This is a genomic window from Ruegeria sp. AB10 (assembly GCF_056542745.1).
Genome location: NZ_JBQGAI010000001.1, coordinates 898,476 through 951,534, shown reverse-complemented (window position 1 = coordinate 951,534; position 53,059 = coordinate 898,476). Strand labels below are relative to the sequence as shown.

The following is a 53,059-nucleotide window of genomic DNA, read 5'->3' as shown; positions in this document are numbered from 1 at the left end:
GAAACGTGCTGCCGCTGCGTGGGTTTGCACAGATGACGTGCGCGCCGAGACGGCTCACGGCCCGGATGTAAACCGGGCCGATGATCGAAACATGACAGGTAAAGCCTGGATTCGGTTCAGTCGAACTTGCGCGACGGGGCCAGCACCATGGCCTCACCGATCAGCACTTTCTTACCGTCGACCGAGCAGTGGCAGTCCAACTTGACCCGGCGCTTTGAAAAGTCGATGTCGATCACCTTGACCTCGGCATAGACCATGTCGCCGGGGCGGACCGGGGCCAGAAATTTCAGCGACTGACCCATGTATACGGTGCCGTGGCCGGGCAGTTGTTCCCCGATCACGGCCGAGATCAGGCCGGCGGTCAGCATCCCGTGCGCGATGCGGCCCTCAAAGATCGTGTCGCGGGCGTAATCGTCATCCAGATGCACCGGATTCCGGTCAGTCGAAACCTGCGCGAACATCTCGATATCTTCGTCCGTTACCACTTTGCGCAGGTAACGGGTCATGCCCATTTCGATGTCTTCGATACAGATCGTGCCGCGCGGAAGATTGTCCAACATGTCGCCCTCACTTGAATCCGCAGGGCAACAAAACAACCAAAGTCGCCCTAGTTCGGCAACTTTATTACTTCGCAGTCGCAGAAAATCAAGTCTTTTCTGATTATCTCAGACGGCCGATTGTATAGGTGGGGTTGATGTTTTCCCTTGCGATATAGCCGGTTAGGGATTCGTGGTGCGGATGGTGCGACGTTTTTGTTTCGGCCGCAGCCAATCCGCCGGAAATAAACAGAGAATCAATCCCCTCTCCCATGCCGCCCAGAATGTCCGTATGCGGGCCGTCGCCGATCACCAGAATATCGCCATCAGGGATGTCATGACCCAATTCCTGCAGCCGACGACGGGCCAGATCGTAGATCGGCGGATGCGGCTTGCCGAAATAGAGGCTCTCGCCGCCCATCTCGGTATAAAGTTTGGCCAGCGCACCCGCGCACCATTCCCGAACCTCGCCCCGGTCGACCACGATATCGGGGTTGGCGCAGAGCAGCTTCATGCCCTTTTGCTTGGCATAGAGGAAATCGGGGCGGTTCATCGACGGGTCCGCCATCGGGTCGAACGGGCCGCAGCAGACGATGCCTTCGGCCTCGTCCAGAGGGACACGTTCGATGTGGATGGGGTGGTGCAGCAGTTTCAGCGGTTCAAAGAACCCGGCATCGCGCTGCCATTCCCCCATGAAATAAACCTTTTCGCCCACCGCACCCCGAAACATCGCCGAGCGCGCCGAGTCGCCGCTGGTGGCGATGGTGTCATAGGCATCGGCGGGCACGTTGAATTGTGCCAGCTGCTCGGCCACGCCCGCGCGGGGTTTCGGAGAGTTCGTGACCAGCACCACAATCCCGCCATTTGCCCGATAGGCCTGAAGGGCGGCAACGGCCTCGGGGAAGGCGGTGATGCCATTGTGAACGCAGCCCCAAAGGTCAACAAACAGCGCCTTATAGCGGTCGGATACGTCGGACAGGGCGTGGATGATCTGGGTCATAATGGCCTCGGGCAAGAAAACAGGTTTATGCCAGCTATGCCAAAGCGCGGGCGGAATGACCATCCCGCACGGAGTCAGCGGGCAGGGCGCCATTCGGCTCAGAGCCGGATTTGTGTTATGATACGTGCCGATTTGTTACGTTTATTGCGATTGCAGGATGCAGAAAGAGGGCGGCTCTCAGGGTAGGACCGAAGCGGTTTTCCGATGGTTTCAGATCATCGCAATATCGCTCGCCGGTTTGTGGGCAGTGTTTCAGTTCGGCTTGCTTGAATTTGGCAAGAGCTATGTGCTGGAGGTGAATGTTTCGGCCTCGGTCGGAGAGCCGGTAATCGAGACTGGGATGGTGCCGATTAAGATTTCTTCGACCGTGCGAAACACGGGCCATAAGGAACTTACCCTGATTTTTGCCACGGCGCTGTTCGGCGAAGAACATTTCCTGCCGGTGGAAGAAGGCGAGGAACCGGTCATAAACTACTGGAGTTCGGCCTCGCACAAACCCTATCGCTTTGATGGAAAGTGGGGCGAGCGAGAATTCATATACGCAACGGCGTTCGAGTTCTTCTCACCCGACTATTGGCTGGATCGGAATGAAATGCAGACAAATGAGGTGCTTTTCTTTGGCGACCTCTTTAACGTCAATCTCTTTGCCTACCGCATCGAGTTTTATGCGGTTGAGCGATGTCGGGGGATTGCCCCGTTCCGAACGTGCTATGAATTCAAGGTGGAAACGTTTGTCCCGTCTGGGGATACCCAGTGCCTGGGGGATATTCTTGAAGTCGAGTTGGCAGACCTGTGTGTTCAGTATTGGCGTCTGGACAAATCTGCAGATCAGGGAAAGTGGGAGCGGGTTTTCCAACGTGATCTGTATACGGATCACGGCTTGATTTTGTATCGCCGCGAGGGGCTTTTGTTTCACCAGCACGCGAATGCGGGTGCCCCAAACGAAACAGGGGCACCGGAATAGGCGCCCCTGCAACTGGTGTTCAGATTAGATCAGACCTTGAGGTTCGGAATGATCTGCTTTTTTCGGCTCATGATGCCGGGCAGAACAACGGCGTCGCCATCGACCGATGCGCCAAAGCTCTTTTCGGCCACGCCTTTGACCAGATCGTTCGGCACCAGCAGGGTGGCTTCTTCGTTCAGGATGTCGACGACGAACAGCAAAACCTGATCAACACCATCTTCCTTGGCGACGTCTACCATCGAGTCCGCCAGGCTGGTCTTGCGGTCCAGCACGACGCCGGGCGCGGTGGTTTCCAGAACCGAGACGCGGAACTTGGTACCGTCGACTTCGTATTCCTTGCTGTCCATGCGGATCAGTTCAGCGTCTGAAAAGGACGACACATCCGATTTCGCGGCGAACATGTCGGCAGCATAGGCCGAGACGTCCAGACCCAGATCGGCGGCCAGTTTCTCGGCCACTTCGCGGTCATGCGCGGTTGTGGTGGGCGACCGGAATTCCAGCGTGTCCGACAGGATGCAGGTCAGTGCCGCGCCTTTGATGGCTTCGGGCATCTTGGCGGCGTCGTCGCCCATCAGGTCGACCATGATGGTCGCGGTGCAGGCCAGCGGGCGCACGGTGATGTCGATCGGGCCTTTGGTTTCCAGGCCGCCAACCAGCTTGTGGTGGTCGATGATGGCACGGATGTCGGCGCTGTTGACGCTGGCGGGCAGCTCGGCCGGGTTGTTGGTGTCGACGATGACAACCGGAGCATCCGCGTCCACATCTTCGATGATGCGCGGCTTGGGCAGGTCCCAGCGTTGCAGCATGAAGGCCGCTTCGGTGTTGGGCTCGCCCAGCAGAACGGGCTCGGCCTGCTCACCTTTGACTTCGTTCAGGTACCACGACCACAGGATCGGCGAGCCTGTGGAGTCCGTGTCGGGGGATTTGTGGCCAAATACAAGGGTTGTCATGTCAGCGTCCTGAGGATGATAAATTTGCGCGCCTTATAGGTCGGACCGCCGGGCTTGTCACCCGGCAGTGTTTACGCTGCGACGGTTGGTCTGAAATTCGCCCGTATACCCTCAGAACTGGGCGCGGGTCAGGGTGTATCCGGCCTGTTGCAACTGGTACAAAAGGCCGTGCGTGCCGCCTAGATGCCCGGCGCCCACGGCAATCACGGCGGTCTGATCCTGAATGTTCAAAATATGCGGCATCCAGTTGTTGTTCCGCTCGATCAACAGGTGCTGTTCGAACGCGTCCCATTCCTCGTCAAAGATTTCGGGTGACATGCCGGAATACTTGCGCGCCATGATGCGGCCCAGTTCGATGGAATGCGCGTGATTTTCGTCGAAATAGGCATTTGCCATAGTGACCATCTGGTCGTCGCTGTTGCCATAGGCATTGGACATCCGCGCCAGCGATTCCGCCTGTTCTTCGATGGTGTGGATTTCGAACATCGCCATCAGTTCCTCGATGCTCTCCAACGAGAATTGCGGGATGCCGCGTTCTTCGGCCAATTCATTCAGGCGTGCATCCAGCCCGCGACTGGCCTCGGGGTCTGCAATTAAACACGCAGGCATGGCCAGCGTCATGCCCAGAAACCAGGGGCGCATTTTTGCCCCCATCCAACTGGGTATGCCGCGCTCGGCCATTGCAGATGATAGGGCCGCCCATGCCTCTTCGGGCAGCAGGTCAATCAGGGTGGGGCCGGAGGTGATCAGGATCGGGCTTGGGTCACGGGCCAGTTCCTGTTCCCAAGCGTCCATCTCGTCCTGAGTCACCTCGAAATAGAAGGCATCAGCCTGGCTGAGTGTTGGTGTCAGGCGTCCGACAATCGTATCCATGCGCGGATCGCTCAGGTGGAGCGTGCCGATCAGATGCAGAACTGTGCCGCCCTTCGTTGCGATCCAGTGGTTGCCCTCGGGATAGGGTACGCCTTCAAGGGCCTGTTCCAGTTCCGCCCAGGCCGAAGGTGTCAGATCGGCCTTCAGATCACGCCCTTCGCAGGCAGCTTGCACTGTGGCGGGCAGCAGCAGGCAGATCAGAAACAGGAACAGGCGCATTTGTATCATCCCGGTTGTGTCAGTTCGGCGCCGAGCTTGCCCCGGTGCCGGGCGGTGTGCAAGGCGGATCAAGGGTTTGCACACGACCTCTGGCAATCTGTGGCATTTCGCCTAGCATGTAGCTATGGACCGCGAGCAGGATCTCTATCCCCCTATCAAGGCGCTGCTGGAGCGTCAGGGTTATACCGTCAAAGGCGAGGTTGGCGCGGCCGATATCGTTGCTGTTCGGGATGGGGATGAGCCTGTGATCGTGGAACTGAAGCTGCGGTTTTCACTGGCGCTGTTCCATCAGGCGATCACGCGGCTGAAGGTGACTGATCAGGTCTATATCGGGGTGTGCAAACCCAAGGGGCGCACGGCCCGGCGGGCGTTAAAGGACAATCTTGCGCTGTGTCGTCGTTTGGGCCTGGGGCTGATCACCGTGCGGGCCGATGGTACGGTCGAGGTACAGTGCGACCCCGGCCCCTATGCGCCGCGCAAGAACAAGGCCAAGGTCACGCGGCTGCTGCGTGAATTCGACCGGCTGAAAGGTGATCCCAATGCCGGAGGCGCCACCCGGCATGGGATCGTCACGGCCTATCGGCAGGACGCGTTGAAATGCGCGGCTCATCTGGCCGAATGCGGCGCGACCAAGGGGGCCGAGGTGGCAAAAGCGACCGGAGTACCCACGGCCACCCGTCTGATGCGGGAAAACCACTATGGCTGGTTCGACAAGATCGACAAGGGCGTCTATGCGCTATCAGACGCAGGCAGCGACGGCCTGAAACACTGGGCCTATAGCTGGGAAAGCGCCGACTGAGGTCATTTGCCAAAAAATCCATCACAGCTTGTTGACTCGGGGATTTGGACTCCCTAGCTATGCGTCGCTGGCACTCATACACCCCGAGTGCTAACGCCTCGCCATCCGGTGAGGGGAGGATAAACAAACTTTGAGCCCAAGGAGCTGCAAAGATGGCATTGAAACCGCTTCATGACCGTGTGCTGGTTCGCCGTACCGAAAGCGAAGAAAAAACCGCAGGCGGCCTGATCATTCCTGACAGCGCAAAAGAAAAGCCCAGCGAAGGCGAAGTCGTTGCAACCGGCGAAGGCGCACGCAAGGACAGCGGCGAACTGATCGCAATGGCTGTAAAAGCTGGCGACAAGATCCTGTTCGGCAAGTGGTCGGGCACCGAGGTTCAGGTCAACGGCGAAGAGCTGCTGATGATGAAAGAAAGCGACATCATGGGGATCATCGAGTAAGCCCGCGCGCTTCTCTGATCTTCATCTCATTACATTTTCTCAAGGAGAAACGACATGGCTGCAAAGGACGTCAAGTTCGACACCGATGCCCGTAACCGTATGCTGGCAGGTGTGAACATCCTGGCCGATGCTGTTAAAGTGACCCTGGGCCCCAAAGGCCGCAACGTGGTTCTGGACAAATCCTTCGGCGCACCGCGCATCACCAAAGACGGTGTTTCGGTTGCCAAGGAAATCGAACTGGAAGACAAGTTCGAAAACATGGGCGCGCAGATGGTGAAAGAAGTCGCCAGCCGCACCAATGACGAAGCCGGCGACGGCACCACCACCGCAACCGTTCTGGCCCAAGCCATCGTTCGCGAAGGTCTGAAGCAGGTTGCAGCTGGCCTGAACCCAATGGACCTGAAGCGCGGCATCGACCTGGCAACTGCCAAGGTTGTTGAAGGCATCAAGTCGGCTTCGCGCGAAGTCAAGGACTCGGCCGAAGTTGCGCAGGTTGGCACCATCTCGGCCAACGGCGAAGCCGAAATCGGCCAGCAGATCGCAGACGCGATGCAGAAGGTTGGCAACGAAGGCGTTATCACCGTCGAAGAAAACAAAGGTCTGGAAACCGAGACCGATGTTGTCGAAGGTATGCAGTTCGACCGTGGCTACCTGTCGCCTTACTTCGTCACCAACGCAGACAAGATGATTGCAGAGCTCGACGACTGCATGATCCTGCTGCACGAAAAGAAACTGTCCTCGCTGCAGCCGATGGTTCCGCTGCTCGAGCAGGTGATCCAGTCGCAGAAGCCGCTGCTGATCATCGCGGAAGACGTTGAAGGCGAAGCGCTGGCAACTCTGGTTGTCAACAAACTGCGCGGCGGCCTGAAAATTGCTGCTGTCAAAGCTCCGGGCTTCGGCGATCGCCGCAAGGCCATGCTGCAGGACATCGCAATCCTGACCGGCGGTCAGGTCATCAGCGAAGATCTGGGCATGAAGCTCGAGTCCGTCACCATGGACATGCTGGGCACCGCCAAGAAGATCGAAATCACCAAAGACGAAACAACCATCGTCGACGGTGCTGGCGAGAAAGCCGAGATCGAAGCACGTGTTGCTCAGATCCGCACCCAGATCGAAGAAACCTCGTCGGACTACGACCGTGAGAAGCTGCAAGAGCGCGTTGCCAAACTGGCAGGCGGTGTTGCTGTTATCCGCGTCGGCGGCATGACCGAAGTTGAAGTGAAAGAGCGTAAGGACCGTGTGGACGATGCTCTGAACGCGACCCGCGCTGCTGTGCAGGAAGGCGTTGTTGTGGGCGGCGGTGTTGCTCTGGTTCAGGCCGGTAAAGCACTGGAAGCACTGGAAGGCGCAAACGCTGACCAGAACGCTGGCATCAACATCGTTCGCAAGGCAATCGAAGCGCCGCTGCGCCAGATCGCTGAGAACGCAGGTGTTGACGGCGCGGTTGTTGCTGGCAAGGTCCGCGAAAGCGGCGACGCAGCATTTGGCTTCAACGCACAGACCGAAGAATATGGCGACATGTTCTCGTTCGGCGTGATCGACCCGGCCAAAGTTGTCCGTACCGCTCTGGAAGACGCGGCATCGGTTGCCGGTCTGCTGGTCACCACCGAAGCGATGGTTGCAGACAAGCCGCAGAAAGACGCACCTGCCGCAGGCGGTATGCCCGACATGGGCGGCATGGGCGGCATGATGTAAGCACGTCGAATTCGCCTCGGCGAGTTCTGACGGTCCCGACAGGTGCTTGGCTGCAAGGCCAAGCTGCCGAGAGGGAAAAGTCGCTTGACTATGGACGGGGTCGCCTTTGGGTGGCCCCGTTTTTTATTCAGGATGCCCGCTGCGCGTGCATGCCTCCGGCGGGAGTATTTTTGAAAAGATGAAGCGGGGGCGTTCCTCTGCGGGAAAGTGAGTGTGCAAATCCCTGCGGAACCGCTATGCGGTTGATATGCGACTGTTCCTCCTCACCGCGCTGACCATGTGCGCTTTTGCGGCGAACTCGATCCTGAACCGTTTGGCCATCGACAGCGGGGCCAGCGACCCCGCCGGGTTCGCGGTTGTTCGGGTTCTGGCCGGGGCTGTGGTGCTGGCTGTTCTGGTCTGGGTAAGAGCCGGGCACCTGCCGCTGCGCAATCGCCGCAGGATCGCGGGGGCGGGGTCGTTGTCCCTCTATATGATCGGGTTTTCCGTGGCGTATCTGACCCTGGATGCCGGGTTGGGGGCTTTGATCCTGTTCGGGGTCGTGCAGATTACCATGTTCGCGGTTACGTCGATGTCGGGTAACACTCCGCAAATGCGGCAGGTTGCCGGTGCCGCGATTGCGCTTGCGGGATTGGCCTATGTGCTTTGGCCTTCAGGCGCAGTTCCGGTCAATCCGGTCGGTGCCGCTTTGATGGCGGCGGCGGGGATCGGCTGGGCAGTCTATTCGCTGGTTGGACGGTCAGAACCGGACGCGCTGGCGGGGACGGCTGCAAATTTCGTGGTCGCGTTGCCGCTCACTGCGCTGGCCTTGCTGACCGCTGGAATGGAATGGCGAATGTCCGCAACGGGCTACATGCTGGCGGCATTGTCCGGAGGCGTCACCTCGGGTCTGGGGTATGCGCTTTGGTACCGCGTTCTGCCTCAGCTGCCCCCCACCACTGCAGCGGTCGTGCAACTGAGCGTCCCGATTATTGCGATTATCGGAGGCGTCGTCCTTTTGGGCGAAACGGCCAGCCTGCGTCTGGTCCTTGGCGCAGGGCTGGTACTGGGCGGAATCGCGCTGGCCGTTCTGAGGCTGAAACCCCGTCAGGGGGTTTAATCAACTCGGGTTAAGCTCTATCTGGCGGCTATGAGATACCTGCTTGCCATCTTTCTGTTGCTCGCCCCAATGGCGGCTCATGCGAAATGCGTGGTGCTGTTGCATGGGCTTGCGCGGACCGAGGCCTCGTTCACCGTGATGGAACAGTTGTTCAAGGCGCATGACTATAACGTTGTGCGTCCGGGATATCCGTCAACGGACCTGCCGATATCCGAGCTGGCCGAACAGACCCTGCCGGATGCTTTTGCGGCCTGTGGCAACGACAGGGTAAACGTGGTGGCGCATTCGATGGGCGGCATTCTGTTGCGCTATTGGCTGCAGGATCATCAGCCCGAGAATTTGGGACGCGTGGTCATGCTCGGCCCGCCCAATCAGGGCAGTCAATTGGTGGATGAACTGGGCGCGTATGAAGTATTCGGCATGTTGCACGGACCCGCCGGACTGGCGCTGGGTACCGGCCCCGAGGGCATCCCAAGCCAACTGCCTCCGGTGGATTTCGAACTGGGCGTGATTGCCGGTGAGAACTCGTTGAACCCGGTGTTTTCGTCCATGATCGACGGCCGGGATGACGGCAAAGTGTCGATCGAGACGACGAAAGTTGAAGGGATGAAGGATCACATCGTCCTGCCGGTGACCCACACCTTCATGATGAACAACCCGCGCGTCATGGCACAGGCGCTGCACTTCATCGAGTACGGGCAGTTTGATCCTCAAATCACCTGGCTGGACGGCGTGATGGATATCATCGACGAAATCTGCATCGGGCAGGATTGCTCGGAACCTGCCTCGGAGCCATCGCAATGACCGCATTGAACCTGACCCTGACCGGCGCAGAGGTGCTGCTGCCGGAGCAAGGCCTTGTGCATTCTGACTTGGCCATGGCAGACGGTGTCATTCAGCCGGACCGCACCGGGCGTGAAATCGACCTGTCAGGATATCTCGTGCTGCCCGGTATCATTGATCTGCACGGGGACGGGTTCGAGCGCCATATCGCGCCGCGTCGCGGGGCGATGAAGCAGATGGACGAGGGCATCCTCTCGGTCGAGGCCGAACTGGCGGCTAACGGTATCACCACCGCTGTTCTGGCCCAGTTCCACAGTTGGGAGGGCGGTGTTCGCGGCCCCGAATTCGCGGGGCAGGTATTTGACGCCATTGCTGCGGTCAAGGATCGTGTCGTGACCGATCTGATGCCTCAGCTTCGGTTCGAGACGCATATGCTGGAAGACTATGCGGGATTGCCCAAACGCATTGCCGAATGGCAGGTGCCCTATGTGGTATTCAACGATCACCTTCCACATGACCGTCTGGCCGAGCGGCGCAAACCACCGCGCCTGACCGGACAGGCGCTCAAGGCCGGGCGTAACCCAGAGAAACACTTCGAACTGTTGCTGTCCATGCACGACCGCCGGACCGAGGTGCCTGCGGCGCTGGACGCTCTGTGTGCAGCCCTCACCAAGCAGGGCGTGCGCATGGGCAGCCATGACGATGCCACCGCGCAAACCCGGGCCGACTGGCGCGCGCGCGGGGCGCAGATTGCCGAATTCCCTGAAACGCTTGAGGCCGCCGAGGCCGCCCGTGCCCACGGCGACTATATCATTCTGGGTTCGCCCAATGTTGTGCGCGGGGGCTCGCACAAGGGCAATGTCAGCGCGCTGGACCTGATCACGATGGGATATTGCGACGCGCTGGCCTCAGATTACCACTACCCCAGCCCCAGACGGGCCGCGCTGATGCTGGCCAAATCCGGGCTGGTGGATATGGCAGGCGCATGGGCGCTGGTGTCCTCGGGGCCTGCGCGTGTATTGGGACTGCATGACCGGGGCACGCTGGCTTCGGGGCAGCGTGCCGATCTGGTCATTCTGGATGCCGAAACCCACCGCGTTGCCGCCACTCTGGCAGCTGGTCGGGTCAGCTACATGGCCGGAGATATCGCGGCCCGGTTCGTCCGCTAACCCGCTTCATCTTTTTCCAAATACTCCCGCCGGAGGCATCGCGCGGTAGCGCGATCCCCTAGCGCGAGATGCGGTTGAAATGACCCATCTTGCGACCGGCCTTTACCTCGGCCTTGCCATAAAGATGCAGGGCCACGTCGCGTTCCTGCGCCAGCTCTGGCACGCGATCCATGTCGGCACCGATCAGGTTCTCCATGACCACATCCGAATGCCGTTGCCCGTCCCCCAACGGCCACCCGGCCACCGCGCGGATATGCTGCTCGAATTGGTCCACCGCACAGCCGTTCTGGGTCCAATGCCCCGAGTTATGCACCCGCGGCGCAATCTCGTTCACGATCAGACCGGTGGGGGTGACAAACAGCTCAACACCCATGACGCCGACATAGTCCAACGCGTTGAGGATGTTGGCTGCCAAAAGCACGGTATCCGTACGCTGCGCCGGGCGCAGGCGGGCAGGGACCGTCGTGGTGTGCAGGATGCCGTCGCGATGCACGTTCTCGCCCGGATCGAAACAGGCGACCTGACCGTCCAACCCGCGCGCGGCGATGATCGAAACCTCGTGGCTGAACTCCACGAACCCCTCAAGGATCGCCGGAGCGCCCGCCATATCGGCCAGCGCAGCCTCGGCATCCTCGGGACCACGCAACCGCGCCTGGCCCTTGCCGTCATAGCCAAAGCGGCGGGTCTTCAGAATGGCAGGCGTGCCGATCTGGTTGATCGCCGCGTTCAGGCTGTCCAGGTCGGTGATGTCGGCAAAGGGTGCGGTTTGCAGGCCAAGACCTTGCAGAAAATTCTTCTCGGTCAGCCGGTCCTGGCTGACGCGCAGCGCCTCGCGTCCCGGGTGGATAGGGCGGTGGGATTCCAGCAGGTCCAGCGCCTCGGTCGGGATGTTCTCGAATTCATAGGTGATGACGTCGACCGACTCGGCAAAGGTGCGCAGGGCGTCCGCATCGTCATAGGCCGCGGTGGTCACCCGATCGGCTACCTGCCCGGCGGGCGGGTTGGCGCCGGGTTCGAAGATGTGGGTCACAAATCCCAAACGCGCCGCCGCCACGGACAACATCCGGCCCAGCTGACCACCGCCCAGGATGCCGATCTTCGCGCCGGGTTTAAGTGTGTCGGTCATTCTTTCGTCTCCAACCGTGATCCAATCGCCGCCAGGGTCGCGCGCAACACATCATGGGCGCGACCGGACTGCAATCCATCCGTCATCTGCAGGCTCAGCGTTCCTTCGGTCGCCAGAGCGTCGCGCTCAGTGGCCAACCGCCCCGACGTACCCGTTTCCATCGTGGACAGGAACCCTGACAATAGTTGAGTTGTATAGAATTCAGCGGCATCCGCGTCGCCGGTTTGTTCGGTCAGCCACGCCGCACCGGTCGCCATCAGATCAAGCATACCGGGGACCATTGCGCAAATCGCGAAATGCGCATTCAGCGCCGCCTCGTCCGAGACGCTGACGACCGGGTTCTCCGGTTGGAACAAATCGGCAAGCAGAGCGTCATTTCCAAAGGCTGCCAGGGGGCATCCGCCCTGTTGCAGAAAGCCCAGAGGGATCGTCTGAACGAAATCCGAGGCCGGGGCGCAAAGCTGCGCCAGTTGCTGCGCCGATACTGCAGCCATGACCGAAACGATTTTCTGATCGGCGCGAAACGTCAGCGCTTCAAGGACGTCCGGTGCAATCTGCGGGCGCAGACACAGAAACACGATGTCCGAGGTGTCGATAACAGACTGCGCATCTGCAACCGTCACCCCCAGTTCGGCCTGAAGGGCCGCTGAAACGTCGGTGTTACGTTCGGTAACGGATATGGAATGCCCTTTCGAGGCCAAAAACCGAACCATCGGAGCCGCAATATGCCCGGTTCCGATGAATCCGATCCGGCTCATCCCTGTGGCTCCTCGGGGATCGAGGCCGACAGCGCCTCGCGCCAGGCATCCAGCCGCTGGGCCAGCGCGTCGTCCTGCAGGGCCAGAATACCAGCTGCCATCAGGCCCGCATTGGCACCACCGGCCGAGCCAATCGCCATGGTCGCCACCGGAAACCCTTTGGGCATTTGCACGATGGAATACAGCGAATCGACACCCGACAACGCCCGGGTCTGCACCGGAACGCCAATCACCGGCACTCGGGTTTTCGAGGCCATCATGCCTGGCAGATGCGCGGCCCCTCCGGCCCCGGCAATGATCACATGCAGCCCTCGCGAAACGGCGGTCTTGCCGTAATCCCACAACCGGTCGGGGGTCCGGTGCGCCGAAACGATGCGTTTCTCATACGCGATGCCCAGCTCATCCAGAATGTCTGCGGCTTCTTTCATCGTGGGCCAGTCCGACTGGCTGCCCATGATGATCCCCACTTTCACGTCGCTCATCCGCTTGCGTCCCTGCCTTTCGAAAGAGCGCGCACTATAGCCAAATCCCACTTCGTGGCAATGCGTCAGGCGATGATGTCAGGGGTCAAACGGTCTTCGATCAGACGAATGATGTCCTTCAGCCGCAGTTTCTGCTTTTTCAGCCGCTTGAGCGTCAGCTGATCGGCCGTGCCGGTGGACTGCAGCGCCTCAATCGCTTGGTCCAGATCACGGTGCTGGCGGCGGAAAACCTCCAGTTCAACCCGCAAAACCTCGTCTGTTTTCATCGAAAGATCGGTGGGCGCGTTCATGTGCGACTCAGTGCCTTTTGTGGTGCTTAACACACAAGATAGTGTGTCAGGGTTTATCCGGCCAGACCTTGTGGACATCCCCGCATATTCCCATATTCTATTCTACGCGGTTGCCAGAACGGGGCCGCACCACACGTCGCTTTGGCAATAAAGGACGAAAATACGTGTCGAAACTTACTCTTGGCTCATACCCGCATCTTTTGGGGTTCGAGCAGTTGGAACGCCTTCTGGAACGGTCTGCAAAGGCCGGCAACGAAGGGTACCCACCCTATAACATCGAACAGACCTCGGACTTTTCGTACCGCATCACTCTGGCCGTGGCCGGGTTCGCAGAAGAGGATCTGTCGATCACCATCGAGGATCGCCAGCTGGTGATCCGGGGCCGTCAACGTGACGACAGCGAGGGGCGAGTTTTCCTGCACCGTGGCATCGCGGCGCGTCAGTTCCAGCGCATGTTCGTGCTGGCCGACGGTGTCGAGGTGGGCGAGGCGATCATGGAAAACGGTCTGCTGCATGTGGATTTGACCCGCGCCGCACCTGAAACCGTGGTGCAAACGATCAACATAAGAAAGGGGTAAGAGCAATGAATACACCGATTGAGCTGAATACCGAAGGCGACCGGATCGTCTATGTGAAAGCTGTCGACGTCGCTGATCTGCCTCGGGAAGTGCGCGAGCAGGCGGGCGATCTGGATCAGCTTTACGCCGTCCACGATTCCGACGGTCAGCAACTGGCGCTGGTCGCCGACCGCAAGCTGGCTTTTGTTCTGGCGCGCGAACATGATTTTTCACCGGTGGCCGTCCACTGAGCCAGTCGATTTCCCCGTGACATCTGCCGCCCCGCGGGCGAGATATGCGGACCTGTAGCGGTTCGCATATCGAAAGGGCGCAATACATGAGCTGGTTTGACTTTGACTGGGTAGACGCCTTCAGCGACCGTGCGTTTGGCGGCAATGGTTGTGCTGTGGTTCATGGTGGCGCTGTTCTGTCGCAAGAGGTCTGCATGGCCTATGTGCGCGAAACCTCTCTGGTCGAATGCACGTTTACCGGCCCATCCGATGTGGCCGATATCCGGGTGCGGTATTTTCTGGCCAGCCGCGAGATTCCCTTTGCCGGGCATCCCACCATCGCCACCGTTGCCGCCATGCGGTCACGCGACCTGTTTCAGGGCGATACGCTGACGTTGGAGACCGGGGCCGGGATCGTCTCGATCCGCCTGAACGGCGATGAAATCGAAATGACACAGGTCGCGCCGCAATTTGGCAGTGCCGTACCGGTCGATCTGGTCGCCGCCGCCATCGGCCTTTCCGAAGACGCTATCATTTCCCCGCCGCAGTTTGTCTCCACCGGGCTGCCCTTCTGCGTCACCGTTCTGCGCGATCATGAGGCCTTGCGCGCCGCAAAGCTGGACGTCGGCGTGCTGCCACAAATATCTGAGAAGGCCGGGTTTTCGGGGTCGGATATGGCCGAGCCTTTCCTTGTCACACTCAAAGGTGCGACCGAAGCGGGCGACACGTTTTCACGCCTGTTGATGGCACCGCCCAGCCCGCCCGAAGATCCGTTCACCGGATCGGCCACCGGTGCAATGGCAGCCTATCTGTGGAAGCACGGGTTGATGTCCAAAGATACATTCATCGCCGAGCAGGGGCACGACATGGGGCGCCCGGGTCAGGCGACGGTCACCCGCGCCGGCCCGGTGGATGCGATGACCGGCATCAAGGTTGCGGGACGCGGCCACGTTCTGATGCGCGGTCAGGTCGATCTGCCTGAGGCTGTGCAATGACCCAACCCGCAATTGCGATCCTGCCCTATGGGCACCGGTTGGGGCCAAAGCTGGCCTCGGTCCCGTTGTCCGAACTGATCTGGCCTGAGGGCTGCCCGGACCGACTGTCCGGCAAGACTGTGGGTGATCTTGAGCCCACCGATCACCTGATCATGTATCCGAATTCAACCGTCCATCTGCGCCTGCGCCGGGGCACCCGAGCGCGGATCTCATTGATGATGGGCGAACCCTCGGCCATTCACGGCAAACACGACCGGATGCTGCGCTATACGTGGCGCCGGTTCTTCCGGGTGCTGACCTTCCATGACGTGCTGCTGCAGAACATTCCGAACGCGGTGTTCCTGCCCTATGGCGTTACCATGGTGGCCAACTGGCAGGATCTTGATGTCACGAAGACCAAATCCTGCTCACTGATCGCCTCGGCCAAGCGTGACTTTGAAGGGCACCAGTTGCGTCATTCGGTGATCGACTGGGTGCGGGAAACCGGCGCGGATGTGGATATCATGGGGCGCGGCTATACGCCCTTTGACCGCAAATCCGACGGGTTGGCCCCATACCGCTTTTCCGTGGTGATCGAGAATGTGCGGGAACGGAATTATTTCTCGGAAAAGCTGACAGATGCGATTTTGTGTTCGACGGTGCCGATCTATTGGGGTTGTCCGAATATCGGGGATTTCTTCGATACGTCCGGCATGATCCTGTGCGACTCCGAGGCTGATATTCAGTGCGCAATTCAGGCGGCCTCAGCCGAGGATTATGCCGCCCGCCTGCCGCACCTGCAGGCGATCCAGCCCAAGGCGGCCGAGTTCGGTGATTTCGAAGCCCGCGCCGTCGCGGCCATCCGCGCCGAGCTCTGACCACAAAAAAGGCCCCCGCGATGCGAGGGCCTTTGAATGTTTCTGGTACCGGTTTACGACGCGGCGATCAGACCCATGCTTTCCAGCTTCAGCAGAACCTGATGGGCGCAGTTGTCGACGTCCACATTTTCGGTCTCGACGCTCAGCTCGGGGTTCTGAGGCACGTCATAGGGGTCCGAGATGCCGGTGAACTCCTTGATCTTGCCTTCACGCGCCAGCTTGTACAGGCCCTTGCGGTCGCGGCGTTCGCATTCTTCGATCGAGGTCGCAACGTGCACTTCGCAGAAGGCGCCGAACTGTTCGATGTCTTCCCGAACGGCGCGGCGGGTGGTGGCGTAGGGCGCGATCGGAGCACAAATGGCGATACCGCCATTCTTGGTGATCTCGCTGGCAACGTAACCGATGCGGCGGATGTTCAGATCGCGGTGCTCTTTCGAGAAGCCCAGTTCCGAGCTGAGGTTCTTACGCACGATGTCGCCATCCAGCAGCGTGACAGGACGGCCACCCATTTCCATCAGCTTGACCATAAGCGCGTTGGCGATGGTGGATTTGCCCGAGCCCGACAAGCCGGTGAAGAACACGGTAAAGCCCTGCCGGCTGCGCGGCGGTTTGGTCTTGCGCAGCTCGGCCACAACCTCGGGGAAGCTGAACCATTCCGGGATTTCCAGGCCTTCGGCCAGACGGCGGCGCAGTTCGGTGCCCGAGATGTTCAGGATCGTGACGTTTTCCTTGTCTTCGATCTCGTCATTCGGTTCGTACTGGGCGCGTTCCTGCACGTAGACCATGTGTTTGAAATCGACCATTTCGACACCGATTTCATCCTGGAACTGGCGGAACAGGTCCTGTGCGTCATAGGGGCCGTAGAAATCTTCGCCCTGGCCGTTCTTGCCGGGGCCGGCGTGGTCACGGCCAACGATGAAGTGGGTGCAGCCGTGGTTGGCTCGGATCAGGCCGTGCCAGACCGCCTCGCGGGGGCCAGCCATGCGCATGGCCAGGTTCAGCAGCGACATCGAGGTGGTCGAGGCCGGGTATTTGTCCAGCACCGCCTCATAGCAGCGCACGCGGGTGAAGTGGTCCACGTCACCCGGCTTGGTCATGCCGACAACCGGGTGGATCAGCAGGTTGGCCTGCGCTTCCTTGGCGGCACGGAAGGTCAGTTCCTGGTGCGCGCGGTGCAGCGGGTTGCGGGTCTGGAACGCAACGATACGGCGCCAGCCCAGTTTGCGGAAATAGGCGCGCAGCTCGTTCGGGGTGTCGCGGCGGCCGCGGAAGTCATAGTGAACCGGCTGTTGGATGCCGGTCACCGGGCCACCCAGATAAACTTTGCCCGCCACGTTGTGCAGGTAGTTCACCGCCGGGTGCGCATCGTCATCGGCGCCAAAGACCTTTTCGGCCTCGCGTGCCTTATCCGGGGTCCAGCGGTCTGTGACGGTCATGGTGCCGAGGATGACACCTTCCTGATCGCGCAGGGCGATGTCCTGACCCAGTTCGATGGTTTCGGCAAAGTCTTCGCTGACATCCAGCGTGATCGGCATCGGCCACAGGGTGCCATCGGCCAGGCGCATGTTTTCGACGACGTTGTCGTAGTCGGCCTCGGACAGAAAACCCTTGAGCGGGTTGAACCCGCCATTCATCAGAAGCTCCAGATCGCAGATCTGACGCGGGCTCAGGTCCCAGCTGGTCAGGTCGGCGGCTTCCACTTTCAGCTTTTGGGCCGATTCATAAGATACATACAGCTCGGGGATCGGAGCCAGATTGCTTAACATCGTCATGGGAATACTCTTGTCGAAGTGCGGTTTTACTGGTGTTTGCGGGGCATTTGCCCCGGCTGATGGTTGAAGTCCATATACATTCACGAAATTAAGGACGATATGCGCGGTTTTTGCCCGGATTGGAAGGAAATTTCGGTAGGTGCGGCTTTTTGCGATTTAAATCCCGCTGATGTGCGGTTGCTGTGCGAATTCAGCACATCCGTTCCTATCTTGTGGTGGCCAGCAGCAAGTCCGAGGCGCTGGTCACCGGCAGGGCGGGAATCGGGCGGGTCACGCCGCGCAGGTCAAAGGGTCTGATGCCATTCTGATCCCCCTCATACCCTGCCGCTTGCAGCAATTCGGCCGAGACCAGAAGCTCGACCCCCAGCGCTTTGGTTTCGCCCTCAAGCCGGCTGGCCACGTTGACCGCGTCACCGATGATGGTGCGCGCGGCATGGCCGGCAGCGCCGATTTCACCGAGCACCAGATCGCCCAGATGCAGCCCCATCCCGATACGTATGCGGGGGCTGCCCTCGGCCTCAAGCCGCTGGTTGAACTGCGCCAGAGCGCGGCTGACATCGGCCGCTGCCTTCAACCCCGCCCGGGCCGAGCTTTCGGTGTCGGGTGTTTCGAACACCGCCAGCAGGCCATCGCCCATGTATTTGTCGACCACACCGCCGTCAGTGGTGATCGCCGGAACAATGGCGTCGAAGAACCGGTTCAGCAGGAACACGATGTCATAGGGCAACTGGCCGGTGGTGCGCGAGGTGAACCCGCGCATGTCCAGAAACAGAACGGCCAGTTTACGCTCTTGCCCCTGGCTTGCATGCGCACGGTGCCGCCCGCCGTCCGGACGGAACATGCGAAACGCGGTGAGTGGCGCAATCGGGCAAATCTGACAGGCCAGCCGCGCCTCGTTGGGGGCACCAACAGCAGCAAGGCTGCGGGCCTCGATCTCGCTGGGGGCAGGAAGGCTGTCGGCGCCTTCCTCGACGATCACCCGACAGGTGGTGCAGCGCCCCTTGCCGCCACATAAGGCCGTGTGCGGAATGCCATTGGCCTGCGAAATCTCAAGCAGAGTCATGCCCTTTTCGGCCACAACCTCGGGGCCTTCGACATATTTCACCCGCACGGAATGCCGACGCCGCCAGAGCTTGCGGATCGCAAATACCGCCAGCGCTGCCCCCAGCGCGATCCAGAACGCCATCAGCGCATTGTCCTTGACGCTGAACATGGCCTCGAATGCCTCGGGTGAGGGCCAGTTGTAATGCTCGATATATTGTTCGCGCAGGAAAGGATCGGCGAAATCCGCCCAGATGCGCCGCCCTTCGGTCAGCAGCCCGGCCAGCGCAAAGGATGGGATAAACACGGCAACGCCGATCAGGTAGGGCACAGTTTTCGACCACCAGCGGGTCAGCCGCAGCCATCTGTGCAGCCCGATGCAGCCGTGCACCCAGACCAGCAGCAGCAGCAGGCTCTGCATCCAGATCACCGTACCGGGCCACATCAGGATGATGATATAGCCCATCTCGTCATTTACATCATAGATTTCATGCGCATAGCGCGTTTGCACGATATGAGAGATCAGTTGCAGCGGGATCAGCAGGCCAAGAACAACCTGCAATCCGGTTGCAAATGGCATCCGCAATGTTCGGCGTTGACTGATCGAATGCAGCGCCAGCCCGGCATGTACCAGCAGGGCGGCGTATAAGATCACGCTCATGGCGTCGTGACGGGTAACGGCTTTGCGGCCATCCTGCATTCCGTGCAGGTAGTCGGTGTGAAACAGCCCCAGCCCGATATTGATGAAGTGAAAGAAGGCAAAGGTAAACAGGATCAGGCCGCTGCCGATCCTCAGCCGGGTTGCCCACCCGCCTCGCCATAGAACGCTGTTCAATCAGATCACCTGCATTCGCGTTGTTTGAGAGCGAGTCTGATACGGGCGGGCGAACGGGTCAAGAATAAGACGGAACCCATTCGGTTGCCGCGGCGCCCGTGCGGATCAGGGCAGGGGAGATGTTGAAAAGCACGACATGGCTGAGTTCAGGGCGCGAGCGTGAGCTGTATAACAACCCGTCGGCGCCGATCGCATGGGCATCATCGGAAAACCGCCATGTCGGTGAGCGTCCTTGAATGTCGTGGATGCCCTGCCAGACAATCGAGGCCTCGGGGTGTCCGCGCAGGTCCGCCAGCCTTGCGCTGGTAATGTGCGCGCGTTGCATGACCCTTGGCGGGTCACCGTCCGACACATACCGCCGGATCGCGACCCCGGCACCCTCTGCGCTGAGAGAGGCATAAAGGGCTGTCTGACCGGAACAATGAAAACGCCCCTCGGGCGCCTGTGCGGGGGCCAGAGGGGCGTCGATCTGTGACAGAAACAGAATTCTCCAGACCGGGCCGGAGAATTCCAGCATTGGGTTAGTCCTGCTCCGCCAGAAAGCGTTCCGCATCCAGCGCGGCCATGCAGCCCATGCCGGCGCTGGTGACGGCCTGACGATAGATGTGGTCGGTCAGGTCACCGGCGGCGAAGACACCGGGGACCGAGGTCTCGGTCGAACCCGGCTTGGTCGCGACATAGCCGCCCATATGGGTTTCCAGCGTGTCCTTGACCAGTTCGTTGGCCGGGGCGTGGCCGATGGCAACAAAAACGCCCTTACAGGGAATCTCGGTGATCTCGCCGGTTTTGACGTTTTTGACGCGCACGCCCTCGACGCCCAGCGGGGCATCGGTGCCAACCACTTCTTCCAACTCGTGGAACCACAGCGGTTCGATCTTTTCGTGCTTCAGCAGCCGATCCTGCAGGATTTTCTCGGCCCGCAGCTCATCGCGGCGGTGGACCAAAGTCACCTTGCTGGCGAAGTTGGTCAGGAACAGGGCCTCTTCCACGGCCGTGTTACCACCGCCGATCACCACAATCTCCTGCCCGCGATAGAAGAAGCCGTCGCAGGTGGCACAAGCAGAAACGCCAAAGCCCTTGAATTTCTCTTCCGACGGCAGGCCCAGCCATTTCGCACGCGCGCCGGTGGCCAGAATGACCGCATCGGCGGTATAGGTGATGCCGTTGTCGCCCTTGGCGGTGAAGGGGCGTTTTGAAACGTCCAGATCGCTGATGTAGTCGCCGATCACCTCGCAGCCCATGGCCTGAGCGTGCTCCTGCATCTTGATCATCAGATCAGGCCCCTGAACTTCGGTGAAGCCGGGATAGTTCTCGACATCCGTAGTGGTGGTCAGCTGACCGCCGGGTTCGATGCCCTGAACCAGGATTGGCTCCAGCATCGCGCGGCTTGCGTAGACGCCCGCAGTATAACCGGCCGGTCCCGACCCGATGATCAGAACCTTGGTGTGACGTGTTTCGGACATGGTACCCCCGACTCGATATGCCTGATATGGGCGCGCGGCCCTTGGCCGATGGATATAGCGACCCCTGTGCCGCGCTTAAAGCCCCTTCCTGTTTCACACCCGCTATGTGCCGCGTGAATGGCGCGCAAAATAAGGACATTGAAAATAAACAATATTGCGCGACCACGAAAGATTATTGCGCATCCTCCGGGTGCTGATATAACAACCGAAAAATCAGGAGCATTTGATGGTCGCGATACGGCTGGATGAGATTGACCGCAAAATTCTGGCGGAATTGCAGGCAGACGGTCGCATGACCAATGTCGAGCTGGCAAAGCGCGTGGGTATTTCAGCGCCTCCCTGCCTGCGGCGCGTGCGGACATTGGAAGAATCGGGCCTGATCCGCGGCTACCATGCCGAAGTGAACTCGCGCGAGCTGGGCTTCGAGGTTCAGGTCTTTGCCATGGTCGGTCTGGAAAGCCAGGCCGAATCCGAGCTGAGCGCGTTCGAGGAACGCTGCCGCGAATGGCCTCTGGTGCGGGAATGCCACATGCTGAACGGCGAGGTCGACTTTATCCTGAAGTGCGTCGCACCGGATCTCAGCAGTTTTCAGCAATTCCTGACGGGCGAACTGCTGACCACCCCTAACGTGGCCAGCGTCAAGACCTCGCTGGTCATCCGCGGCGCAAAAGACGAACCCGGTGTGCCCTTCGATGTTCTGGAAGAACGAATGAGCCGGATGGCGTAAGCGCTGCGCCCTTCGGATGCGGCTTCATCGGTGGCAGAAAGGCTGCCACCGCCATGTAAAATACCCAACTTAACAATAACTGCATAATGCCCCCACATTGCAGAAAAAACCCGGATTCAGACGTTTATCGCATTGACCTCTCCGTCCCCGGCGCGTGGCAGAACCAGCGGCCCGAAGTCGTTCAGCGTGTCAATATGCGCGAACAGGTTCAGATAGATCGACTTCAGTGACCGGCTGACCTTGCGAATGGTGTTGACGCCGGGGTGATAGGATTCGAACTGCAGCCCGTCGACCCCGATCACCGCATGGCGCTTGAGACAGATGTGAAACAGCTCGACCGGCGTCGGCGGCAGTGTTTCGATGATGCTTGTGCCGTCCTGGAACTCGTGGACCGGTGTCAAAATCTGATCGTCGCCATGCAGATGCCGCAGGTGCGCAGGCGTTCCCAGCAACCGCGCGGACGGACCGGTGATGACGCCTGACATCGGTTTTTGCATACCGAACGTGTCGGCCATGATGCGCGTCAACGGTCGTGTTCGGCCGCGGGCGTCCGCACGTCCGGGCACCAGTGTGACCGATCCCTTCCACAGCACTGTTTCCGAGGTGCCGCTTTGGGTCAGTACCGTATCGCCGGGCATCAGGTCTTCGATCGCCATCGGCCCGAATTCCGTTTCAACCAGAGATCCGCGGGTAAAGGCGCAGAACGCGTCTTCGAACATGGGCAGGGCAGGCGCGATGTGACGGGTCTGCACGACATCCCCGTTTTTCATCAGTGTACTGACCTCAAAGCGCCGCAACTGCGCTTTTTTCTGTGTAGTCGGTCTTGGTGCGTCGCGCAGCAATGACGAGGTTTCAACGGCATTTCTGGCAGCGCGTGATAACGAATGTGGAATATCCATTTCAATTCCGTCCCCTCTGACTACCGCACAGGCAGGCTGAACCCCCGTACAGGCCCGCTTGATCGGTTTTACTCTTGTCTAGAAGGAAGCTGATGACCGCAGGACAGCGGGCTTGATCGGCGCTTGTCGCAACAAAAATCCCTACGCTATTAGTCACCACTTGTCCCCCAGACAAACTCATACAAACGCGGGCGAAATTGCCTACGCACACGTGCCCCTAACCTGAGCCGCTCGCAATATTGGCGTTCGGTCACACACCGGATCGGAGCCTTCCTCCGCTGTGCGTCTTTGGTTGTCCAAGAACCGGCAGCTTGGTTCGTGGAGCCTTGTGATCAGCGACGTGCCGCCAGACGGCGTGCGACTCTGACCGAATGGCTGGAAACCCGTTTCCACGGCATCTCCAGCTGGTGCTCTCTGGTGGCCGCAACCACGGCGCTGAGAAAGCGAGATTTCGTCTTCATGTTATGTCCTGCCCGACTTTGGGGACTGTCGCCCCGTTTTCCTCTGAGACCTTAATGTGCCGGACCAATGCGGCGGCGATAAGGCTGATCCGGGATGAATTCAGGACAAAGGACCGTTGGCGATACCTCTTTTCGGGTTACGTCACGCTCGACCGGAGTTTTGGTTGATAACCACCTGAGAGCGGACGATAAAAATCGAATTGCAGCGACTCAGATAGACAAAAGGATTGTGGCGAAAAAGCGGCGGAACTGCCGCAATCCAGGCGCGTTCTTAAAGTTTTATGGCTGAAATCAGGCGGCCATAATCGGCTTCTTTCGCGTGGGTCGACCGGCGGTAGGAATAGAATCTGTCCGGATCGGAATAGGTGCAGTGGCGTGTCCACTCGGCCTGACCGACCCCGGCCTGTCGCAATCGGTGCAGGCCAAAGGCGGGCAGGTCGAATTGCAGCCTGTCGCCTGTGCCATTTGCGAAGAATTGCAGGTTTTCCGGAGAATCGGCGACGAACTCGTCCAGAAACTCGGGGCCCACCTCATAGGCGCGTTGTGAGATCGACGGGCCGATCACGGCCACGGTGTTTTCCCGTTTCGCGCCCAGGGCTTCCATGGCGTCCAGCGTTGCCTCAAGCACGCCGTCCAGAGCACCCCGCCAACCGGCATGGGCAGCACCGATCACATTTGCGTCAGAGTCGGCGAACAGGACCGGCTGGCAATCAGCGGTAAGGATTGTCAGCGCCAGGCCGGGTGTCGCCGTGACCACCGAATCGGCCTTGGGTTTTTCGCCGTTGATGGGGGCATCGACGGTCAGAACGGTTGGCGAATGCACCTGATGAACGCCGATCAGCGCCTCGGGCGTGACGTCCATCGCCTGCGCCACCCGCTTGCGATTCACCGCGACGGCCTCGGTCTGGTCGGATGAGCCGTAGCCGCAGTTGAGGCCGGCAAACACGCCTGACGAGGCTCCGCCGCGTCGGCTGAAAAACCCGTGGCGCATGGGCGACAGCAAATCTGAGGTCAGTATCTCCAGGGTCATGGCTCCAGTCCCGGTGGCGGCGAGGAAGGGGTGGGGTAGAGGCCCAGCACCTTGAACAGGTTTCCCATTTCCTCGGGGTGGGTCAACCGGCGATGTGCAGCAACCAGCACTTCAAGCTCAGACCCGCCGAGCGGTGCGGCCAATGCTTGCGCGCGTGTGGTGATTCCCAGCCGTTCAAGGAACACGCCCTGCGGTGTCAGGCGTGAATGGGCGCATCCAGCGGCACGCGTCGCCAGGGCCAACGGTTCGAAATCCACATGCGCGGTCAGATCCGCCTGACCGGGCAGGGTCAAAGGATCAGTGCGTTCATGCGCCTGCAACGCCTGAAACGTATCGCCCTGCGAATGCCAGTCGCCGTAATCCACGATCAGCCCGGCACCGCCATGGGTGCCGATCCGCCCGGCGATCACGGTAATGATGGGAATCGCTGCTGCGCACAGCTCGACCAGATCGCCGTCCTTGGTGTCATCCAGCCGATCTTTCAGCGCAACCTGTTCGCCCTGCGGCCCCAGCCCCCAGGTCAGCGCGTCTCCATCCAATCCGATCAATCGCTCACGCCAGCCGTCGCCATCGCGCAGGAACTGGCGGATGGGCAGGGCGTCGAAGAACTCGTTCGCGACCAGAAACAGGGGTGCTTCGGGCAGGTCGGCAATCGAATCGATCCAGCGCGGATCATGGTCCTTCAACGCTTGCGCCTGCATGTCTCGCAGGGTGGGCGAAACCTCGACCAGTACCACCTCGGCGGCGTCATTGAATCCCGGCACGCGCGCCGTGGCGCGCAGCATATCTGCCATCAGCGTGCCGCGCCCCGGCCCAAGCTCGGCCAGTATGAAATGATCCGGATGCCCCTGATCCAGCCAGCTTTGCGCCAGCGACAGGCCGATCAGCTCTCCGAACATCTGGCTGATTTCCGGGGCGGTGATGAAATCCCCCTGCGCGCCCAGCGGGTCACGGGTGGTGTAATAGCCATGCGTCGGGTGCAGCAGGCAGTCCGTCATATAGTCGGCCACGCTCATCGGGCCGTCCTGCGCGATACGCGCCAGCAGATGATCTTTCAGACTCATACTGTCGATCTTGCACGCAGGGCGAACCACAAGCCAAGCGCGATCATCGGCAACGACAGCAATTGTCCCATCGTTAGGCCGTACCCGCCGACCTGCAGGGCCAGTCCCAGCGGATTACCGGGCGAGATGAACTGCGCGTCGGGCTGCCGGAAGAATTCGACAATGAATCGCGAGGCGCCATAGCCCGCCATGAACAGGCCCATGATCAGGCCGGGCTTGTGGAAGGCTCCGCGCCGATAAGCCAGCCACAGCAGCAGGGCGCCCAACAGCAGCCCTTCCAGCACGGCTTCATACAGTTGTGACGGATGCCGGGCGCACATGCCCGCGACTACGCCGGGACAGTCCTGTGCGGCTGCCCCCGGAAAGATCACGGCCCAGGGCAACTCGCTGGGTCGACCCCAGAGTTCGGCATTGATGAAATTCGCCAGCCGCCCCAGCAGCAACCCCGGCGGCACCGTATGGGCGATCAGGTCCGCCATTGACAGCATCGGAATCTGATGACGCCGCGCATAGAGGTAAGATGCAATCACAACGCCCAGCAGCCCACCGTGAAACGCCATGCCACCTTGCCAGACTTTCAGAATCTCCAGAGGGTTCGAAAGGTAATAGGAAGGCTGATAGAACAGCACGAACCCCAAACGCCCTCCGAGAATCACGCCGAGGATGATCCAGGTGATCAGGTCCTCAAGCTGTTCGGGCTTCATTGGCGGAATTTTGTCGGGCCACAGGGCTGGGCGCTTCAGCGCCATAACCCCCATCCGCCATGCAATCAGGATACCGGCGATATAGGCCAGCGCGTACCACCGCAGCGCGAACTCCATCCCGAACAGCGAGATCGAGAATAATTCGGGCGACAGATCGGGGAAATTCAGAACAGCCTGCATGTGCGTCTCATTGCCCGGGGTTTGCGGGGCAAGTCAACCTTGAGCCCGCGCCAATCATTCCCCATATAGAGACCAACCGCGATTTCGGAGTAAAGCCATGCAAACCCGCAACAAGATCCTCGACGACGTATCCCAGCTGATGACCAACGCCATGGGTGTGGCGCAGGGCGCGCGGGAAGAGGCCGAGAACGCGATGAAGTCGATGATCGACCGTTGGCTGGCCGACCGTGATTTCGTCACGCGTGAGGAATTCGATGCCGTCCGCGCGATGGCCCAGAAGGCGCGCGAAGAGAACGCAGCGCTTGAGACACGCATCGCCGCGCTTGAGGCGAAACTGGACAAGTAACGTCCAACTCAGAACTTTTCGAGAAAAAGGCATCCGTCGCGCAATCCGAGCCTGGGTTGTGCGGCGCTGTGTATCATGCCGCCTTGCGGAATTTAATCAAGACAAAGCTGCGTGATGTGCCAATATTTTGATCGTCGTTGCCTTCTGTCCACAACTTATTGCTGTTATCCCCAATAAATAGGGTTGCCAGAACCCATCTTGCATCGCACCATATTTAGTACAGGCCTATGGGGGAAGCCCGGCTTGTAGAGCAGGCAACTAGCGCTGGGGCGCTGCCAGCCCCGAAATGCTAGAGATTAGTGAGGTGGCATTATGGCCCTTTCCGAGCAGTTTCTCGAAGAAGACCTTCATCCGATCGATATTGTTGAACATTTGGCTGAACACCACGACTGGGACTTTGACCGGATCGGGGATGATCAGATCGCCATGGCTGTCGAAGGGCAGTGGCGCACATATTCGATCACTTTGGCCTGGTCGCACTATGACGAAACCCTGCGGATGGTCTGCTCCTTTGAAATGGAGCCACCGTCCGAGCGCGAGAGCGAGCTGTATGAGCTGCTGAACAAGATGAACGATCAGTGCTGGGCCGGGGCGTTTACCTATTGGGCCAACCAGAAACTGATGGTCTATCGGTACGGTCTGGTTCTGTCCGGCGGCCAGATGGCCAGCCCCGAGCAGATCGACACGCTGATCAACGCAGCGGTACTGAGCGCCGAGCGGTTCTACCCTGCCATCCAACTGGTCACATGGGGCAATCGCACCCCCGAAGAGGCGATGCAAGTCGCCATTGCAGAGGCCTACGGCCGCGCGTAAAGCTTTGCCCCAAGCCGACTAAGGGGAGGGGCAATCATGGACATGTCACGCGTCGCCGAGCAGGGGCTGGTGCTTCTGGGGTGCGGCAAGATGGGATCGGCCATGCTCGCCGGATGGTTGGAGCATGGCCTTCCTGCGTCAGCGGTCTGGGTGATCGACCCGAACCCCTCGGACTTGTTGAAGGCGCAGGACGTCAACATCAACACGCCTTTGCCCGAAGCGCCCGCGGTGGTGCTGGTGGCCGTCAAGCCGCAGATGATGGGTGAGGCTCTGCCCGCGATCAAAGCGCTGGGCGGCGGGGGCAGCTTGTTTGTGTCGGTCGCGGCGGGCACCTCGATTGCCACCTTCGAAACCGTATTGGGCGAGGGAACGCCGATTGTACGCGCCATGCCGAACACGCCTGCCGCGATCCGGCAGGGAATCACGGCGCTGATCGGCAATTCAATTGCCTCGGATACGGATGTCGCGCTGGCCCAAGATCTGCTGTCGGCCATTGGGGAAACGGTGCTGTTGCAGGATGAGGCGCAGATGGACGCCGTTACCGGCCTCAGCGGCTCGGGTCCGGCCTATGTATTTCACCTGATCGAAACGCTGGCCGCCGCCGGTCAGGCGCAGGGATTGCCGCATGAGCTGGCGATGAAGCTGGCCAAGTCCACCGTGGCCGGAGCAGGGGCTTTGGCTTTGGCGGCCGAGGAAGACCCCTCGCAGTTGCGCATCAACGTGACCTCGCCCAACGGCACTACGCAGGCCGCGCTTGAGGTGCTTATGCACGAGGAAGAAGGCTTCCCCGACCTGTTGCACCGCGCCGTCAAAGCCGCCACCGACCGATCCAAGGAGCTGTCCCGTGAGTGAGATTACCTTTGACGACTTCCTCAAGGTCGATATCCGTGTGGGTGAGGTGACCCGCGCCGAACCGTACCCTGAGGCCCGCAAGCCTGCGATCAAGATGTGGATCGATTTCGGCGATGAAATTGGTGAGCGGAAAACCTCGGCCCAGGTCACCGCGCATTACGATCCGGCGACGCTGGTGGGCAAGCAGGTGATGGCCGTTGTGAATTTCCCTCCGCGCCAGATCGGACGCTTCATGTCCGAGGTTCTGGTGCTGGGTCTGCCCGATGAAAACGGCGAGATCGTCCTGATCGGCCCGGATGGCGAAGTTCCTGTCGGCGGGCGGATGCACTGATGAAACTGTTTATTGCTCGTCCGATGACGGCTGCCGTCGAAGCCCGTGCTCGCGCCGAGTTCAATGCCGAGTTCCGCAGTGAAACGCTGCCGATGACCCACGATGAGATGCTGCGTGCGCTGACAGAGTTTGACGTGGTTGTCCCTACGCTGGGCGACCAATTCTCCGCCCAGGTTTTCGCCGAAGCGCCCAATCCCCGCTGCAAACTGCTGGCGAATTTCGGCGTCGGTTACAATCACATCGATGTGGACGCAGCCCGTGCCGCTGGCGTTGCCGTCACCAACACACCCGGCGCGGTGACCGATGCCACCGCGGACATCGCCATGACCCTGCTGCTGTCCACCGCCCGCCGCGCGGGTGAAGGTGAACGGTTGGTCCGTGCAGGCGACTGGCAGGGCTGGCACCCGACGCAGATGCTGGGCCATCACGTCACCGGCAAACGGGTCGGTATCGTCGGCATGGGGCGCATCGGTCAGGCCATCGCCCGCCGTTGCCATTTCGGATTCGGGATGCAGGTTGCCTATCAGTCCCGCAGTCCGAAAGATTTGGACTTTCCCGCCGAGTTCTTCCCCGATCTGGCCGCATTGGCGGCATCGGTCGATTTCCTGATTCTGGCGGTGCCCGGCGGCGCAGACACACGCCACCTGATCAATGCACAGGTATTGGAGGCGATGAACCCGTCGGCCATCCTGATCAACATCGCGCGCGGAGAGGTCGTGGACGAAGCCGCCCTGACCGTCGCACTGCAAGCGGGCCAGATCGCAGGTGCGGGGCTGGATGTCTACGAATTCGAACCCGCCGTTCCGCAGGCTCTGCGCGACATGCAGAATGTGACCCTGTTGCCCCACCTGGGTACCGCGACCGAGGAAGTGCGCACCGATATGGGCCATATGGCGCTGGACAACGTTGCGGCTTTTGTCGCGGGTCGGGCGCTGCCGAATCCGGTCTAGGGACCCACCGCCTCGCGCCAATGTTTGCGGCAGAGCGAGACATAGGTCTCGTTCCCGCCAATCTGCACCTGCGCGCCTTCGGTGATGGTATTGCCGTTCTCGTCCTGACGAATCACCATCGTTGCCTTGCGGCCGCATTTGCAAATCGTGCGGACCTCGCGCATCTCATCGGCCAGCGCCAGCAAGACCGCCGAGCCGGGGAACAGGTGACCCCGAAAATCCACTCGTAGCCCATAGGCCAGCACCGGAACACGCAGATCATCCACGGCGCGAGCCAGTTGCCAGACCTGGTCTTCGGTTAGAAACTGCGCCTCGTCGACAAAGACGCAGGCGATCGCGCCCTGGTTCAAGCGTGCTTCGATCATCGCAAACACATCATCGCCGACCGAGAATGTATCGGCATCGGCGGAAATCCCGATCCGCGAGGCGATCTTCCCCACTCCGGCCCGCCCATCCAGCGCGGCGGTCATAAGATAGGTGTCCATGCCCCTTTCGCGATAATTGTGCGAGGCCTGCAGCAACACGGTCGATTTGCCCGCGTTCATGGTCGAATAATTGAAGTACAGCTTTGCCATGCGCCCGGGTCTAAAACGCCTGACCCCCTTGGGCAAGATGCCAAAATCGGGGCAAAGAAACGACGTCGTCATTGTTGTTGCAGGGGCCGAGCGTAAAGCTCAAGGGGGATGGATCCCCCGCGTCAACAACAACGACGCCGATGGCCGACAGGCGGCCAATACAGAGCGGGGCTAAAATTCTGCCCCACAATTACTCATCACCGGCTGGAACTGCCGTCACTCACTCACAAAACCCCCGAATATCTGAGGGATAGCCAATGTATGACATTTCAATTATGAATCGAGTATGGGAAATTTCTTTTCCCTTTCCCCCACAGTGGCAGATGTTGTGGGGGAGACAGGCAGAAAAGGTAAAAACATGGCAGATATCGGGGCCTATCTGAAAAAGCACACAGAAGCATTGGTCAAAGATGTCGGCATTGAATCCGCATGTGAGATCACCGGCAAATCCAAGGCGACTCTGGGCCGGTATTACTCAGACAACGCCGAACATGTTGATCGGTTCATGCCGGTGGACGCAGTGGCCCGGCTTGAGGCCGTATCGACCTATCCGCACGTCACTTCGGCGCTGGCGGATCTGAAGAACATCACCTTGTCCTATGAGTGTCGCAATTCGGAAAAACCGCGCACTGGCGGGGTGAATTCGGACGTCATCGCCCTGAGCCAGCGGTTCGCGATGCTGATGACCGAGTATCAGGCCGCCATCGAAGACGGCATCATCACCGTGAACGAAGCCAAGCGGCTGCTGAAAGAAACCAGCCTGCTGCAACAGGTGCTGATCGAGATGAAACTGCATCTGGAAGAGGAAAGCGTGAGCTGAAGCTTGCTTGCTTTGGTCCTGGTTGTTCCTTCAAAAGTGTTCAGTCAGGTCGAATTGCGACGATGCCTCTGCTTGTTCGCGATGGCGGGCCCGAGGGGAAGGAATATAGCCGTTCAATCTCGAACCCCGCTGTCTGCAACAAACCCGTGATTTCGTCCTCGGAAAACGTTCGATGCCGCCATTGAAGCCAGATTATGACATTACACCAATGCGGTTTCGAAACGACAAGGTACAGGCGGCCACGTGGGCGCAAGTGATTGCGCATTTGCTCAAGCGCTGTCAGAGGATCGTCACAATGCTCAAGGACGTGCGCGGCCAAGGCAATATCTGCTGAATTCTGGGCTGTGCTTCCTAGTGCGTTCTGAATTAATGTGGGCTCTACGCTGCGCGCGCGCAGCGCGGCCTGACCTCGCTTTAGCATTGCGCTGCTTGGGTCAAGCAGGGTCATTTCTTCAGGAGGTCCGTAGATTGCGACCCACGCCTCGGCAAAAGCAGCTGTCCCCGCTCCGATATCAATGACGCTTAACCCCGCAACCGGACTTGACCGTGGCGAGGATAAAAAGCCGAGGTACGCGTCATAATATCCCAATGCGCGCATCTTGTCCCGCCACCGCGGCGCGGCGGCGTCATAGCGAGGCGTAGTTTCTGAGGTTGGATGCGCCATCAGGAATGGCTTGCCATAAATGAAGGCTCAAATCCAGACAATGCAAGCTCGGCGGCGTTCGATTGCAACGCAGTTTAATGTCGTTTTACCCGCGCCGCTTCACGATCACCGATCCCACCGAATACCCGGCGCCGAAGGAACAGATCAGGCCGACATCCCCGTCCGTCAGATCATCTGAATACTTGGAAAACGCGATGATGGACCCGGCTGAGGACGTGTTGGCATAGTCCTGCAGGATGTTGGGTTGCTCGCCTGCTTCTGGTTCGCGGCCCAGCACCTTTTTTCCGATGAAATCGTTCATCGTCTTGTTGGCCTGATGCAGCCATAGGCGTTTCAGGTCACCGCTGGCCACGCCTTCGGCCTCCATGTGATCCGAGATGTGTTTGCTGACCATCGGCAGCACTTCCTTGAACACCTTGCGGCCGTTCTGCATGAACTGCATGTCGCGCCGATCCACCACTCCGGCAGGCCGCGAGCGGCGCAGGAAGCCGTTGTTGTTGCGGATGTTGTTCGAGAACGACGTGGCACAGCGGGTCGAGAGGATTTCGAAATGCGGGCCCGTCGCGTCTTCGATCCGTTCGATCAGCGTGGCCGTGGCCACGTCTCCAAAGATAAAGTGGCAGTCGCGGTCGCGCCACTCCAGATGGCCCGAACAAATCTCGGGGTTCACCACCAGCGCCGACCGCACCGAGCCCGAGCGGATCATGTCCGCCGCCGCCTGAATGCCGAATGTGGCCGAGGAACAAGCGACGTTCATGTCGAAGCCGAACCCATTGATCCCCAGTGCCTGCTGAATCTCGATCGCAATCGCCGGATAGGCGCGTTCGTGGTTCGAGGCGGCACAGATCACCAGATCGACATCCTCGGCGCTGCGCCCGGCCTGAGCCAGTGCCTTTTTGCATGCGTCCACCGCCATTTCGGTCATGATGCCCGGCTCATCATCACTGCGCTGGCGCAGCAGGGGGTGCATCACGTCCGGGTCCAGAACGCCCGACTTGTCCATGACATAGCGGTTCTCGATACCCGACGCTTTTAGGATGAATTCTTCCGATGAATGCTGCATCGGCTCCATCTCGCCCGCTGCTATTGCGTCGGCATTCGCCGCGTTCTGCTTGTCGGCGTAGGCGTTGAAGGCGGCGACAAGCTCGGCATTGGTGATAACGTTTTCGGGGGTGAAAACACCGGTGCCGGTGATTGCAGGGGTATACATGGCGGGTCCTGGACGTTTCGAGTTGGCCTAAAATGCAGTCACATCCGGGTTTGATCAAGGTATGGTGACCTAACGGAATGCACGGGGGTTAATCTAATTCAGCTTCATATCTTGAATAGTTCGAAATTCGAAGTATATGACCAGCCTGACTCATCCGGAGGGTTCGTATGTCAGACGATATCAGCACCAGGCTAGGCCGGCTCAGCCCCGAAATTCAGGCCATCATGGGGGTGTATGCGCTGTATTGGAAACTGGAAGAGGCCTTTGACTGCGTCGAAACCGATCTCAGCCATCTTGAGTGCCACATGCTGATCAAGCTGGATCAGCCCAAGCGCATGGGCGTTCTGGCCGCCGACATGCTGACCGTTCCATCGACCATCACCGCAACGGCGGACGGTTTGGAAAAGGCGGGTCTGCTGACCCGCGAACGCGATCCTGAGGACCGCCGGGCCTGGCTGTTGGTTCTGACAGAGCAGGGACAAGAGATGCGTAACATGCTGGTGTCCGTGGCCGGAGACCTGTTCCACCGCGCCTCTGGCCTGGATGTGGACGAAACTGCCCAATTCGCGCGTTTGGCGCGCAAAATCCGAGACAACATTCTTAAAACGGGAATTCCCGAGGGACTGACGAAATGAAACTCCTCTCTGTTCTGAGCGCGACCCTGATCGCGCTGGCGACCACGGTTGTGGCGCAAGATACGGCCAAGCCGGTCAAACTGATGCAGGTGCGGGAAACCTCGCCCGGCTTTTCGCGGCAGTTTTTCGGGCGGGTGGCCGCCCGGCAGACTGTTGACCTCGCCTTTCAGGTGTCCGGTCAGATCGTGGAAATGCCGGTAAACGAAGGCTTTGTGATCCCCAAGGGCGAGTTGATTGCGCAACTGGATCAGGCCCCGTTCCAGCGCCGTTATGACCGGGCCGTGCTGCAAAAGGACCAGGCCGATCGGACCCTGGCCCGCCTGTCGCGTCTGCGTGGGACGACGGCCAGTCAGGTGGCGGTAGACGATGCGGAAACCGCCGCGCAACTGGCCGAGATCGCGGTGCGGGATGCGGAATACGATCTGGAACACGCCACGCTGTCCGCACCGTTTGATGCGCTGGTCTCAAGCCGGGCGGTCGAGGCTTTCACGACCGTGTCAGCGGGGACGCCCATCGTGCGCATTCATGACATGTCCGAGCTGCGGATCGAGGTCGACGTACCCGAGATACTATTCCAGCGGTCCTCGCAGGAAGATGACCTTACGATCACTGCGAAATTCCCAGCCAGCGACGAAGTGTTTCCCCTTCAGATTCGCGAGTTCGATGCCGAAAGCTCGACCGTCGGGCAGACGTTTCGCATCCAGTTTGGCCTGACCCCGCCCGAGGGGCTGCAAATCCTGCCCGGCTCGTCCGTGACGGTGAATGTTCAGGTTCAGGATGCCCGCACAGGCATCATCATTCCGGCCTCGGCCATCGTTGCCGATGCTGACGGTGCGTTGGGTGTGATGGTGTTTTCACCGGTTGGTGCCGATGAAGGAACCATCCGTCACGTGCCCGTCACCATCGAGCCGACCCAGACGGGTGATGTTCGGGTGCTGACCGGCCTGTCGGATGGTGACGAGATTGTCGTCGCCGGAGGCGGTGCGCTGACCGATGGTCAGGCCGTGCGCCGCTTTACCGGTTTTGCGAACTGAGGGTGGGCAAATGAACATCGCACGCGCCTCAATCGACCGGCCGCTTTATACTTGGCTGATCATCCTGTTTGCCCTGTTTGGTGGGGTCTGGGGGTTCCTGTCGCTGGGCCGCCTGGAAGACCCGGCTTTCACCATCAAAAACGCCGTTATCGCAACCCAGTATCCGGGCGCTACGGCGGAACAGGTGGCGTTGGAGGTTTCGGAGCCGCTGGAATCCGCCATTCAACAAATGGGTGAGGTCGATACAATTACGTCGGTCAACCAACCCGGTTTCTCGCTGATCGAGGTCGAGATCAAGTCGACCTATGACGGCACGGAACTGCCGCGTATCTGGACCGAACTTCGCGCCAAGACGCGCGACGCGGCGCGGAGTTTGCCTCCGGGTGTTGGCGCACCTTTGGTCAATGACGGGTTCGGCGATGTGTTCGGCCTGTTCTATGCCGTCACCGCCGAGGGCTTTTCAGACGCCGAGAAACACGAATTGGCAACCTTTCTGCGGCGCGAGTTGCTGACCGTTTCCGGTGTCGCCGATGTCGAGGTTATGGGCCTGCCGCAAGAGGCAATCTTTGTCGAACCCGATCTGGCCATTTCCGTGAACCAGAACGTGCCGATCCAGACCATCAACGACGCCATCGCCAACGCGGATTCCGTCAACGCGTCGGGATCCGTCCGGTCCGGTAATGACCGCACCACGATCCTGACGGCCGAAGGGTCGGATTCCGTCTCGGCCATTGCCGGATTGTCCGTAGGCTCGCAGGGGCAGGTGATCAACCTGTTCGATATGTCCCACGTGTTCCGGGGCCGTCAGACTGACCCGGACGTGATGATCCGGTTCAATGGCGCCGAGGCGTTCACGCTGGGTATCGCGGGCCTGTCGACCGAGAATATTGTCGAGGTCGGCCAGCGCGCCGATGCCAAGTTTGCCGAGTTGGACGCCCAAATCCCCTTTGGCGTGGAAATCCTGCCGATCTATCAGCAACATGTGGTGGTCGAGCAGGCCTCGAACGATTTCCTGAAAAACCTGGCGATGTCCGTCAGTATCGTGGTTGCAGTGCTGGGCATCTTCATGGGTTGGCGCGCGGCCGTGGTTGTGGGTTCGACCCTGCTGCTGACCGTTGTGGGAACTCTGCTGTTCATGTCGATCTTCTCGATCGAGATGGAGCGGATTTCGCTGGGCGCCCTGATCATCGCAATGGGGATGTTGGTGGACAACGCCATCGTGGTGGCTGAGGGGATGCAGATCGCCATGCTGCGCGGCAAGAATTCGCGTGACGCGGCGGATGAAGCGGCCTCGAAAACACAAATCCCGCTGCTGGGGGCAACGGTGATTGGCATCATGGCCTTTGCCGGGATCGGTCTCAGCCCCGATGCGACCGGCGAGTTCCTGTTCTCGCTGTTTGCGGTGATCGGTATCTCGCTGATGCTCAGCTGGGTGCTGGCGCTGACCGTGACGCCTTTACTGGGGCATTACTTCTTCCAGCAGGGCAAAGAGGGCGCGGTCGATGCTTACGGTGGCATCATGTTCCGCGTCTATGGGGCGATCCTGCGCTGGTCGCTGCGGATGCGCTGGCTGGTGATTGCCGCATTGGTCGGCGTTACCGTGGCGTGTTTCGCGGGCTTCGGTCTGGTAAAACAGCAGTTCTTCCCGGACTCGAACACGCCGCTGTTCTTCGTGCATTACAACCTGCCGCAAGGCACGCCGATTGCCCGCACCGCCGAAGACATGACCGTGTTCGAAGACTGGCTGGCCGAACGTGACGACGTGGTGTCGGTCACCACCTTTGTCGGGCAGGGCGCGACCCGGTTCCTGTTGACCTATTCGGCGGAAAAACCGAACCCCAGCTATGGTCACATGATTATCCGTACCAACTCGCTGGAGGACATTCCGGCGTTGCAGGCGGATCTTGAGGCGTTTGGTCAGGCCCAATTCCCCGAAGGGCAGTTCCGCACCAAACGGCTGATCTTTGGTCCGGGCGGCGGTGATCCGGTTCAGGCGCGGTTCTCGGGCAGTGATCCGGCGGTTTTGCGTGAACTGGCCGAGGCGGCGGTGCTGAAAATGCGCGAGGCCTCGCCCAACGCGCTGAACGTCTATCACGACTGGCGCGTGCAGGAACTGGCAGTGCAGCCGATCTACGCGACCGAGCGAGCGCAGACCGCCGGTGTTTCGCGCGAAGACATTGCCGCAACGCTGCAGTTTTCGACAGACGGGATCACCGCTGGCGGATTCCGCGAGCGGGACCGCCTGATCCCCATCATCCTGCGCCGCCCTGCGGACGGGGATTATTCGATCGTCGATCAGGTCGTGTACTCGGATCAGTCCGAAAGGTTTGTGCCGATTGAGCAAATGGTCGACGGGTTCGAATACAAACCGCTCAACACGCTGGTCCATCGCCGCGACCGGGTTCTGACGATCACCGTGGGGGCCGACATCCCACCCGACATGACGGCGGCTCAGGTCCACTCGGAAGTCCGCGCCGCCATCGAGGGCATGGACCTGCCGCCGGGTTACCGGATGGAATGGGGTGGCGAGTTTGAAAACGCAGGTGAAGCCAACGAAAGCCTTGGGCGTCAGCTGCCGCTGAGCCTGCTGATCATGGTGCTGATCTCGGTGCTGATTTTCAACGCCATCCGGCAGCCGATCATCATCTGGCTGCTGGTGCCGATGTCGGTGAACGGGGTGGTGATCGGCCTGCTGGGCACTGGTCTGCCGTTCACCTTTACCGCGTTGCTGGGCTTGCTCAGCCTGTCGGGGATGCTGATCAAGAACGGCATCGTTCTGGTCGAGGAGATCGATCTGGTCCGCGCCACCGGCAAACCTCTGCGCGAGGCGATTGTCGAGGCCTCGGTCTCGCGTCTGCGCCCCGTGATGCTGGCCGCAATCACCACCATTCTGGGGATGGCACCGCTGCTGACGGATGCGTTCTTCCGGTCCATGGCGGTGACGATCATGGGAGGTCTGGCCTTTGCCACGATTCTGACGATGGTTGCGGCGCCGGTTTTCTACCTCGTGTTCTTCGCGCGGGATGAAAAACGCGAGGCCGCAGCAGCCTGACGAATACCGGGCGGCTTTTTCAGTCGCCCGGGTCTTTTGCCGGGTCGTATTGGTAGTAAAAACAGGACAGCTTGTTGCCATCCGGATCGCGCAGATAGGCGACATAGAATTCGGGGGAATAGTAATCCCGTGTGCCCGGCGCCCCTTCGTCGAAGCCACCATATTCCAGCCCCGCCGCGTGAAACCGCCTGACCTGCTCGGCGCTGTCGGCAGGGAAGGCCATCATCGTGCCGTTGCCGACGCTGGCCGTCTGGCCGTCAAAGGGTGAGCATATCCAAAACCCGACACCTGCGTCAGGTTCGGCTCCCCATCCCGCGCGATCTTCGGTCCATCCCGGCAGGCGCGGCTGCTCCAGAACAGCAAAGATCGCGTCATAAAACCGGATGGCCTGCTTCAGGTCGTTGGTGCCGTATGTTGTGTAAAGGCGCATGGCTCTCCTGCTGGTTTCAAGACAGCATCATGCAGCCTGCGCGCGCACAGGGACAGTGAAAACAGCTTTGAAGGCCGTGTCAGATCAGCGGAACCAGCGGTACGTCACATGCGGCCAGCGTCATCAGGGCGGCGAAAACCATAAACCTGCGCATTTCTGTTATCCTTCTGCTCGTTTGCAGAAAAGATGCGCGCCCGAAGACATGGGGTCAACGGGCGCGTAAAATGTGTTGCATTTAAGCGGGTTCGGGCCGGTCAGCCCTGCAGCGATTTCACCTCGACATCCCCTTCAGCCTGCGCCTTGATCGCCAGCGCCGCGGCATGGCTGGCGGCGGCGGTGGTGAAATAGGGGATCTTGTCATACAGCGCGATCGAGCGGATGGACTTGCTGTCCTCGACCGCCTGCGCGCCTTCGGTGGTGTTCATCAACAGTTGGACCTGACCGTCCTTCAGCATGTCGACGACGTCCGGACGGCCTTCATAGACCTTGTTCACCACGTCACAGTCGACGCCGTGGTTGGACAGCCAGCTTTGCGTGCCGCGGGTCGCAATCAGCTTGAACCCCTGCTCGATCAGCACCTGCGCGGCCTCAAGCATCGCTGCGGTCTTGTCGGCATCCTTGATCGAGATAAACGCGCGGCCCGAGGAGGGCAGCACCATACCAGCCCCCATCTGCGCCTTGAGGAAGGCGCGCGGGAAGTCACGGTCCCAGCCCATGACCTCACCGGTCGAACGCATCTCCGGGCCCAGGATCGTGTCAACGCCGGGGAAGCGCGCGAAGGGCAGCACCGCCTCTTTCACCGAGAACCAAGGCATGTCCGGGTCGGCCAGAGTCATCTGGTCGGCGATCTTGGTGTCCTGACCTTCCTGATAGGGCGGACGCATCGGGAAGTTCGACAGTTTCTCGCCAGCCATGACACGGGCTGCAATCGAAGCAATCGCGCTGTCGGTCGCCTTCGCCACAAATGGTACGGTGCGCGAGGCACGGGGGTTCACTTCGATCAGGTAGATCTCATCATCCTTGATCGCGAACTGCACATTCATCAGACCAACGACGTTCAGCGCCTTGGCCAGTTTGAACGCCTGATCCTTGATCTGGCCGAGGATCTCTTTCGACAGCGAATAGGGCGGCAATGAACAGGCCGAGTCGCCCGAGTGCACACCGGCCTCTTCGATATGCTGCATGATGCCCGCAACGTGCACATCGGTGCCGTCGCACAGCGCGTCCACATCCAGTTCAACCGCGCCAGCCAGATAGCTGTCCAGAAGGACGGGGCTGTCGCCCGAGACCACGACGGCCTCGTTGATATAGCGTTTCAGCTGTTCCATATCGCGCACGATTTCCATCGCGCGGCCGCCCAGAACGTAAGAGGGGCGGATCACCAGCGGGAAGCCGATCTCATCGGCGATGGCCAGTGCCTGTTCGTCGGTCGAGGCGATGCCGTTCTTGGGTTGTTTCAGGCCCAGATCGTTGACCAGCGCCTGAAAGCGTTCGCGGTCTTCGGCAAGGTCAATCGCGTCGGGCGTGGTGCCAAGGATCGGAATGCCCTCGGCCTCCAGCGCGTTCGCCAGTTTCAGCGGGGTCTGACCGCCGAACTGAACGATCACACCGTGCAGCGTGCCGTTTTCCTGCTCCTTCGTCAGGATTTCCATGACGTGTTCGAAGGTCAGCGGTTCGAAATACAGACGGTCCGAGGTGTCATAGTCGGTGGACACCGTCTCGGGGTTGCAGTTGACCATGATGGTCTCGTAGCCCGCCTCTGTCAGTGCGAAGCAGGCGTGACAGCAGCAATAGTCGAACTCGATGCCCTGACCGATCCGGTTCGGGCCACCGCCGAGGATTACAACTTTCTTACGGTCGCTCGGACGTGCCTCGCACTCAACCTCACCCATCATCGGGGCCTCGTAGGTCGAATACATATAGGGCGTCTGCGCTTCGAACTCAGCCGCGCAGGTGTCGATGCGTTTGAATACGGCCTTCACGCCCAGATTGCGGCGAGCGCGACGGACGTTGTCTTCGTCACGACCGGTCAGGTTGCCCAGACGCGCGTCGGTGAAGCCCAGCATTTTCAGCTTGCGGATGCCTTCCTCGGTCACCGGCAGGCCGTTCTTGCGCACCTGGCGCTCGGCTTCGATGATTTCACGGATACGGGCCAGGAACCACGGATCGAACTTGGTGACACCGAAAATCTCGTCGTCGCTCAGCCCGTGACGCATCGCCTGTGCGATGGTGCGCAGACGGTCGGGGGTCTGCTGGCTGATCGCCTTGATCACAGCGGCCTTGTCGTCGGCCTCGTCCCAAACACCAACGTTCAGGCCGGGGATTTCGATCTCATCAAACCCGGTCAGGCCCGATTCCATCGAGGCCAGCGCCTTTTGCATCGATTCGTGGATGGTGCGGCCGATGGACATCGCCTCACCCACCGACTTCATTGCGGTGGTCAGGTAGGGTTCGGAACCGGGGAATTTCTCGAATGCGAATTTCGGGATCTTGGTGACGACATAGTCGATGGTCGGCTCGAACGAGGCGGGCGTGACCTTGGTGATGTCATTGTCCAGCTCATCCAGCGTATAGCCCACGGCCAGTTTCGCGGCGATCTTGGCAATCGGGAAACCGGTCGCTTTTGAGGCCAACGCAGACGAGCGCGACACACGCGGGTTCATCTCGATCACAACCATGCGACCATCTTCGGGATTGATCGCCCATTGTACGTTCGACCCGCCGGTTTCCACGCCGATCTCACGCAGAACGGCGATCGAGCCGTTGCGCATGATCTGGTATTCCTTGTCGGTCAGCGTCAGGGCAGGGGCCACCGTGATCGAGTCACCGGTGTGAACACCCATCGGGTCGACGTTTTCAATCGAACAGACGATAATGGCGTTGTCAGCAGTGTCGCGCACCACCTCCATCTCGTATTCTTTCCAGCCCAGCAGGCTTTCATCGACGAGGATCTGGTTCACCGGGGACGCATCCATGCCCGAGCGGCAGAAGTGGATGTAATCTTCGCGGTTATAGGCCACACCGCCGCCGGTGCCGCCCAAGGTAAAGGCAGGACGGATGATGGCGGGCAGGCCGATTTCCTCAAGCTCATCCAGAGCCATCTGTACGCCCGCATCCAGATCGGTCGAGCCATCCTCGCGCTTGGGCGCGGTCACGATGGTTGCCTTTGGGTTTTCAAGGCCCAGCCGATCCATTGCCTCACGGAACAGGGCGCGGTCTTCGGCCATTTCGATGGCGTCGCGCTTGGCGCCGATCATTTCGACCTCGAACTTGTCCAGCACGCCCATCTCTTCCAGTGCCAGCGAGGTGTTCAGGCCGGTCTGCCCGCCCATTGTGGGCAGCAGGGCGTCGGGGCGTTCCTTCTCGATGATCTTGGCGACAACTTCGGGGGTGATCGGCTCGATATAAGTCGCGTCCGCCAGTCCGGGATCGGTCATGATCGTCGCCGGGTTTGAGTTCACCAGAATGACCCGGTATCCTTCCTCACGCAGCGCCTTACAGGCCTGAGCACCGGAATAGTCGAACTCGCAGGCCTGACCGATAACGATGGGGCCCGCCCCGATGATCATGATCGACTTAATGTCGGTTCTTCTCGGCATGGCCACGTTCCTTCGATTGTTCGCGAGTCAGGGCGCCCCCAAGCGCCCAAATTGTCCTGCGTTATAGGGACCGCGCGAAAAGGTTCAAGGGGTATCGGAATTGGGTGTGAAATTGCCGCTTTCCCCTCTTTCCCTTGCCGCCGTATTCTCTATACCGCGCAACACGGCAAATGAGGATGCAATTGCGTATTCGGTTTGATCAGGGGCCAGCCGGGCCCGGAACCAGTTTCGACCGGCCAGCCAAGGTGATCCGCGCAGACAACGCGGAGGACGTGCCCCACGCGTTGGCGGCGCTGGATGAGGCGCGCGCCGAGGGTGCGTGGCTGGCGGGCTATGCCAGTTATGAGCTGGGCTATGTGCTGGAACCCCGCCTGGTCGATCGTCTGCCACAGGACCGCCGCCTGCCTCTGCTGTGTTTCGGCGTCTATGATGCGCCTGTGCAATGTGATCTTCCCCGGACAGCGGGCGGTATTACCGGTTTTGAGCCGCGCTGGGACGAGGCGCGCTATACACGCGCCTTTCAGCAGGTTCACGATGCCATCGGGGCCGGGGATATCTATCAGGCCAACCTGACCTTTCCCATCGACCTGATTGTCGAGGGGGACAGCGCTGCGCTTTATGCCGCTTTGGCCAGCGGACAGCCGGTAGGTCATGGCGCACTGGTTCAGCAGGATGGCCTGCCCGACTTGCTCAGCCGCTCGCCCGAGTTGTTCTTTCGCACCGATGCGGACCGGATGATCGAAACCCGCCCGATGAAGGGCACCCAGCCCCGCAGTGAGGATATGGCCGAAGACGCGCGCCGCCGCGCCTTCCTGTCCATCGATGAAAAGAACCGGGCCGAGAACCTGATGATCGTCGACCTGCTGCGCAACGATATCAGCCGCGTTGCGCTGCCCGGATCGGTCAAGGTGCCCGAGCTGTTCAAGGTCGAGACCTACGCCACCGTGCATCAGATGATTTCGCTGGTGCAGGCGCAGCTTCATCTGGGGGCCGAGCTGTCCGATATTCTTATGGCGCTGTTTCCCTGCGGCTCGATCACTGGCGCACCGAAGATCCGCGCGATGGAGATTCTGTCGGACCTCGAACCCTGGCCGCGCGATATCTATTGCGGAGCCATCGGCTGGGCCGCGCCCGACGGACGGTCCGAGTTCAACGTGGCAATCCGCACGCTGATGGTCGAGGATGGCAAAGCCACGCTGAACGTGGGCGGCGGTGTGGTCTGGGACAGCACGGCCCCTTCGGAATATGAGGAAGCGCTATGGAAAGCCCGCTTTGCGCACCAACTGACCCTGACTTCCGCCTGATTGAAACGCTGGCCTTTCGGCCGGGGCATGGATTTGTGCGGCGGGACCGGCATCTGGCCCGCATGGCGCGCTCGGCCCGAGCGTTTGGGTTTCCGTTCGATGACGGGATGGCCGTCGAAAAGCTTGACGCTGTTGCCAACACCTCGCCGCTGCGCTGCCGTCTGACGCTGGCTGCAGAAGGACAACTGGACGTGACGACAGGGGCGCTGGCCGACAACCCTCCGGTCTGGCGAGTGGCGATTGCCCAGACCCGCCTGACTGCAGATGACATCTGGTTGCGGCACAAGACGACCCAACGCGCGCTTTATGACAACACCCGCGCGTCCTTGCCGAAAGGGATCGATGAGGTTCTATTCCTGAACGAACGCGATGAGTTGTGCGAAGGCACCATCACCAACCTGTTTCTGCACATGCCCGATGGCCGCCACCTTACGCCCGCTTTGTCCTGCGGCGTCCTGCCGGGCATCCTGCGCGAAGAACTGCTGGATAATAAACAGGTTACCGAGGCCACCCTGACCTTGACCGACCTGAAAAACGCATCAAAAATCTATATGGGAAATTCGTTGCGTGGTCTGATCCGGGCCGAGGTGGCAGTACAGTGAGCAAACAAACCGATTGGGCGGACAGCGCAGTCCCGCATCTGCGATTGCGACTGGAATTCGGGTTGTTCTTCATGGCCGTACCGGTGCTGATCGCGGTGTTTTTCCCTCCGAACTGGATGTTTCCGTCGTTGTTCGCCTTCACGGCCATCGGCATCGTGCTTTTGCATTTCACGCCGGGTTTTGCCTGGGCCGAGCTGCGATACAACTGGCGCAACTGGTCCTGGCGCGAAGTCGCGCTGTTTGCGGTTGCTATGACCACTTTCTGCACCGCTCTGGTGATGGCCACCCGGCCAGAAGCGGCGTTTTTTCTGCTGCGCAATCGACCCGAGTTTCTGCTGGTAATCTGGCTTGGCTATCCGCTGCTGTCGGCCCTACCGCAAGAACTGCTGTTCCGGTCCCTGTTCTTCCGCCGCTACCACGCGATCCTCCCGAACGGGCGGGCGGCCTATCTGCTGAATGCGGCGCTGTTTTCGCTGGCGCATCTTATGTATTGGAGTTGGATCGTCGCCATCATAACCTTTGCCGGGGGGCTTCTGTTCACCTGGGCCTACCGCCAGCGCGGATCGTTTTTCTATGCTGTCCTGCTGCACGCGATTGCGGGGAACATCATCTTTGCCGCGGGTCTGGGCATCTATTTCTACTCGGGCAACGTGCAAAGGCCGTTTTGAGCGGTATACCTGCCTTGACTTTCCAAGCCTGACGGGGTGTATCGGCGCGACGAATTCTGCGCCCGAAGGGATATTCCATGCACGCCTATCGCAGCCACACCTGCGCCGCTCTGACTGCCGCCAATGTCGGTGAAACCGTCCGCCTGTCCGGTTGGGTGCATCGTGTCCGAGATCACGGCGGCGTGCTGTTCATCGACCTGCGCGACCATTTTGGCGTGACACAGGTTCTGTGCGACGGTGACAGCGCGGCCTTTGCCGAGCTTGAGAAAGTGCGCTCCGAGTGGTGTATCCGCATTGATGGCAACGTCAAAGCGCGTGATCCCGAATTGGTGAACCCCAAGCTGCCAACCGGCGAGATCGAGGTTTACGTGCGCGAGATTGAAGTTCTGGGAGCCGCTGACGAACTGCCGCTGATGGTGTTCGGCGATCAGGAGTACCCCGAGGAAACCCGCCTGCGCTATCGCTATCTGGACCTGCGCCGCGAGGCGATGCAGCAGAACATGACCTTGCGCTCGGATGTTGTGGCTTCGATGCGCAAACGCATGTGGGATCAGGGCTTCCGTGAGTATCAAACGCCGATCATCACCGCCTCCTCGCCCGAAGGTGCGCGTGACTTCCTGGTGCCGTCGCGTCTGCACCCAGGCAAATTCTACGCACTGCCGCAGGCGCCGCAGCTGTTCAAACAGCTGATCATGGTGTCGGGTTTCGACAAGTATTTCCAGATCGCACCCTGTTTCCGCGACGAAGATCCGCGTGCCGACCGTTCGCCCACCGATTTCTACCAGTTGGACCTCGAGATGTCATTTGTCGAGCAGCAGGACGTGTTCGACACGATCCAACCGGTTCTGACCGGCGTGTTCGAAGAGTTCGGCGGTGGTCGCAAGGTCGATCAGGAGTGGCCGCAGATTTCCTACAAGGACTCGGCCCTGTGGTACGGCACCGACAAACCCGATCTGCGCAACCCTATTAAAATGCAAGTGGTCTCCGACCACTTTCGCGGGTCTGGCTTCGCGATTTTCGCGAAGCTGTTGGAGCAGGAAGGCACGGAAATCCGCGCCATCCCGGCGCCCACCGGTGGCAGCCGCAAGTTCTGTGACCGCATGAACGCCTTTGCGCAGAAAGAGGGTCTGCCCGGCATGGGTTACATCTTCTGGCGCGACCAAGGTGAGGGCATGGAAGCCGCAGGTCCGCTGGCCAAGAACATCGGCCCCGAGCGCACCGAGGCGATCCGTCAGCAACTGGGTCTGGGTGTGGGCGATGCCGCGTTCTTCCTGGGTGGTAAGCCGAAAGCCTTTGAAAAGGTCGCAGGCAAGGCCCGTGATGTGATCGGCGACGAGCTGAACCTGACCGACAAAGACCGTTTTGCCTTTGCCTGGATCGTGGATTTCCCGATTTACGAGCAAGACGAAGAGACCGGCGCAATCGACTTTGAACACAACCCGTTCTCAATGCCGCAGGGTGGTTTGGACGCCCTGAACGGCAACCCGCTGGACGTGCGCGGCTATCAGTATGACCTGGCTTGCAACGGGTATGAGCTGGTTTCGGGCGCGATCCGGAACCACAAGCCCGAGATCATGTTGAAGGCCTTCGAACTGGCCGGCTATGGCGAGGATGAAGTGAAATCCCGCTTTGGTGCCCTGTTCAACGCCTTCCACTATGGCGCCCCACCGCACGGTGGTTGTGCTGCCGGGATCGACCGGATCGTGATGCTGCTGGCTGATGAGGCCAACATCCGCGAAGTCATGATGTTCCCGATGAACCAACGCGCCGAGGACCTGATGATGGACGCGCCATCCGATCCGACCTCGGATCAGTTGATGGAGCTGGGATTGCGCATCATCCCGCAGGATTGATCAACAGCCCGCCGCAGACTATGCGGCGGGTTTTTCTTTTGCTGAGAGCACCAAGCCCGAGTTCCCGTTCAAGCACAAAGGGCAGGGGCGTGCGCCGCGCGCCAAGCGAATGTTCCGAGCCGTTGTTCTGGTCTGGTAATAGGCCCAGATGATCAGGATCGTGGCCGTCAGAAAATACGCTGCGGCCATCTCAGATCGCCTCGCGCTGTTCAAGCCGCGCCTGAACGATACCCGCAACCTGCGCAGCCAGAGCGGTAACGGGCGTGCCACATGCACGCGATTCCGCCAGCTTTTGCGCCGCATTGGCCAGAATGGTGTCTTCGGCATCGCGGGCAACACCGCGCAGGAATTGCGCCGCATAGTCCAACGTGCGGTGATCGTTCGGCCCGGCCAGAACATCCGCGATATGTGCCATGTCGTCCTGATAGGCCATCGGGTCGGGGCGAATGACCTCATCCCGGACCGCGTGCAGGCTGTTGGGGCGGCGATCTTCGGGCAGGCTTTCCAGAATGAACTTCTGAAAGTAGGAAAGTGATTTCAGCGGCTTGTGCAAAAAGCCGTCGGCCCCTGCCTGCAGCGCAGAGTCCTGTGCATCGTCATCGCCGGACATCCCCAGAATGGCACCGATGCGCGGGCTGGCTTCGGTCAGTTCGGCGATCAGTTCTGCGCCCGACCCGTCTGGCAGGCCGATATCCACCAGAATGACCGAAGGGCGATAGATCTGCAGATGACGCCGTGCCGAGGTCAGACAATCCGCGCGCCGGATGCGGGCGCCGCTGTGCAGGCACATCAGCCGGATTGCGTCACAGGCATAGCGGCTGTCTTCGACAACCAGAATGGTTTGGCCCAGCAGAGGCCGCGTGGCCGTCGGCTGCGCGGGAGAGGCGAAGGGGCTCGAATCGTCCATGGCAGAACTCCTAATCAGCAGATGCCCCACGCTAGGAAGTTCTGGCTAACACGACGTTAACGGCAATTTGGCGCACTTGTTCTTTGCCCAAACTGCCCCCATAACCGCTGCAACGCAGAACGGAGGAGAGTTCCATGATTGGTCGTCTGAACCATGTCGCCATTGCCGTGCCTGACCTTGAGGCCGCATCCGAGCAGTACCGCAGCGCGCTGGGCGCCAAGGTCGGCGCGCCGCAGGACGAACCCGATCATGGCGTGACCGTGGTGTTCATCGAACTGCCTAACACCAAGATCGAACTGCTGTATCCGTTGGGCGATGACAGTCCGATCAACGGATTTCTGGAAAAGAACCCGGCCGGTGGCATTCACCACGTTTGCTATGAGGTCGACGACATCATCGCCGCCCGTGACCACCTGAAAGAAACCGGTGCCCGCGTTCTGGGGTCGGGCGACCCCAAAATTGGCGCGCATGGCAAGCCGGTGCTGTTCCTGCACCCGAAGGATTTCAACGGCTGCTTGGTCGAACTGGAACAGGTCTGACCCAAGCGAGGCTGTCATGACGATTACCGCTGCACTGGTCCTGTTTGCCGTCATCTGGTTCATGACGCTGTTGGTCGTGCTGCCGATCCGCATCAAGACGCAGGGTGATCTGGGCGATATCGTTCCGGGCACCCATGCGGGTGCGCCGGAAGTGCATCACATGAAGAAAAAGCTCTGGATCACCACCGGGATTTCGGTGGTGCTCTGGGCGATCATCGCAGGGATCATCATCTCGGGCGTGATTTCGGTGCGTGACTTCGACTGGCTGAACCAGCTTGAGCCGCGCCAGTAAGCGTCAGGGCGTCCGCCCCGACAGCTTGTGGTAGAGATGGGTGAAGGTGGCCGCCCCGAGGATCGGGATCACCAGATTCACCAGCGGCACTGACAACGGGATGGCCATCAGGGTGCCAGCCAGCCAGATTGTGGGCATATGCTTGGCACGTAGTTTGCGCGCGCCGTCCCGCCCGACGCGCCGCATCGCGGCCAGTGTGAAATACTCTCGGCCCAGCAGAAACCCGTTCATTGCCCAGAAAATAAACGGAGCCAATGGTGTGAAAATCGCATAGAGGATCAGCGCCAGCAGGTTGGCGATGATCAGCACGCTCATGAACTCTGCCGCATCACGCATTCCCTCGCTGAACGGGATGCCGGGAACGGCGGGCAGGGTGGGATAGTGTTTGTCCTCGACCGCCTGCGCGACCTCTTCCAGAAACATCGAGATGATGGCCGAGGCGACGGGCATCATCAGGAATACCGGCAGGATCAGCACCAAAAAGATGCCGGAATAATTCAATACGTCGTTCAACCACGGCACGGCTCCGATCCAGGGCAGAGAAATCTCGTCCCCGGACAGCCAGTTGATCAGCCAGATTGCTCCGGCACTGGCCGCGATCAGTAGCACAATTGTCAGACCAACGCCGCGCAGCAGAACGGAGCGGAACCTGGGGTCTCCGATCTGACCTAATGCTGCGAAGAACGCGTTGAGGATCATCACTCCGAAACCCACTCGGTCAGCGCCGCGACATCGGGGCGGGGGCGTTCAGGTGGGGTTTTGCCTTCGGTGGCGATATGGATCAGGCCGGCCACGCGTTCGTTGCCCTGCAGCCCAAAGGCCTGGCGGCAGAACGCGGCATCATGGACCTGCCAGCCGGATAGCCAGTTCGCGCCCCAACCGGCCGCAAGGGCCGCATTCAGAAGCGCCAGACATACGGCGCCCGCCGAATAGGTCTGTTCGATGGCCGGGACTTTGTCCGATGGCTTCTGAACCTCGATCACCGCCACGGCCAGATGGCCCATGTCGAACTGGCTGCGGGCCTTTGCGATGTCCTCGGGGGCTTTGCCCAGCCTTGTTCCGCAGTCCTGTGTCAGCGATGACAGGCGGTCCATAGCGCCCTTCTCGAGAACGATAAAACGCCACGGCTCCAACTTGCCGTGATCCGGGCTGCGGGCGGCTGCGGTCAACAGGGGCAGCAGCTCTTCGCGTGTCGGCGCCGGAGCAACCAGTGTCTTCGCGGGGCGCGACCGGCGCGATTGCAGAAATTCCAGGGCGGCCGGGTTCTTCAAGGACATATGTTAACTTCCTTTACATGGGCAGTCTGTATCTGGTTGAGCCTCTGGCGCGTTTCAAGTGCAAACAGCTGGAGATGAGGGATCAATTTCATTCCCCGAACGCTCGTGCAAGAGTGTTTGCGAGCAAGAGGAAAAAGATGGCGAAACCAAAATTGCGCGGCGTGCCGGATTTAAGCGGCCTTGCCACCCCCGGCGCGGCGATTCCGGTCCGGGTGACGCCCAAAGCGGCGAAGGACAGCATTGCATTGGACAAGGGCACGATCCGCATCACCGTGACTGCCCCGCCCGAAAACGGCAAAGCAAATGACGCGGTGCGCCGGATACTGGCCGTCGCTATGGGCGTGGCTCCGTCCGAGCTGACCCTGAAACAGGGGCAGGCCACGCGGGACAAGCTGTTTGTCTATGCGTCCTGATCCGGTTTTTCGTGGATCTGATACACGCCCTCGGGCAGGTCCAGCGCGGCGGCCAGATCGCGTACCTGTTCGGGCGACAGCGTTATCCTTTGAATTTGGTCCGTACGAGGGTCCAATTGCTCAAGCGTCACACATTCGGCGAAGCTGTTGATGACGACATCCTCTTGCAAAGGCTTTTCGCCTTCGTCCACCAGAGTAATGACTGTCGAGTCGAATTCATGCTCAATCGAAAACATGTGGCGAGAGTGCAGGGCGTTGCGCGGCAATGCAACCCGTTCCCTTGCAATCGCGCGGTGGCAGTCTCGTACGGGCCGCGCTATGGTTTTTCAAACGGGATTTCCGTTTCAAAGGAATATGAATGCGCCGTCTGACCTATTTGCTGTTTCCTCTGGTGCTGGCGGCGTGCAGCGCCGGTGCCTTGCGTGTGCAACCGGCGGCGGAATGGTCGCAGGATTCGGGTGAATTCCAGGTCGACGCGGCAACTTTCCAGCAGATCAGCCGCGCAGTTGGCAAAGAGGCCCGCGCCGAATGTCTGCGTCAGGCCAGGGTCAGAAACTGTGATTTCACGATTCTGGTCGACCTGAACCCGCGCGCACCGGCAAACGCGTTTCAGACCCGGGACGACAAGGATCAGCCGGTGATTATCTTTACCCGCGCGATGATCCAATCTGCGGAAAATGCCGACGAACTGGCCTTTGTGATGGGGCATGAGGCGGCGCATCACGTATTGGGGCATATCGACCGGCAATCGCAAAATGCACGGGACGGTGCTGAGGCTTTCGACAGGCTTGGCAAGCTGTATGGTGAAAAGGGAAAACAGCTTGAGCGATCACAGAAAATGGGCGCTGAGGTTGCGATTCAGGTATATGTCAAAGAGTTCGAGTTGGAAGCGGATCAGTTGGGAACGGTTATCACCCATAACGCAGGGTACGACCCACTGATCGGCGCAAAGTATTTTGACCGCCTTCCCGATCCGGGGGATCAGTTTCTGGGCACCCATCCGCCCAATGCGGATCGGGTGCAGATCGTACTGGATACCGCACGGCAACTGGGTTTGACCCCATGACACCACTGACACGGCTGGGCGTGATCCTGACGGATCGGGGGTCGAAATACGCCGTCTCGGGCGCGACTGTCAGCACCCGTGCGGATGTGGATGCCGTGCTGCAGGACCTCAAGTCGGACAAGGCCTATGCCAAGGCCACGCACAATACCTGGGCGGCTGTTTTGCCCACGGGTGCGCTTAAGGCGGATGACGGTGAAAGCGGTGCGGGCATGGTGATCCTGCGTATGCTGGAACGCGCCGGGATGGAAAACCACGTGGTGATCGTAACCCGCTGGTACGGCGGAAAAAAGCTGGGCGGGGACCGATTCCGCCGCGTACAGGACGCCACCCGTGCCTATCTGGATCACATCGGGATTGGGTCTTGACCTGAGTCAAAGGCCAATTTGGGGCGTTGCGCTATCCTGTTCTGGACGCGAAACAGGAAGGGGTCTTTGATGCCCAGCCAAGAAGTTCTGAAACTCCATGCCGGTCTGGTGGACCGGATGGCCTCCAAACTGGGGGTCGATTTGCAAGAGGCGGCGATCGGCGGTGACGTGTCGATCGACCAGTTGTCCGACGCTGTTTTGAACTGCACGGATTGTCCGAATCCCGGCCATTGCCAGCGTTTTCTGGACCAGCCCACCGCGGTGACCCGGACGCCGGAATATTGCCGCAACCAGGACTTGCTTTGCAGACTTGCCCCTTAGCGACCGGAGAGTTCGATGCTGCATCTCGGAGAGATCATGACCCATTTGCGCCTTGTCCTGCGCATGGGGCAAGCAACCGGAGCGGACATGGTCGCGGCGCACCATACAGGGCACCTGACCCAACAGGACTGGGCCGAGATGATTCAATATTGCCGGGGCTGCGGCTGGGCCAACCGGTGCCCCGACTGGCTGGATCAACAGGAAGCTGTGACCGGTGCTCCGCATACCTGCAAAAACCGGCAGCGGTTTGCAGCGCTGAAAACAAGGCTAGAGAAGGAAAACGCATGACACGGTCAGCTTTGGGGGATGTCGAGACACATTTTTGGCTCACCCGATCTGTTGCGCGATGCATGAATATCTCACTGACCGAAGCAATGGCCGAAGGTCGGCTGACGCCGGATCGCTATGCCGAAATGGTGACCCGCTGCCGGGCATCGCATTGCAGTGGTCAATGCGCAATCTGGCTGTCTGAACAACAGTCCGAGGCCCACGCGGCCCCGGAATTCTGCGCCAATGCCGAACAGATGAACGCACTGAAGGCCTGATCAGACCTTCGAATGAGTCCCGTCACACAGCGGCGATTTTGCGCTGTGTTTGCACCCACAGAAAAAGACCTTCTTGCTGCTGTCCGCAGTGTATTTGACCGGTTCGAACCCGGTGCCCTTGTGTGAGCCGTCGCAAAACGGTTGCCGTTTGGATAGGCCACATGCACACCAGAAATAGCTTTTCCCTTCGGTCACCTCGACCGGGAAGGGACCTTTTTGCGCGATGGTGGGGCTATCTGACATGGGGCTACTCCGTCTTTGGCTGCTGTCACCTGAACAGTGTAGGCCGAAACGCGGAAAACGGTAGCTTTTGCTCATAAATCCGCTGTTTCTGAGGGGGTTACCAGCGTGGTTCCGCCTTTACTCACGAATGCGTGATTGATTTCGTTGCAAAAATACCATCAAGGCCCTATCCTATGCTTGGCCCCGAATTCTTGGGCAATATCAGGAAATTAATAGAGGAATGACGGACATGAAACTTAAATTTGCTGCCGTTGGTGCATTTGCCCTTGTTTTGGCTGCTTGCTCTCAGCAGGAAGAGCCGGCGCCGGTTTACATCACGCCTGAGTATGACAAATTCGGCACGCCGAGCTGCCCGGCAGGGACCGAGCTGGCCACGACCGAAGCGGGTCAGACCGTCTGTAACCCGGTCGCTCAATAAGAATTCCGCGGGCGGCTTTTCTGCGAAGCCGCCCGCAAAAATATCACCGTCGTGGCCGCCTTCGGGGCGGTTTTTTCTTGTCTGCCGGTCACTATTCCGGTTTCAGTTTCAGCGACCAAAAGTCGAGGGCAGATGAGAACCTTTTTTACCCGCCTTAAGGACCGCACCCGCTGGAGTTGGCAGGGCGTTGTCGCCACATGGCACACAGAATACTCGTTCCGCTCGTGGGTGTGGGCGAACCTCTTGTCCGCTGCATTGGCGTTTTGGGTGCCGCTGGACGACGGAATTCGAGCGTTGATATTGGTCCTGGGGCTGCTTGTTCTGGTGGCCGAGTTGCTGAACACCGCGATTGAGCGTGCCGTTGACCACACCTCGACCGATCACAGTGAACTTGCCGGTCAGGCTAAGGATGCGGCCAGCGCAGCCGTTGCGTTGACGGCCGTGGCCACCGGGGTGGTCTGGGTCGTCGGGATTGTCAGCCTGCTCTGAGGCAAACCGTAGCATTCCTACCAGCCAAAGCGGTAACCTTTGCGCTGAATTCCGTAGTTTCGCGGAATGTGGTATGGCGTGGCGTGCTTATTGGAGAACCCGCGCGCCCTACGGTGGTGCCGTTTTTTCGGTTTCACGTAATACACTTTGGGCCTGGTCTTTTGATAGTAGGCCTTGGGTTTCGTCTTGTTATGATGAACCTTGGCCTTTGGGTGATGAGCCTTGGCCTTGGGATAATAAACATTGGGCGCGCCGTAATACCGGTGAACATGGTGCTTGCTGCGCAGATGCAGGCTCAGCGATTTTGAGCCAATTGCAATGAACCCGCCCGAACTGATGCTTTCGGCAACAGCAGGCACGGCATAAAGCTGGGTGGCCAGGATCAGGGCGATACATTTCAGGCCAAAGGGGCGCGGACAGGACATTGAACCCTCCTTCACTCAAGGCG

General features: G+C 60.0%; 64 protein-coding genes (1 of these 64 running past the window's edge). 35 read left to right on the top strand and 29 right to left on the bottom strand.

What is annotated here, in order from left to right; translation table 11 throughout:
* The 3 genes from ACR0NT_RS04815 to ACR0NT_RS04805 all read right to left on the bottom strand — a co-directional run.
* On the bottom strand, positions 1-58 hold the beginning of the coding sequence (locus ACR0NT_RS04815; protein ID WP_170670514.1) for a Stf0 family sulfotransferase. 164 nt of this gene lie to the left of the window's left edge; the window shows 58 of its 222 coding nt (coding positions 1-58); its start codon is at positions 56-58; its stop codon lies beyond the left edge, outside the window.
* A gap of 58 nt (positions 59-116) precedes the next feature.
* On the bottom strand, positions 117-560 hold the full coding sequence (locus ACR0NT_RS04810; protein ID WP_170440782.1) for a MaoC family dehydratase: 444 nt from the start codon (positions 558-560) through the stop codon (positions 117-119).
* A 100-nt stretch (positions 561-660) separates the two neighbouring features.
* Complete coding sequence (locus ACR0NT_RS04805) at positions 661-1,536, bottom strand: HAD family hydrolase (RefSeq protein ID WP_170670516.1); 876 nt, start codon at positions 1,534-1,536, stop codon at positions 661-663.
* A 157-nt stretch (positions 1,537-1,693) separates the two neighbouring features.
* On the opposite strand from ACR0NT_RS04805, the gene ACR0NT_RS04800 reads away from it, so the two are divergent.
* Positions 1,694-2,500, top strand: coding sequence for a hypothetical protein (locus ACR0NT_RS04800; RefSeq protein WP_170670518.1), 807 nt, complete (start codon positions 1,694-1,696; stop codon positions 2,498-2,500).
* 29 nt (positions 2,501-2,529) lie between these two features.
* Here the strand turns inward: ACR0NT_RS04800 and ACR0NT_RS04795 are convergent, their stop codons facing one another.
* Positions 2,530-3,450: a manganese-dependent inorganic pyrophosphatase gene (locus ACR0NT_RS04795; RefSeq protein ID WP_170670520.1), complete on the bottom strand. Its 921-nt coding sequence runs from the start codon at positions 3,448-3,450 to the stop codon at positions 2,530-2,532.
* Positions 3,451-3,561: 111 nt separating this feature from the next.
* Positions 3,562-4,542 (bottom strand): TraB/GumN family protein, encoded by a 981-nt coding sequence (locus tag ACR0NT_RS04790; protein ID WP_170440790.1) that lies wholly within the window; start codon positions 4,540-4,542, stop codon positions 3,562-3,564.
* 124 nt (positions 4,543-4,666) lie between these two features.
* Here ACR0NT_RS04790 and ACR0NT_RS04785 point away from each other — a divergent pair, with 124 nt between their 5' ends.
* The 6 genes from ACR0NT_RS04785 to ACR0NT_RS04760 all read left to right on the top strand — a co-directional run bounded on the left by ACR0NT_RS04785 (position 4,667) and on the right by ACR0NT_RS04760 (position 10,527).
* Positions 4,667-5,341 carry a DUF2161 family putative PD-(D/E)XK-type phosphodiesterase gene (locus ACR0NT_RS04785; protein WP_170440792.1) on the top strand — a complete coding sequence of 225 codons (675 nt, stop codon included), beginning with the start codon at positions 4,667-4,669 and terminating at the stop codon, positions 5,339-5,341.
* Between the two features lie 152 nt (positions 5,342-5,493).
* Positions 5,494-5,781, top strand: coding sequence for a co-chaperone GroES (gene groES, locus ACR0NT_RS04780; protein WP_039523824.1), 288 nt, complete (start codon positions 5,494-5,496; stop codon positions 5,779-5,781).
* A 54-nt stretch (positions 5,782-5,835) separates the two neighbouring features.
* The gene (gene groL / locus ACR0NT_RS04775; RefSeq protein ID WP_170440794.1) at positions 5,836-7,476 is read left to right on the top strand and encodes a chaperonin GroEL; all 1,641 of its coding nucleotides are present in this window, start codon (positions 5,836-5,838) and stop codon (positions 7,474-7,476) included.
* Positions 7,477-7,723: 247 nt separating this feature from the next.
* On the top strand, positions 7,724-8,575 hold the full coding sequence (locus ACR0NT_RS04770) for a DMT family transporter (protein ID WP_170440796.1): 852 nt from the start codon (positions 7,724-7,726) through the stop codon (positions 8,573-8,575).
* A 30-nt stretch (positions 8,576-8,605) separates the two neighbouring features.
* Positions 8,606-9,379, top strand: a complete 774-nt coding sequence (locus ACR0NT_RS04765; RefSeq protein ID WP_170440798.1) for an alpha/beta fold hydrolase — start codon at positions 8,606-8,608, stop codon at positions 9,377-9,379.
* Positions 9,376-10,527 (top strand): alpha-D-ribose 1-methylphosphonate 5-triphosphate diphosphatase, encoded by a 1,152-nt coding sequence (locus ACR0NT_RS04760; RefSeq protein ID WP_170670522.1) that lies wholly within the window; start codon positions 9,376-9,378, stop codon positions 10,525-10,527. The genes ACR0NT_RS04765 and ACR0NT_RS04760 overlap by 4 nt, the downstream gene beginning before the upstream one ends.
* A gap of 58 nt (positions 10,528-10,585) precedes the next feature.
* Here the strand turns inward: ACR0NT_RS04760 and ACR0NT_RS04755 are convergent, their stop codons facing one another.
* From ACR0NT_RS04755 to ACR0NT_RS04740, 4 genes are all read right to left on the bottom strand, one after another.
* The gene (locus ACR0NT_RS04755; RefSeq protein WP_170670524.1) at positions 10,586-11,653 is read right to left on the bottom strand and encodes a 5-(carboxyamino)imidazole ribonucleotide synthase; all 1,068 of its coding nucleotides are present in this window, start codon (positions 11,651-11,653) and stop codon (positions 10,586-10,588) included.
* Positions 11,650-12,411, bottom strand: coding sequence for an NAD(P)-binding domain-containing protein (locus ACR0NT_RS04750; RefSeq protein WP_170670526.1), 762 nt, complete (start codon positions 12,409-12,411; stop codon positions 11,650-11,652). The genes ACR0NT_RS04755 and ACR0NT_RS04750 overlap by 4 nt, the downstream gene beginning before the upstream one ends.
* A complete protein-coding gene (gene purE, locus ACR0NT_RS04745; protein ID WP_170440806.1) occupies positions 12,408-12,893 on the bottom strand; it encodes a 5-(carboxyamino)imidazole ribonucleotide mutase in 486 nt (161 codons plus the stop codon). Before purE ends, ACR0NT_RS04750 begins: the two co-directional genes overlap by 4 nt.
* 65 nt (positions 12,894-12,958) lie before the next feature.
* Positions 12,959-13,183 carry a YdcH family protein gene (locus ACR0NT_RS04740; RefSeq protein WP_170440808.1) on the bottom strand — a complete coding sequence of 75 codons (225 nt, stop codon included), beginning with the start codon at positions 13,181-13,183 and terminating at the stop codon, positions 12,959-12,961.
* Positions 13,184-13,347: 164 nt separating this feature from the next.
* Here ACR0NT_RS04740 and ACR0NT_RS04735 point away from each other — a divergent pair, with 164 nt between their 5' ends.
* From ACR0NT_RS04735 to ACR0NT_RS04720, 4 genes are all read left to right on the top strand, one after another.
* Positions 13,348-13,761, top strand: a complete 414-nt coding sequence (locus tag ACR0NT_RS04735) for an Hsp20 family protein (RefSeq protein WP_170670528.1) — start codon at positions 13,348-13,350, stop codon at positions 13,759-13,761.
* A 5-nt stretch (positions 13,762-13,766) separates the two neighbouring features.
* The gene (locus ACR0NT_RS04730) at positions 13,767-13,991 is read left to right on the top strand and encodes a DUF1150 family protein (protein WP_170423088.1); all 225 of its coding nucleotides are present in this window, start codon (positions 13,767-13,769) and stop codon (positions 13,989-13,991) included.
* A gap of 86 nt (positions 13,992-14,077) precedes the next feature.
* Positions 14,078-14,965: a PhzF family phenazine biosynthesis protein gene (locus ACR0NT_RS04725; protein ID WP_170670530.1), complete on the top strand. Its 888-nt coding sequence runs from the start codon at positions 14,078-14,080 to the stop codon at positions 14,963-14,965.
* Positions 14,962-15,822 (top strand): glycosyltransferase family 10 domain-containing protein, encoded by an 861-nt coding sequence (locus tag ACR0NT_RS04720; RefSeq protein WP_170670532.1) that lies wholly within the window; start codon positions 14,962-14,964, stop codon positions 15,820-15,822. The genes ACR0NT_RS04725 and ACR0NT_RS04720 overlap by 4 nt, the downstream gene beginning before the upstream one ends.
* Before the next feature lie 53 nt (positions 15,823-15,875).
* Here the strand turns inward: ACR0NT_RS04720 and ACR0NT_RS04715 are convergent, their stop codons facing one another.
* From ACR0NT_RS04715 to trxB, 4 genes are all read right to left on the bottom strand, one after another.
* On the bottom strand, positions 15,876-17,594 hold the full coding sequence (locus ACR0NT_RS04715) for a bifunctional sulfate adenylyltransferase/adenylylsulfate kinase (RefSeq protein ID WP_170670534.1): 1,719 nt from the start codon (positions 17,592-17,594) through the stop codon (positions 15,876-15,878).
* A 205-nt stretch (positions 17,595-17,799) separates the two neighbouring features.
* A complete protein-coding gene (locus ACR0NT_RS04710; protein ID WP_170670536.1) occupies positions 17,800-19,470 on the bottom strand; it encodes an adenylate/guanylate cyclase domain-containing protein in 1,671 nt (556 codons plus the stop codon).
* A 58-nt stretch (positions 19,471-19,528) separates the two neighbouring features.
* Complete coding sequence (locus ACR0NT_RS04705; protein ID WP_170440819.1) at positions 19,529-19,987, bottom strand: RES family NAD+ phosphorylase; 459 nt, start codon at positions 19,985-19,987, stop codon at positions 19,529-19,531.
* Between the two features lie 4 nt (positions 19,988-19,991).
* The gene (gene trxB / locus ACR0NT_RS04700) at positions 19,992-20,933 is read right to left on the bottom strand and encodes a thioredoxin-disulfide reductase (protein ID WP_170670538.1); all 942 of its coding nucleotides are present in this window, start codon (positions 20,931-20,933) and stop codon (positions 19,992-19,994) included.
* A gap of 226 nt (positions 20,934-21,159) precedes the next feature.
* On the opposite strand from trxB, the gene ACR0NT_RS04695 reads away from it, so the two are divergent.
* On the top strand, positions 21,160-21,660 hold the full coding sequence (locus tag ACR0NT_RS04695; protein ID WP_170440823.1) for an Lrp/AsnC family transcriptional regulator: 501 nt from the start codon (positions 21,160-21,162) through the stop codon (positions 21,658-21,660).
* 116 nt (positions 21,661-21,776) lie between these two features.
* On the opposite strand, the gene ACR0NT_RS04690 is transcribed toward ACR0NT_RS04695, so the two are convergent.
* The 5 genes from ACR0NT_RS04690 to lgt all read right to left on the bottom strand — a co-directional run bounded on the left by ACR0NT_RS04690 (position 21,777) and on the right by lgt (position 25,998).
* Positions 21,777-22,559 carry a Hint domain-containing protein gene (locus tag ACR0NT_RS04690; RefSeq protein WP_170440825.1) on the bottom strand — a complete coding sequence of 261 codons (783 nt, stop codon included), beginning with the start codon at positions 22,557-22,559 and terminating at the stop codon, positions 21,777-21,779.
* A gap of 332 nt (positions 22,560-22,891) precedes the next feature.
* Positions 22,892-23,020, bottom strand: coding sequence for a hypothetical protein (locus ACR0NT_RS04685; RefSeq protein ID WP_480442649.1), 129 nt, complete (start codon positions 23,018-23,020; stop codon positions 22,892-22,894).
* 271 nt (positions 23,021-23,291) lie between these two features.
* Positions 23,292-24,050 carry a peptidoglycan editing factor PgeF gene (gene pgeF, locus ACR0NT_RS04680; RefSeq protein ID WP_170440827.1) on the bottom strand — a complete coding sequence of 253 codons (759 nt, stop codon included), beginning with the start codon at positions 24,048-24,050 and terminating at the stop codon, positions 23,292-23,294.
* A complete protein-coding gene (locus ACR0NT_RS04675; RefSeq protein WP_170440829.1) occupies positions 24,047-25,114 on the bottom strand; it encodes an SAM-dependent methyltransferase in 1,068 nt (355 codons plus the stop codon). Before ACR0NT_RS04675 ends, pgeF begins: the two co-directional genes overlap by 4 nt.
* On the bottom strand, positions 25,111-25,998 hold the full coding sequence (lgt, locus tag ACR0NT_RS04670) for a prolipoprotein diacylglyceryl transferase (protein WP_170670541.1): 888 nt from the start codon (positions 25,996-25,998) through the stop codon (positions 25,111-25,113). Before lgt ends, ACR0NT_RS04675 begins: the two co-directional genes overlap by 4 nt.
* 97 nt (positions 25,999-26,095) lie before the next feature.
* Between lgt and ACR0NT_RS04665 the strand changes: the two genes are divergently transcribed.
* The 5 genes from ACR0NT_RS04665 (at position 26,096) to ACR0NT_RS04645 (ending at position 29,290) form a co-directional block, all read left to right on the top strand.
* Positions 26,096-26,344, top strand: coding sequence for an accessory factor UbiK family protein (locus tag ACR0NT_RS04665; protein ID WP_170670543.1), 249 nt, complete (start codon positions 26,096-26,098; stop codon positions 26,342-26,344).
* Positions 26,345-26,656: 312 nt separating this feature from the next.
* Positions 26,657-27,157, top strand: coding sequence for a YbjN domain-containing protein (locus tag ACR0NT_RS04660; protein WP_170440833.1), 501 nt, complete (start codon positions 26,657-26,659; stop codon positions 27,155-27,157).
* A 36-nt stretch (positions 27,158-27,193) separates the two neighbouring features.
* A complete protein-coding gene (gene proC, locus ACR0NT_RS04655; RefSeq protein ID WP_170670545.1) occupies positions 27,194-28,009 on the top strand; it encodes a pyrroline-5-carboxylate reductase in 816 nt (271 codons plus the stop codon).
* Positions 28,002-28,340: a tRNA-binding protein gene (locus ACR0NT_RS04650; protein WP_170670547.1), complete on the top strand. Its 339-nt coding sequence runs from the start codon at positions 28,002-28,004 to the stop codon at positions 28,338-28,340. Before proC ends, ACR0NT_RS04650 begins: the two co-directional genes overlap by 8 nt.
* The gene (locus ACR0NT_RS04645; RefSeq protein WP_170440838.1) at positions 28,340-29,290 is read left to right on the top strand and encodes a 2-hydroxyacid dehydrogenase; all 951 of its coding nucleotides are present in this window, start codon (positions 28,340-28,342) and stop codon (positions 29,288-29,290) included. The genes ACR0NT_RS04650 and ACR0NT_RS04645 overlap by 1 nt, the downstream gene beginning before the upstream one ends.
* Here the strand turns inward: ACR0NT_RS04645 and ACR0NT_RS04640 are convergent.
* Positions 29,287-29,865 (bottom strand): thymidine kinase, encoded by a 579-nt coding sequence (locus ACR0NT_RS04640; RefSeq protein WP_170440840.1) that lies wholly within the window; start codon positions 29,863-29,865, stop codon positions 29,287-29,289. The two genes, ACR0NT_RS04645 and ACR0NT_RS04640, sit on opposite strands and share 4 nt — an antisense overlap.
* Positions 29,866-30,223: 358 nt before the next feature.
* Between ACR0NT_RS04640 and ACR0NT_RS04635 the strand changes: the two genes are divergently transcribed.
* Complete coding sequence (locus tag ACR0NT_RS04635) at positions 30,224-30,685, top strand: hypothetical protein (RefSeq protein ID WP_170440842.1); 462 nt, start codon at positions 30,224-30,226, stop codon at positions 30,683-30,685.
* A 40-nt stretch (positions 30,686-30,725) separates the two neighbouring features.
* Here the strand turns inward: ACR0NT_RS04635 and ACR0NT_RS04630 are convergent, their stop codons facing one another.
* Both ACR0NT_RS04630 and ACR0NT_RS04625 read right to left on the bottom strand, forming a co-directional pair.
* A complete protein-coding gene (locus tag ACR0NT_RS04630) occupies positions 30,726-31,283 on the bottom strand; it encodes a class I SAM-dependent methyltransferase (protein WP_170440844.1) in 558 nt (185 codons plus the stop codon).
* A 151-nt stretch (positions 31,284-31,434) separates the two neighbouring features.
* Entirely contained in the window at positions 31,435-32,559 is a 1,125-nt protein-coding gene (locus ACR0NT_RS04625; RefSeq protein ID WP_170440846.1) for a beta-ketoacyl-ACP synthase III, read from the bottom strand.
* Between the two features lie 167 nt (positions 32,560-32,726).
* On the opposite strand from ACR0NT_RS04625, the gene ACR0NT_RS04620 reads away from it, so the two are divergent.
* From ACR0NT_RS04620 to ACR0NT_RS04610, 3 genes are read left to right on the top strand one after another with little or no spacing between them, the layout of a single operon-like run.
* Complete coding sequence (locus ACR0NT_RS04620) at positions 32,727-33,194, top strand: MarR family transcriptional regulator (RefSeq protein ID WP_170440848.1); 468 nt, start codon at positions 32,727-32,729, stop codon at positions 33,192-33,194.
* On the top strand, positions 33,191-34,228 hold the full coding sequence (locus ACR0NT_RS04615; protein ID WP_170670549.1) for an efflux RND transporter periplasmic adaptor subunit: 1,038 nt from the start codon (positions 33,191-33,193) through the stop codon (positions 34,226-34,228). The genes ACR0NT_RS04620 and ACR0NT_RS04615 overlap by 4 nt, the downstream gene beginning before the upstream one ends.
* Before the next feature lie 10 nt (positions 34,229-34,238).
* A complete protein-coding gene (locus ACR0NT_RS04610; RefSeq protein WP_170670551.1) occupies positions 34,239-37,280 on the top strand; it encodes an efflux RND transporter permease subunit in 3,042 nt (1,013 codons plus the stop codon).
* A gap of 19 nt (positions 37,281-37,299) precedes the next feature.
* Here ACR0NT_RS04610 and ACR0NT_RS04605 read toward each other — a convergent pair whose 3' ends face one another.
* Positions 37,300-37,710, bottom strand: a complete 411-nt coding sequence (locus tag ACR0NT_RS04605) for a VOC family protein (RefSeq protein ID WP_170440854.1) — start codon at positions 37,708-37,710, stop codon at positions 37,300-37,302.
* 254 nt (positions 37,711-37,964) lie between these two features.
* Complete coding sequence (gene carB / locus ACR0NT_RS04600) at positions 37,965-41,309, bottom strand: carbamoyl-phosphate synthase large subunit (RefSeq protein WP_170440856.1); 3,345 nt, start codon at positions 41,307-41,309, stop codon at positions 37,965-37,967.
* Positions 41,310-41,485: 176 nt separating this feature from the next.
* Between carB and ACR0NT_RS04595 the strand changes: the two genes are divergently transcribed.
* The 4 genes from ACR0NT_RS04595 (at position 41,486) to aspS (ending at position 45,736) form a co-directional block, all read left to right on the top strand.
* Positions 41,486-42,613, top strand: a complete 1,128-nt coding sequence (locus ACR0NT_RS04595) for an aminodeoxychorismate synthase component I (protein WP_170670553.1) — start codon at positions 41,486-41,488, stop codon at positions 42,611-42,613.
* Positions 42,568-43,215, top strand: coding sequence for an aminotransferase class IV family protein (locus ACR0NT_RS04590; protein ID WP_170670555.1), 648 nt, complete (start codon positions 42,568-42,570; stop codon positions 43,213-43,215). Before ACR0NT_RS04595 ends, ACR0NT_RS04590 begins: the two co-directional genes overlap by 46 nt.
* On the top strand, positions 43,212-43,883 hold the full coding sequence (locus ACR0NT_RS04585; RefSeq protein WP_170670557.1) for a CPBP family glutamic-type intramembrane protease: 672 nt from the start codon (positions 43,212-43,214) through the stop codon (positions 43,881-43,883). The genes ACR0NT_RS04590 and ACR0NT_RS04585 overlap by 4 nt, the downstream gene beginning before the upstream one ends.
* Positions 43,884-43,960: 77 nt before the next feature.
* Positions 43,961-45,736, top strand: coding sequence for an aspartate--tRNA ligase (aspS, locus tag ACR0NT_RS04580; RefSeq protein ID WP_170670559.1), 1,776 nt, complete (start codon positions 43,961-43,963; stop codon positions 45,734-45,736).
* Positions 45,737-45,926: 190 nt separating this feature from the next.
* Here the strand turns inward: aspS and ACR0NT_RS04575 are convergent, their stop codons facing one another.
* Complete coding sequence (locus ACR0NT_RS04575; protein ID WP_170670561.1) at positions 45,927-46,643, bottom strand: response regulator; 717 nt, start codon at positions 46,641-46,643, stop codon at positions 45,927-45,929.
* 134 nt (positions 46,644-46,777) lie between these two features.
* Here ACR0NT_RS04575 and mce point away from each other — a divergent pair, with 134 nt between their 5' ends.
* Both mce and ACR0NT_RS04565 read left to right on the top strand, forming a co-directional pair.
* Positions 46,778-47,182, top strand: a complete 405-nt coding sequence (gene mce, locus ACR0NT_RS04570; protein WP_170440867.1) for a methylmalonyl-CoA epimerase — start codon at positions 46,778-46,780, stop codon at positions 47,180-47,182.
* A 16-nt stretch (positions 47,183-47,198) separates the two neighbouring features.
* Complete coding sequence (locus ACR0NT_RS04565; protein ID WP_170440869.1) at positions 47,199-47,474, top strand: DUF1467 family protein; 276 nt, start codon at positions 47,199-47,201, stop codon at positions 47,472-47,474.
* Positions 47,475-47,477: 3 nt separating this feature from the next.
* On the opposite strand, the gene ACR0NT_RS04560 is transcribed toward ACR0NT_RS04565, so the two are convergent.
* Together ACR0NT_RS04560 and ACR0NT_RS04555 are read right to left on the bottom strand one after the other, a co-directional pair.
* Positions 47,478-48,173 (bottom strand): EI24 domain-containing protein, encoded by a 696-nt coding sequence (locus ACR0NT_RS04560; protein WP_170440871.1) that lies wholly within the window; start codon positions 48,171-48,173, stop codon positions 47,478-47,480.
* A complete protein-coding gene (locus ACR0NT_RS04555) occupies positions 48,173-48,751 on the bottom strand; it encodes a nitroreductase family protein (protein WP_170440872.1) in 579 nt (192 codons plus the stop codon). Before ACR0NT_RS04555 ends, ACR0NT_RS04560 begins: the two co-directional genes overlap by 1 nt.
* Before the next feature lie 137 nt (positions 48,752-48,888).
* On the opposite strand from ACR0NT_RS04555, the gene ACR0NT_RS04550 reads away from it, so the two are divergent.
* Positions 48,889-49,164: a DUF167 domain-containing protein gene (locus ACR0NT_RS04550; RefSeq protein ID WP_170440874.1), complete on the top strand. Its 276-nt coding sequence runs from the start codon at positions 48,889-48,891 to the stop codon at positions 49,162-49,164.
* Here the strand turns inward: ACR0NT_RS04550 and ACR0NT_RS04545 are convergent.
* Complete coding sequence (locus ACR0NT_RS04545; RefSeq protein ID WP_170442915.1) at positions 49,152-49,400, bottom strand: hypothetical protein; 249 nt, start codon at positions 49,398-49,400, stop codon at positions 49,152-49,154. The two genes, ACR0NT_RS04550 and ACR0NT_RS04545, sit on opposite strands and share 13 nt — an antisense overlap.
* A gap of 122 nt (positions 49,401-49,522) precedes the next feature.
* On the opposite strand from ACR0NT_RS04545, the gene ACR0NT_RS04540 reads away from it, so the two are divergent.
* From ACR0NT_RS04540 to ACR0NT_RS04520, 5 genes are all read left to right on the top strand, one after another.
* Positions 49,523-50,230: a M48 family metallopeptidase gene (locus ACR0NT_RS04540; protein WP_170440876.1), complete on the top strand. Its 708-nt coding sequence runs from the start codon at positions 49,523-49,525 to the stop codon at positions 50,228-50,230.
* Positions 50,227-50,595, top strand: a complete 369-nt coding sequence (locus tag ACR0NT_RS04535) for a YigZ family protein (RefSeq protein ID WP_170670563.1) — start codon at positions 50,227-50,229, stop codon at positions 50,593-50,595. The genes ACR0NT_RS04540 and ACR0NT_RS04535 overlap by 4 nt, the downstream gene beginning before the upstream one ends.
* A 69-nt stretch (positions 50,596-50,664) precedes the next feature.
* Entirely contained in the window at positions 50,665-50,916 is a 252-nt protein-coding gene (locus ACR0NT_RS04530; RefSeq protein ID WP_170670565.1) for a DUF6455 family protein, read from the top strand.
* Between the two features lie 15 nt (positions 50,917-50,931).
* A complete protein-coding gene (locus ACR0NT_RS04525) occupies positions 50,932-51,204 on the top strand; it encodes a DUF6455 family protein (protein ID WP_170670567.1) in 273 nt (90 codons plus the stop codon).
* Complete coding sequence (locus ACR0NT_RS04520) at positions 51,201-51,461, top strand: DUF6455 family protein (RefSeq protein ID WP_170670569.1); 261 nt, start codon at positions 51,201-51,203, stop codon at positions 51,459-51,461. Before ACR0NT_RS04525 ends, ACR0NT_RS04520 begins: the two co-directional genes overlap by 4 nt.
* On the opposite strand, the gene ACR0NT_RS04515 is transcribed toward ACR0NT_RS04520, so the two are convergent.
* Positions 51,462-51,704: a CDGSH iron-sulfur domain-containing protein gene (locus ACR0NT_RS04515; protein WP_170440886.1), complete on the bottom strand. Its 243-nt coding sequence runs from the start codon at positions 51,702-51,704 to the stop codon at positions 51,462-51,464. It lies immediately after the preceding gene.
* 229 nt (positions 51,705-51,933) lie between these two features.
* On the opposite strand from ACR0NT_RS04515, the gene ACR0NT_RS04510 reads away from it, so the two are divergent.
* Positions 51,934-52,122 carry a hypothetical protein gene (locus ACR0NT_RS04510; RefSeq protein WP_170347886.1) on the top strand — a complete coding sequence of 63 codons (189 nt, stop codon included), beginning with the start codon at positions 51,934-51,936 and terminating at the stop codon, positions 52,120-52,122.
* A 132-nt stretch (positions 52,123-52,254) separates the two neighbouring features.
* Positions 52,255-52,611: a diacylglycerol kinase gene (locus ACR0NT_RS04505; protein WP_170670571.1), complete on the top strand. Its 357-nt coding sequence runs from the start codon at positions 52,255-52,257 to the stop codon at positions 52,609-52,611.
* A gap of 17 nt (positions 52,612-52,628) precedes the next feature.
* Here ACR0NT_RS04505 and ACR0NT_RS04500 read toward each other — a convergent pair whose 3' ends face one another.
* A complete protein-coding gene (locus ACR0NT_RS04500; protein WP_170670573.1) occupies positions 52,629-53,036 on the bottom strand; it encodes a hypothetical protein in 408 nt (135 codons plus the stop codon).
* Positions 53,037-53,059 lie beyond the last annotated feature (23 nt).

Bases quoted from the DNA above. Each gene is read 5' to 3' on its own strand.
- ACR0NT_RS04660 (WP_170440833.1), top strand. From the start codon at position 26,657: ATGGCCCTTTCCGAGCAGTTTCTCGAAGAAGACCTTCATCCGATCGAT.
- ACR0NT_RS04560 (WP_170440871.1), bottom strand. From the start codon at position 48,173: ATGATCCTCAACGCGTTCTTCGCAGCATTAGGTCAGATCGGAGACCCC.
- ACR0NT_RS04725 (WP_170670530.1), top strand. From the start codon at position 14,078: ATGAGCTGGTTTGACTTTGACTGGGTAGACGCCTTCAGCGACCGTGCG.
- ACR0NT_RS04715 (WP_170670534.1), bottom strand. From the start codon at position 17,594: ATGACGATGTTAAGCAATCTGGCTCCGATCCCCGAGCTGTATGTATCT.
- ACR0NT_RS04525 (WP_170670567.1), top strand. From the start codon at position 50,932: ATGCTGCATCTCGGAGAGATCATGACCCATTTGCGCCTTGTCCTGCGC.
- ACR0NT_RS04690 (WP_170440825.1), bottom strand. From the start codon at position 22,559: ATGGATATTCCACATTCGTTATCACGCGCTGCCAGAAATGCCGTTGAA.
- ACR0NT_RS04750 (WP_170670526.1), bottom strand. From the start codon at position 12,411: ATGAGCCGGATCGGATTCATCGGAACCGGGCATATTGCGGCTCCGATG.
- ACR0NT_RS04705 (WP_170440819.1), bottom strand. From the start codon at position 19,987: ATGCTGGAATTCTCCGGCCCGGTCTGGAGAATTCTGTTTCTGTCACAG.
- ACR0NT_RS04515 (WP_170440886.1), bottom strand. From the start codon at position 51,704: ATGTCAGATAGCCCCACCATCGCGCAAAAAGGTCCCTTCCCGGTCGAG.
- ACR0NT_RS04615 (WP_170670549.1), top strand. From the start codon at position 33,191: ATGAAACTCCTCTCTGTTCTGAGCGCGACCCTGATCGCGCTGGCGACC.
- ACR0NT_RS04590 (WP_170670555.1), top strand. From the start codon at position 42,568: ATGGAAAGCCCGCTTTGCGCACCAACTGACCCTGACTTCCGCCTGATT.
- ACR0NT_RS04665 (WP_170670543.1), top strand. From the start codon at position 26,096: ATGCAAACCCGCAACAAGATCCTCGACGACGTATCCCAGCTGATGACC.
- ACR0NT_RS04695 (WP_170440823.1), top strand. From the start codon at position 21,160: ATGGTCGCGATACGGCTGGATGAGATTGACCGCAAAATTCTGGCGGAA.
- ACR0NT_RS04505 (WP_170670571.1), top strand. From the start codon at position 52,255: ATGAGAACCTTTTTTACCCGCCTTAAGGACCGCACCCGCTGGAGTTGG.
- ACR0NT_RS04530 (WP_170670565.1), top strand. From the start codon at position 50,665: ATGCCCAGCCAAGAAGTTCTGAAACTCCATGCCGGTCTGGTGGACCGG.
- ACR0NT_RS04770 (WP_170440796.1), top strand. From the start codon at position 7,724: ATGCGACTGTTCCTCCTCACCGCGCTGACCATGTGCGCTTTTGCGGCG.
- ACR0NT_RS04500 (WP_170670573.1), bottom strand. From the start codon at position 53,036: ATGTCCTGTCCGCGCCCCTTTGGCCTGAAATGTATCGCCCTGATCCTG.
- groL (WP_170440794.1), top strand. From the start codon at position 5,836: ATGGCTGCAAAGGACGTCAAGTTCGACACCGATGCCCGTAACCGTATG.
- ACR0NT_RS04765 (WP_170440798.1), top strand. From the start codon at position 8,606: ATGAGATACCTGCTTGCCATCTTTCTGTTGCTCGCCCCAATGGCGGCT.
- purE (WP_170440806.1), bottom strand. From the start codon at position 12,893: ATGAGCGACGTGAAAGTGGGGATCATCATGGGCAGCCAGTCGGACTGG.
- ACR0NT_RS04555 (WP_170440872.1), bottom strand. From the start codon at position 48,751: ATGTCCTTGAAGAACCCGGCCGCCCTGGAATTTCTGCAATCGCGCCGG.
- ACR0NT_RS04640 (WP_170440840.1), bottom strand. From the start codon at position 29,865: ATGGCAAAGCTGTACTTCAATTATTCGACCATGAACGCGGGCAAATCG.
- ACR0NT_RS04730 (WP_170423088.1), top strand. From the start codon at position 13,767: ATGAATACACCGATTGAGCTGAATACCGAAGGCGACCGGATCGTCTAT.
- ACR0NT_RS04510 (WP_170347886.1), top strand. From the start codon at position 51,934: ATGAAACTTAAATTTGCTGCCGTTGGTGCATTTGCCCTTGTTTTGGCT.
- ACR0NT_RS04795 (WP_170670520.1), bottom strand. From the start codon at position 3,450: ATGACAACCCTTGTATTTGGCCACAAATCCCCCGACACGGACTCCACA.
- ACR0NT_RS04740 (WP_170440808.1), bottom strand. From the start codon at position 13,183: ATGAACGCGCCCACCGATCTTTCGATGAAAACAGACGAGGTTTTGCGG.
- ACR0NT_RS04755 (WP_170670524.1), bottom strand. From the start codon at position 11,653: ATGACCGACACACTTAAACCCGGCGCGAAGATCGGCATCCTGGGCGGT.
- ACR0NT_RS04630 (WP_170440844.1), bottom strand. From the start codon at position 31,283: ATGCGCGCATTGGGATATTATGACGCGTACCTCGGCTTTTTATCCTCG.
- lgt (WP_170670541.1), bottom strand. From the start codon at position 25,998: ATGCAGGCTGTTCTGAATTTCCCCGATCTGTCGCCCGAATTATTCTCG.
- ACR0NT_RS04535 (WP_170670563.1), top strand. From the start codon at position 50,227: ATGACACCACTGACACGGCTGGGCGTGATCCTGACGGATCGGGGGTCG.
- trxB (WP_170670538.1), bottom strand. From the start codon at position 20,933: ATGTCCGAAACACGTCACACCAAGGTTCTGATCATCGGGTCGGGACCG.
- ACR0NT_RS04610 (WP_170670551.1), top strand. From the start codon at position 34,239: ATGAACATCGCACGCGCCTCAATCGACCGGCCGCTTTATACTTGGCTG.
- ACR0NT_RS04565 (WP_170440869.1), top strand. From the start codon at position 47,199: ATGACGATTACCGCTGCACTGGTCCTGTTTGCCGTCATCTGGTTCATG.
- ACR0NT_RS04800 (WP_170670518.1), top strand. From the start codon at position 1,694: ATGCAGAAAGAGGGCGGCTCTCAGGGTAGGACCGAAGCGGTTTTCCGA.
- mce (WP_170440867.1), top strand. From the start codon at position 46,778: ATGATTGGTCGTCTGAACCATGTCGCCATTGCCGTGCCTGACCTTGAG.
- ACR0NT_RS04545 (WP_170442915.1), bottom strand. From the start codon at position 49,400: ATGTTTTCGATTGAGCATGAATTCGACTCGACAGTCATTACTCTGGTG.
- ACR0NT_RS04605 (WP_170440854.1), bottom strand. From the start codon at position 37,710: ATGCGCCTTTACACAACATACGGCACCAACGACCTGAAGCAGGCCATC.
- ACR0NT_RS04760 (WP_170670522.1), top strand. From the start codon at position 9,376: ATGACCGCATTGAACCTGACCCTGACCGGCGCAGAGGTGCTGCTGCCG.
- ACR0NT_RS04550 (WP_170440874.1), top strand. From the start codon at position 48,889: ATGGCGAAACCAAAATTGCGCGGCGTGCCGGATTTAAGCGGCCTTGCC.
- ACR0NT_RS04685 (WP_480442649.1), bottom strand. From the start codon at position 23,020: ATGAAGACGAAATCTCGCTTTCTCAGCGCCGTGGTTGCGGCCACCAGA.
- ACR0NT_RS04635 (WP_170440842.1), top strand. From the start codon at position 30,224: ATGGCAGATATCGGGGCCTATCTGAAAAAGCACACAGAAGCATTGGTC.
- aspS (WP_170670559.1), top strand. From the start codon at position 43,961: ATGCACGCCTATCGCAGCCACACCTGCGCCGCTCTGACTGCCGCCAAT.
- ACR0NT_RS04520 (WP_170670569.1), top strand. From the start codon at position 51,201: ATGACACGGTCAGCTTTGGGGGATGTCGAGACACATTTTTGGCTCACC.
- ACR0NT_RS04620 (WP_170440848.1), top strand. From the start codon at position 32,727: ATGTCAGACGATATCAGCACCAGGCTAGGCCGGCTCAGCCCCGAAATT.
- ACR0NT_RS04720 (WP_170670532.1), top strand. From the start codon at position 14,962: ATGACCCAACCCGCAATTGCGATCCTGCCCTATGGGCACCGGTTGGGG.
- ACR0NT_RS04790 (WP_170440790.1), bottom strand. From the start codon at position 4,542: ATGCGCCTGTTCCTGTTTCTGATCTGCCTGCTGCTGCCCGCCACAGTG.
- pgeF (WP_170440827.1), bottom strand. From the start codon at position 24,050: ATGACCCTGGAGATACTGACCTCAGATTTGCTGTCGCCCATGCGCCAC.
- ACR0NT_RS04645 (WP_170440838.1), top strand. From the start codon at position 28,340: ATGAAACTGTTTATTGCTCGTCCGATGACGGCTGCCGTCGAAGCCCGT.
- ACR0NT_RS04810 (WP_170440782.1), bottom strand. From the start codon at position 560: ATGTTGGACAATCTTCCGCGCGGCACGATCTGTATCGAAGACATCGAA.
- proC (WP_170670545.1), top strand. From the start codon at position 27,194: ATGGACATGTCACGCGTCGCCGAGCAGGGGCTGGTGCTTCTGGGGTGC.
- ACR0NT_RS04595 (WP_170670553.1), top strand. From the start codon at position 41,486: ATGCAATTGCGTATTCGGTTTGATCAGGGGCCAGCCGGGCCCGGAACC.
- ACR0NT_RS04625 (WP_170440846.1), bottom strand. From the start codon at position 32,559: ATGTATACCCCTGCAATCACCGGCACCGGTGTTTTCACCCCCGAAAAC.
- ACR0NT_RS04785 (WP_170440792.1), top strand. From the start codon at position 4,667: ATGGACCGCGAGCAGGATCTCTATCCCCCTATCAAGGCGCTGCTGGAG.
- groES (WP_039523824.1), top strand. From the start codon at position 5,494: ATGGCATTGAAACCGCTTCATGACCGTGTGCTGGTTCGCCGTACCGAA.
- ACR0NT_RS04675 (WP_170440829.1), bottom strand. From the start codon at position 25,114: ATGAGTCTGAAAGATCATCTGCTGGCGCGTATCGCGCAGGACGGCCCG.
- carB (WP_170440856.1), bottom strand. From the start codon at position 41,309: ATGCCGAGAAGAACCGACATTAAGTCGATCATGATCATCGGGGCGGGC.
- ACR0NT_RS04805 (WP_170670516.1), bottom strand. From the start codon at position 1,536: ATGACCCAGATCATCCACGCCCTGTCCGACGTATCCGACCGCTATAAG.
- ACR0NT_RS04540 (WP_170440876.1), top strand. From the start codon at position 49,523: ATGCGCCGTCTGACCTATTTGCTGTTTCCTCTGGTGCTGGCGGCGTGC.
- ACR0NT_RS04575 (WP_170670561.1), bottom strand. From the start codon at position 46,643: ATGGACGATTCGAGCCCCTTCGCCTCTCCCGCGCAGCCGACGGCCACG.